This window comes from Ectopseudomonas guguanensis (assembly GCF_900104265.1).
GTDB classification, from domain to species: Bacteria; Pseudomonadota; Gammaproteobacteria; order Pseudomonadales; family Pseudomonadaceae; genus Aquipseudomonas; species Aquipseudomonas guguanensis.
The window spans coordinates 1-44,328 of sequence record NZ_FNJJ01000022.1 but is presented as its reverse complement, the minus strand read 5'-3'; the positions used below and the strand labels follow the sequence as shown (position 1 = coordinate 44,328).

Annotated in this window: 40 protein-coding genes; 18 read left to right on the top strand and 22 right to left on the bottom strand. The window is 64.1% G+C overall.

Going from position 1 to position 44,328, the window contains the following annotated elements:
• From BLS61_RS23190 to BLS61_RS23175, 4 genes are all read right to left on the bottom strand, one after another.
• Window positions 1-858: acetyl-CoA C-acyltransferase (locus BLS61_RS23190; RefSeq protein ID WP_090435400.1), on the bottom strand; the 858-nt coding region annotated here is incomplete at its 3' end.
• A 165-nt stretch (window positions 859-1,023) separates the two neighbouring features.
• On the bottom strand, window positions 1,024-1,890 hold the full coding sequence (locus tag BLS61_RS23185) for an oxygenase MpaB family protein (protein ID WP_090435397.1): 867 nt from the start codon (window positions 1,888-1,890) through the stop codon (window positions 1,024-1,026).
• Between the two features lie 120 nt (window positions 1,891-2,010).
• On the bottom strand, window positions 2,011-3,948 hold the full coding sequence (acs, locus tag BLS61_RS23180; RefSeq protein ID WP_090435394.1) for an acetate--CoA ligase: 1,938 nt from the start codon (window positions 3,946-3,948) through the stop codon (window positions 2,011-2,013).
• Between the two features lie 64 nt (window positions 3,949-4,012).
• Complete coding sequence (locus BLS61_RS23175) at window positions 4,013-5,110, bottom strand: DJ-1/PfpI family protein (RefSeq protein WP_090435391.1); 1,098 nt, start codon at window positions 5,108-5,110, stop codon at window positions 4,013-4,015.
• Between the two features lie 104 nt (window positions 5,111-5,214).
• On the opposite strand from BLS61_RS23175, the gene BLS61_RS23170 reads away from it, so the two are divergent.
• On the top strand, window positions 5,215-6,183 hold the full coding sequence (locus BLS61_RS23170; protein WP_090435389.1) for a GlxA family transcriptional regulator: 969 nt from the start codon (window positions 5,215-5,217) through the stop codon (window positions 6,181-6,183).
• Between the two features lie 29 nt (window positions 6,184-6,212).
• Here the strand turns inward: BLS61_RS23170 and pgi are convergent, their stop codons facing one another.
• From pgi to dksA, 10 genes are all read right to left on the bottom strand, one after another.
• A complete protein-coding gene (pgi, locus tag BLS61_RS23165; protein ID WP_090435387.1) occupies window positions 6,213-7,877 on the bottom strand; it encodes a glucose-6-phosphate isomerase in 1,665 nt (554 codons plus the stop codon).
• Window positions 7,878-7,957: 80 nt separating this feature from the next.
• On the bottom strand, window positions 7,958-8,815 hold the full coding sequence (gene panC / locus BLS61_RS23160) for a pantoate--beta-alanine ligase (RefSeq protein WP_090435384.1): 858 nt from the start codon (window positions 8,813-8,815) through the stop codon (window positions 7,958-7,960).
• Window positions 8,812-9,612, bottom strand: coding sequence for a 3-methyl-2-oxobutanoate hydroxymethyltransferase (panB, locus tag BLS61_RS23155; RefSeq protein WP_090435381.1), 801 nt, complete (start codon window positions 9,610-9,612; stop codon window positions 8,812-8,814). Before panB ends, panC begins: the two co-directional genes overlap by 4 nt.
• 273 nt (window positions 9,613-9,885) lie before the next feature.
• Complete coding sequence (gene folK / locus BLS61_RS23150; RefSeq protein ID WP_208598839.1) at window positions 9,886-10,371, bottom strand: 2-amino-4-hydroxy-6-hydroxymethyldihydropteridine diphosphokinase; 486 nt, start codon at window positions 10,369-10,371, stop codon at window positions 9,886-9,888.
• Complete coding sequence (locus BLS61_RS23145) at window positions 10,371-11,759, bottom strand: polynucleotide adenylyltransferase PcnB (protein ID WP_090435374.1); 1,389 nt, start codon at window positions 11,757-11,759, stop codon at window positions 10,371-10,373. The genes folK and BLS61_RS23145 overlap by 1 nt, the downstream gene beginning before the upstream one ends.
• A gap of 811 nt (window positions 11,760-12,570) precedes the next feature.
• Window positions 12,571-14,004, bottom strand: a complete 1,434-nt coding sequence (locus BLS61_RS23140; protein WP_090435371.1) for a sigma-54-dependent transcriptional regulator — start codon at window positions 14,002-14,004, stop codon at window positions 12,571-12,573.
• 53 nt (window positions 14,005-14,057) lie between these two features.
• The gene (locus tag BLS61_RS23135; RefSeq protein ID WP_090435368.1) at window positions 14,058-17,012 is read right to left on the bottom strand and encodes a sensor histidine kinase; all 2,955 of its coding nucleotides are present in this window, start codon (window positions 17,010-17,012) and stop codon (window positions 14,058-14,060) included.
• Entirely contained in the window at window positions 16,996-17,172 is a 177-nt protein-coding gene (locus BLS61_RS23130; RefSeq protein WP_003244646.1) for a hypothetical protein, read from the bottom strand. Before BLS61_RS23130 ends, BLS61_RS23135 begins: the two co-directional genes overlap by 17 nt.
• 156 nt (window positions 17,173-17,328) lie before the next feature.
• The gene (gene gluQRS / locus BLS61_RS23125) at window positions 17,329-18,213 is read right to left on the bottom strand and encodes a tRNA glutamyl-Q(34) synthetase GluQRS (RefSeq protein ID WP_090435365.1); all 885 of its coding nucleotides are present in this window, start codon (window positions 18,211-18,213) and stop codon (window positions 17,329-17,331) included.
• A 50-nt stretch (window positions 18,214-18,263) separates the two neighbouring features.
• Window positions 18,264-18,710 carry an RNA polymerase-binding protein DksA gene (dksA, locus tag BLS61_RS23120; protein WP_017675309.1) on the bottom strand — a complete coding sequence of 149 codons (447 nt, stop codon included), beginning with the start codon at window positions 18,708-18,710 and terminating at the stop codon, window positions 18,264-18,266.
• A 258-nt stretch (window positions 18,711-18,968) separates the two neighbouring features.
• Here dksA and BLS61_RS23115 point away from each other — a divergent pair, with 258 nt between their 5' ends.
• Both BLS61_RS23115 and sfsA read left to right on the top strand, forming a co-directional pair.
• The gene (locus BLS61_RS23115; RefSeq protein WP_090435362.1) at window positions 18,969-20,150 is read left to right on the top strand and encodes a pyridoxal phosphate-dependent aminotransferase; all 1,182 of its coding nucleotides are present in this window, start codon (window positions 18,969-18,971) and stop codon (window positions 20,148-20,150) included.
• Entirely contained in the window at window positions 20,140-20,847 is a 708-nt protein-coding gene (sfsA, locus tag BLS61_RS23110; protein WP_090435359.1) for a DNA/RNA nuclease SfsA, read from the top strand. The genes BLS61_RS23115 and sfsA overlap by 11 nt, the downstream gene beginning before the upstream one ends.
• A 112-nt stretch (window positions 20,848-20,959) precedes the next feature.
• Here the strand turns inward: sfsA and BLS61_RS23105 are convergent, their stop codons facing one another.
• Window positions 20,960-21,289 (bottom strand): Rieske (2Fe-2S) protein, encoded by a 330-nt coding sequence (locus BLS61_RS23105; RefSeq protein WP_090435355.1) that lies wholly within the window; start codon window positions 21,287-21,289, stop codon window positions 20,960-20,962.
• Window positions 21,290-21,361: 72 nt separating this feature from the next.
• The gene (locus tag BLS61_RS23100; RefSeq protein WP_090435352.1) at window positions 21,362-23,572 is read right to left on the bottom strand and encodes a TonB-dependent hemoglobin/transferrin/lactoferrin family receptor; all 2,211 of its coding nucleotides are present in this window, start codon (window positions 23,570-23,572) and stop codon (window positions 21,362-21,364) included.
• A 192-nt stretch (window positions 23,573-23,764) separates the two neighbouring features.
• Between BLS61_RS23100 and BLS61_RS23095 the strand changes: the two genes are divergently transcribed.
• The 6 genes from BLS61_RS23095 to BLS61_RS23070 all read left to right on the top strand — a co-directional run bounded on the left by BLS61_RS23095 (window position 23,765) and on the right by BLS61_RS23070 (window position 28,919).
• On the top strand, window positions 23,765-24,829 hold the full coding sequence (locus tag BLS61_RS23095; RefSeq protein ID WP_090435349.1) for a hemin-degrading factor: 1,065 nt from the start codon (window positions 23,765-23,767) through the stop codon (window positions 24,827-24,829).
• Window positions 24,830-24,846: 17 nt separating this feature from the next.
• Window positions 24,847-25,746: a heme/hemin ABC transporter substrate-binding protein gene (locus BLS61_RS23090; RefSeq protein ID WP_090435346.1), complete on the top strand. Its 900-nt coding sequence runs from the start codon at window positions 24,847-24,849 to the stop codon at window positions 25,744-25,746.
• Window positions 25,743-26,783 (top strand): FecCD family ABC transporter permease, encoded by a 1,041-nt coding sequence (locus BLS61_RS23085; protein ID WP_090435344.1) that lies wholly within the window; start codon window positions 25,743-25,745, stop codon window positions 26,781-26,783. The genes BLS61_RS23090 and BLS61_RS23085 overlap by 4 nt, the downstream gene beginning before the upstream one ends.
• Window positions 26,783-27,550 (top strand): heme ABC transporter ATP-binding protein, encoded by a 768-nt coding sequence (locus tag BLS61_RS23080; protein WP_090435341.1) that lies wholly within the window; start codon window positions 26,783-26,785, stop codon window positions 27,548-27,550. The genes BLS61_RS23085 and BLS61_RS23080 overlap by 1 nt, the downstream gene beginning before the upstream one ends.
• Before the next feature lie 15 nt (window positions 27,551-27,565).
• Window positions 27,566-28,450, top strand: coding sequence for a ChaN family lipoprotein (locus BLS61_RS23075; RefSeq protein ID WP_090435338.1), 885 nt, complete (start codon window positions 27,566-27,568; stop codon window positions 28,448-28,450).
• Window positions 28,451-28,511: 61 nt separating this feature from the next.
• The gene (locus BLS61_RS23070; protein WP_090435335.1) at window positions 28,512-28,919 is read left to right on the top strand and encodes a nuclear transport factor 2 family protein; all 408 of its coding nucleotides are present in this window, start codon (window positions 28,512-28,514) and stop codon (window positions 28,917-28,919) included.
• 287 nt (window positions 28,920-29,206) lie between these two features.
• Here the strand turns inward: BLS61_RS23070 and BLS61_RS23065 are convergent, their stop codons facing one another.
• The 4 genes from BLS61_RS23065 to BLS61_RS23050 form a co-directional block, all read right to left on the bottom strand.
• Window positions 29,207-30,004, bottom strand: a complete 798-nt coding sequence (locus tag BLS61_RS23065; protein WP_090435333.1) for a cyclic nucleotide-binding domain-containing protein — start codon at window positions 30,002-30,004, stop codon at window positions 29,207-29,209.
• A 104-nt stretch (window positions 30,005-30,108) separates the two neighbouring features.
• Window positions 30,109-30,381 carry a TfoX/Sxy family protein gene (locus BLS61_RS23060; RefSeq protein ID WP_090435330.1) on the bottom strand — a complete coding sequence of 91 codons (273 nt, stop codon included), beginning with the start codon at window positions 30,379-30,381 and terminating at the stop codon, window positions 30,109-30,111.
• Between the two features lie 98 nt (window positions 30,382-30,479).
• A complete protein-coding gene (locus BLS61_RS23055) occupies window positions 30,480-30,824 on the bottom strand; it encodes a pentapeptide repeat-containing protein (protein ID WP_090435327.1) in 345 nt (114 codons plus the stop codon).
• An 88-nt stretch (window positions 30,825-30,912) separates the two neighbouring features.
• Window positions 30,913-32,475: a bifunctional aminoglycoside phosphotransferase/ATP-binding protein gene (locus BLS61_RS23050; RefSeq protein ID WP_090435324.1), complete on the bottom strand. Its 1,563-nt coding sequence runs from the start codon at window positions 32,473-32,475 to the stop codon at window positions 30,913-30,915.
• Between the two features lie 115 nt (window positions 32,476-32,590).
• On the opposite strand from BLS61_RS23050, the gene mrcB reads away from it, so the two are divergent.
• From mrcB to BLS61_RS23035, 3 genes are all read left to right on the top strand, one after another.
• Window positions 32,591-34,909 carry a penicillin-binding protein 1B gene (gene mrcB, locus BLS61_RS23045; RefSeq protein ID WP_139205586.1) on the top strand — a complete coding sequence of 773 codons (2,319 nt, stop codon included), beginning with the start codon at window positions 32,591-32,593 and terminating at the stop codon, window positions 34,907-34,909.
• Window positions 34,910-34,976: 67 nt separating this feature from the next.
• A complete protein-coding gene (locus BLS61_RS23040; RefSeq protein ID WP_090435408.1) occupies window positions 34,977-35,657 on the top strand; it encodes a tetratricopeptide repeat protein in 681 nt (226 codons plus the stop codon).
• The gene (locus BLS61_RS23035) at window positions 35,657-35,986 is read left to right on the top strand and encodes a YqcC family protein (protein WP_090435318.1); all 330 of its coding nucleotides are present in this window, start codon (window positions 35,657-35,659) and stop codon (window positions 35,984-35,986) included. The genes BLS61_RS23040 and BLS61_RS23035 overlap by 1 nt, the downstream gene beginning before the upstream one ends.
• Window positions 35,987-36,004: 18 nt before the next feature.
• On the opposite strand, the gene BLS61_RS23030 is transcribed toward BLS61_RS23035, so the two are convergent.
• The gene (locus BLS61_RS23030; protein WP_090435315.1) at window positions 36,005-36,439 is read right to left on the bottom strand and encodes a DUF4124 domain-containing protein; all 435 of its coding nucleotides are present in this window, start codon (window positions 36,437-36,439) and stop codon (window positions 36,005-36,007) included.
• A 401-nt stretch (window positions 36,440-36,840) separates the two neighbouring features.
• On the opposite strand from BLS61_RS23030, the gene BLS61_RS23025 reads away from it, so the two are divergent.
• Together BLS61_RS23025 and ilvN are read left to right on the top strand one after the other, a co-directional pair.
• Window positions 36,841-38,565, top strand: coding sequence for an acetolactate synthase 3 large subunit (locus tag BLS61_RS23025; protein ID WP_090435406.1), 1,725 nt, complete (start codon window positions 36,841-36,843; stop codon window positions 38,563-38,565).
• Window position 38,566: 1 nt separating this feature from the next.
• Window positions 38,567-39,058 (top strand): acetolactate synthase small subunit, encoded by a 492-nt coding sequence (gene ilvN / locus BLS61_RS23020; protein WP_003243161.1) that lies wholly within the window; start codon window positions 38,567-38,569, stop codon window positions 39,056-39,058.
• A 55-nt stretch (window positions 39,059-39,113) separates the two neighbouring features.
• Here ilvN and ilvY read toward each other — a convergent pair whose 3' ends face one another.
• On the bottom strand, window positions 39,114-39,995 hold the full coding sequence (gene ilvY / locus BLS61_RS23015; protein WP_090435312.1) for an HTH-type transcriptional activator IlvY: 882 nt from the start codon (window positions 39,993-39,995) through the stop codon (window positions 39,114-39,116).
• Window positions 39,996-40,119: 124 nt separating this feature from the next.
• Here ilvY and ilvC point away from each other — a divergent pair, with 124 nt between their 5' ends.
• The 4 genes from ilvC to msrQ all read left to right on the top strand — a co-directional run bounded on the left by ilvC (window position 40,120) and on the right by msrQ (window position 43,802).
• Entirely contained in the window at window positions 40,120-41,136 is a 1,017-nt protein-coding gene (gene ilvC, locus BLS61_RS23010; RefSeq protein ID WP_090435310.1) for a ketol-acid reductoisomerase, read from the top strand.
• A gap of 147 nt (window positions 41,137-41,283) precedes the next feature.
• A complete protein-coding gene (pssA, locus tag BLS61_RS23005) occupies window positions 41,284-42,099 on the top strand; it encodes a CDP-diacylglycerol--serine O-phosphatidyltransferase (RefSeq protein ID WP_090435403.1) in 816 nt (271 codons plus the stop codon).
• Window positions 42,100-42,165: 66 nt separating this feature from the next.
• Complete coding sequence (msrP, locus tag BLS61_RS23000) at window positions 42,166-43,176, top strand: protein-methionine-sulfoxide reductase catalytic subunit MsrP (protein ID WP_090435308.1); 1,011 nt, start codon at window positions 42,166-42,168, stop codon at window positions 43,174-43,176.
• A complete protein-coding gene (gene msrQ / locus BLS61_RS22995) occupies window positions 43,176-43,802 on the top strand; it encodes a protein-methionine-sulfoxide reductase heme-binding subunit MsrQ (protein WP_090435305.1) in 627 nt (208 codons plus the stop codon). Before msrP ends, msrQ begins: the two co-directional genes overlap by 1 nt.
• Window positions 43,803-44,328 lie beyond the last annotated feature (526 nt).

Sequence of the window (44,328 nt, the reverse complement as noted above, 5' to 3'; positions counted from 1 at the left end):
CGGGTCGACGCCGGCATTGGCGTAGCCGGCAATCTTCGCCAGCACCGGCAGGCCGAGCGATTGCGCCTTGCTCGCGCTCATCAGCAGCACGGCAGCGGCGCCGTCGTTGAGGCTGGAGGCGTTGCCCGCGGTGACGCTGCCGTCCTTCTTGAACGCCGGCTTGAGCTTGGCCAGGGATTCGGCGGTGGTGCCGGCACGCGGCTGCTCGTCACGGGCGAAGGCGACGGGGTCGCCCTTGCGCTGTGGGATCAAAACAGGCGTGATTTCGGCGTCGAAGCGCCCGGCCTCGATGGCGGCCACGGCCTTTTGCTGCGAAGCGGCGGCAAAGGCGTCCTGCGCTTCACGGCTGATGCCGTATTTCTCCACCAGGTTCTCGGCGGTGATGCCCATGTGGTAGTCGTTGAAGGCATCCCACAGTCCGTCGAGGATCATGCTGTCCTGTAGCTGAGCGTGGCCCATGCGCAGGCCGGTGCGGGCCTTGGGCAGCACGTAGGGCGCCAGGCTCATGTTTTCCATGCCGCCAGCGATCACCACCTCGGCATCGCCGCAGCGAATGGCCTGGGTGGCTAGGTGCAGGGCTTTCAAACCCGAGCCGCAGACCTTGTTCAGGGTCATGGCCGGCACGGCATGGGGCAGGCCAGCGCGGATGGCGGCCTGGCGCGCGGGGTTCTGGCCGGAGCCTGCGGTGAGCACCTGGCCGAGGATGACTTCATCGACCTGGGCGGCGTCGAGGCCGGTCTGCTCCAGCAGGCGCTTGATGACGATGGCGCCGAGTTCGGGCGCGGGAATCTCCGCCAGGCTGCCCTGGAAGCTGCCGATGGCGGTGCGGGTGGCGGCGACGATGACGACGTCTTGCATATGCTGGTCCTCGAATCGGTTCAGACAATGACCGGAAAGGAGCGGATGGTCGCATGGCTGACCGTGACCGGCCAGCCACCCTCGGCGAGGCGCGTTTCGCTAACGGGGTGGCTCCCGGAGGGCCGGCGTAACCCTCCACCCCAGTGTTGGCGGGTTGCACCCGCCCTACGGCGCCAGGCGCCGACGCGCGCGCTGGGCGGCGCTGTTGCTCACGGCCCAGCGCAGCAGGTTGGCGGTGCGTTGCACGCTGGCGCGGATCAGCGGCCGGCGCCAGGCAGCCTGCCGTTCGCCGAGCAGGTCGCTGGCCCAGTCCGGCAGCAGGTCGACGCCGGCCTGCAGCATCAGGTTGCCGAAAGGTTTGGCGAGGATGCTCGGCATCGGCGCGGCGTAGAGCAGTCGCACCACTTCGCGGGTGCGCTCATCGCAGAGCAGTTGTGGGCGCAGGCGCTGTAGATAGTCGGCGACGGCCTGAGCCGATTGAGGGACATCCTGCGCGCCGAGGCGTTCGGCGATCAGTGCCACTTCGCGGTAGTAACGATCCTGCTCGGCCACCGGCAACTGCGGGTCGACGTAGCGCAGGTAGCCGGCGAGAAACTGGCTCACCTCGGAGACATGCACCCAGGTCAGCAGCTCGGGATCGCTGGCGCTATAGGGGCGACCGTCCGGCGCGCTGCCGGTCACCTGTAGGTGGATGCGGCGCACCTTGTCGATCAATTGCTCGGCATCGTGCAGTCCGCCGTAGGTGGTGCCGGCGATGAACAGGCTGGTGCGGCGCAGGCGGCCGAGCATGTCCTGGCGAAAGCTGGAGTGATCCCACACGCCGGCCAAAGCCAGCGGGTGAAGCATCTGCAGGAGCAGGGCGGAGATGCCGCCGACCATCATCGCGGTGAAGTCGGCATGGACCTCCCAGACCATCGACTCGGGGCCGAACAGGCCGGCATCACCGCGCGGCTGGTCGAGGTCGAGCACGCCCAGCGAGGCGCCGGTGAGGCTGTGCACCTGTTTTTCGATCTGACGACGTAGGCTTTCCATGGTGCGCAGTGTCGAACCTCGGCTCGGCAGACGCAAGGCGCAGGTCCGTAGGGTGCGCCGCGCGCACCCTCATGCGCTGCGGCGAGTGACCTGCTGTGTACGGCGCACCCTACGGAGGGTTCAGCGATTGAGGCGCTGCTCGATCAGGCTGTCGACCACGCTGGGGTCGGCCAGGGTCGAGGTGTCACCCATGTCCTCCAGCTCGTTGCAGGCGATCTTGCGCAGGATGCGTCGCATGATCTTGCCCGAGCGGGTCTTGGGCAGGCCCGGCGCCCACTGGATCAGCTCCGGCTTGGCGAAACTGCCGATCTCCTTGCCGACCAGGGTCAGCAGGTCCTTCTTCAGCTCGTCGGACGGTTCCTGGCCGTTCATCAGGGTGACATAGGCGTAGATGCCCTGGCCCTTCACATCGTGCGGATAGCCGACCACGGCCGCCTCGGCCACCGCATCATGCAGCACCAGAGCGCTCTCCACCTCGGCGGTGCCGATGCGGTGCCCCGAGACGTTGATCACGTCATCGACACGGCCGGTGATCCAGTAGTAGCCGTCCTCGTCGCGGCGCGCGCCGTCGCCGGTGAAGTAGTAACCGGGGTAGGGCTTGAAGTAGGTGTCGACCATGCGCTGGTGATCGCCATAGACGCTGCGAATCTGGCTCGGCCAGCTGGCCTTGATCGCCAGCACGCCGGCGCCTGGGCCTTCGATCTCCTTGCCCTGCTCGTCGAGCAGCACCGGTTGTACGCCAAAGAAGGGGCGGGTCGCCGAGCCGGGTTTGAGGTCGGTGGCGCCTGGCAGCGGGGTGATCAGGATCGAGCCGGTTTCGGTCTGCCACCAGGTGTCGACGATGGGGCAGCGCATGTCGCCGACTACATGGAAATACCATTCCCAGGCTTCGGGGTTGATCGGCTCGCCCACCGTGCCGAGCAGGCGCAGGCTCGAGCGCGAGGTGGCCTTGACCGGCGCCTCGCCTTCGCGCATCAGCGCGCGCAGGGCGGTGGGGGCGGTGTAGAAGGTATTGACCTGATGCTTGTCGATCACCTGCCAGAAGCGCGAGGCATCCGGGTAGTTGGGCACGCCCTCGAACATCAGGGTGGTGGCGGCGTTGGCCAGCGGGCCGTAGACGATGTAGCTGTGCCCGGTGACCCAGCCGACATCGGCGGTGCACCAGTAGACGTCGCCCTCGTGGTAGTCGAACACGTACTTGTGGGTCATCGCCGCGCCGAGCAGGTAACCGCCGGTGGTGTGCAGCACGCCCTTGGGTTTGCCGGTCGAGCCCGAGGTGTAGAGGATGAACAATGGGTCCTCGGCGTCCATCGGCTCGGCCGGGCAGTCGGCATCGACTTCCTTGAGCGCCTGGTGGTACCAGAGGTCTCGGCCTTCCACCCAGGCGACGTCGCCCTGGGTGCGCTCGACCACCACCACGGTGGACACGTTCGGGCAGCTCTGCAGGGCCTTGTCGACGTTGTTCTTCAACGGGATGTACTTGCCGCCACGCACGCCCTCGTCGGCGGTGATCACGGTGCGGCAGTCGGCATCGAGGATGCGATCGCGCAGGGCATCCGGGGAGAAGCCGCCGAACACCACCGAATGCACCGCGCCGATGCGCGCGCAGGCGAGCATGGCGTAGGCCGCCTCGGGAATCATCGGCATGTAGATGCACACCCGGTCGCCCTTTTTCACGCCACGGCGCTTGAGCACGTTGGCCAGGCGGCTGACGTTGTGGTGCAGCTTGTTGTAGGTGATGTGCGCCGACTCGGCCGGGTTGTCGCCTTCCCAGATGATCGCGACCTGCTCGCCGCGTTGTTGCAGATGGCGGTCGATGCAGTTGTAGGCGACGTTGAGCTGGCCGCCCTTGAACCATTCGGCACGGCCCTGCGCGAGGTCGCTGCTGTGCACCTGATCCCAGGGTTTGAACCAGTCGAGGAAGGCCTTGGCCTGCTCGGCCCAGAAGGTATCGGGCTGCTCGACGGACTGCTGGTACAGGCGCAGGTAGGCGTCTTTGTCCAGGTGCGCGCGCTGGCGCACTGCATCTTGCACGGGATGGCGAGTGATCTCGAACATGGCGGGGTCCTTGTAATTGTTTGTCCGCAACGGCCACAAGGTTGCACCCAAGCAGGCGCTTGGTTCAAGGCTTAAGCATTTCGACATGCTGCCGGGCCGTTGCGTTCTGCCGATATTCGAGCTGGGCCGCGACCAGATTGGCGGTCGCCACTCCGTAACGACTGGCAATTGCCGCGAGCGCCTCGTCAAACGTTTGCGCGGCGTTCACGGCACCTCCCGGCAGCGGTGGCAATCCTCCGGATTCGGTGCGTTGCGGTATGAACTCCAGCCCGCTGGCGCTGAATACTGGCTGAGTGGCTACGCCCAGCACCTGAGTGCGGAAGGTGCGCGCCCAGGCGTCCACGCGCAGTGCCAGGCTAACTTCATCTATCCCGGGCAGCAGGGTGACTGCGAAGGTTTCGTGTCTCCAGCGTGTCAGGTAGTTGCCCGCCGCCGTCAGGTAGCCTTGGCGGCCAAGGACAAACGCCTCGCTGTCATGGCGGGTAGACCAATCGTCGACCCCTAGCTCCTGGCCCAGTTCGCGCGCTTTGGCCGTGCCGGCAATGGCTTCGACCAGCGCCAGGGACGCCGGCAGGGCTGCGCTGACGCCAGCGGTGGTCATCAGTTGGCCGTCTACCACATAGCGCCGATTTTCCTGCCACAGGGTGCCGGGAAAGTCGCTCAGGCGCTGCTCGCGGGAATACCAGTGTCCGGTTGCTCGGCGCCCGCGCAGCAGGCCGGCATGAGCCAGCGCCAGCACGCCGTCGCAGATGCCGATGACGCTGGCGCCCAGCGCCGCCTGCTGGCGGATGAACTCCAGCAGGCGCGGCTCCTGGCTGTCGTGCACGGCGGGCACGATCAGGTAATCGGCGCCCTGGGGGAAGTCGCGCTGAAACTCGGCGATGCTGGCGTCGGCGCGTACGCTGAGCGCCGGCATCAACTGCACCGCGCCCGGATCGCCCGCCACCGCCACTACCCTCGCGACGCCAGCACGCCGCAGCACACCGAGCGGCACGACGAAGTCCGTCAGCTCGGTCATCCGGTTTTGCGCGACCACCACCACCACGGGCCGTTCGCGCCCGAAACGCGGCTGGTAGCCGGGCAGGCGCTCGTCTGCGGCATGGACGCAGCCGGTGACCTGCAGCACGCCCAGCAATCCGGCGATCAGCCAATTTCTGCACATGACATCTTTCCCTTGCCTGGAATGGACGATCAGTTTGTCGTGTGCAGGGTTGGCGCATATGTCATAAAAGAGTGAAAACCTGCCAGTGATGCGAGAAGCAAGCGATGACGCACCGGGTTCTGCTGTTGGTCTTTCCCGATTTTCAGTTGCTCGATGCCACCGGGCCGGCCGACGTGTTCGCCGCAGTGGATGAGCATCTGCCGGCAGCTGGCCGACCGGCCTACCAGTTGCAGGCAATATCGCCGCAAGGCGGTCTGGTGGTGTCCAGCAGCGGCTTGTCGATGGCCACCCAGCCGTTGCCCGAACCGCAGGAGCTGGCCGGCCATACCTTGCTGGTGGCCGGCGGATACGGTGTTCAGCGCGCCCTGCAGCAGGGGCAGGTGGCGCGCTGGCTGGGCGCAGCCGGGCCGCTGGCGGCGCGCTGTGCCTCGGTGTGTACAGGTGCCTTCCTGCTGGCGCAGAGCGGTTTGATGACAGGGCGCAAGATGGTTACCCACTGGCGTTATGCCGAGCTGTTGCAACGGCTGCACCCGAGCGTGGAGGTCCTGCATGACAGCCTGTTCATCCGTGATGGCGCCTTCTACAGCTCGGCTGGGGTGACCGCGGGCATGGACCTTTGTCTGAGCCTGGTGGAGGAGGACCACGGGCGCGACGTTTCGCTGCAGGTGGCCAAGGGGCTGGTGATGTACCTGCGACGGCCTGGAGGGCAGCGCCAGTTCAGCACCGAGCTGCTGGCCCAGCAGGCGCCCGCCGATGGCCTGATGCAACGCTTGCTCAGCGAACTGCGCGAGTCCCTGGCGACTGCCTGGGACGTCGAGAGCATGGCGGCCTGGATGAACCTGTCGCCGCGAACCCTGCATCGCCACTGCCAGGCCGAACTCGGGGTGACGCCGGCCCGGTTGCTGCTGCATCTGCGTCTGGATCGCGCCTGCCAGTTGCTGGAGGCGGGAGAGGTGTCGCTCAAGCGCGTCGCCCAGCGCAGCGGCTTCGGCAACACGTACAACCTCAGGCAGGCGTTCTCCCGGGCGCTGGGGGTGACGCCCGGGGAGTATCGTCAGCGCTTCTGCCGCTGAGGCGCACGGATGCGCCCGCGGCGGAACGATCAGCCGCGATGCTGCGAGCGGAAGTGCTCGATCAGTCCCTGGGTGGATGCATCGCTGGCTGGCTCGTCGCTGGCGCCGGTGAGGCGCTGGTAGACTTCCTTGCCCATCTCTTTGCCCAGCTCCACGCCCCACTGGTCGAAGGCGTTGATGCCCCAGATGGCGCTCTGCACGAACACCTTGTGCTCGTACAGCGCCACCAGTGCGCCGAGGTTGAACGGCGCGATGCGGTTCATTACCAGGATATTGCTCGGCCGGTTGCCGGGGATCACCTTGTGTGGCGCCAGACGCTGCACCTCGTCTTCGCTCAGTCCCTTGGCGCGCAGTTCGGCCTCGGCCTCTTCGCGAGTCTTGCCCTGCATCAGCGCCTGGGCCTGCGACAGGCAGTTGGCGAACAGCCACTGGTGATGGTCCGAGAGCGGGTTGTAGCTGTTGACCGGGACGATGAAGTCCGCCGGCACCAGCAGGCGGCCCTGGTGCAGCAGCTGGTGGTAGGCATGCTGGCCGTTGCAGCCGACGCCGCCCCAGATCACCGGGCCGGTGGCGATGTCCAGCGGCGTGCCGTCCTGACGCACGCTCTTGCCGTTGGACTCCATGTCCAGCTGCTGCAGGTGCTTGGTGAAGTTACGCAGATAGTGGTCGTAGGGCAGGATTGCGTGGCTCTGCGCGCCCCAGAAATTGGTGTACCAGATGCCCAGCAGGGCCATCAGCACCGGCATGTTCTCGGCCAGGGGCGCCTGGGTAAAGTGCTGGTCCATGGCATAGGCGCCGGCCAGCAACTCCTTGAAGTTGGACACGCCGATGGCCAGGGCGATGGGCAGGCCGATGGCCGACCACAGCGAATAACGCCCGCCGACCCAATCCCACATCGGGAAGATGTTCTCTTCGCCGATACCGAACTCGATGGCGGCCTTGCGGTTGCTGGTCACGGCGATGAAGTGGCGGTGCAGCTCTTCTTCCGGGCCGCCCATGGCCAGGTACCAGTCGCGCGCGGCCAGGGTGTTCTTCAGGGTTTCCAGGGTGCCGAAGGACTTGCTGGAAACGATGAACAGGGTGGTTTCCGGATTGAGGCGTGCGGTCAGTTCGCGGAATTCGCTGCCATCGATATTGGCCAGGTAGTGGCAGCGCACGCCGCGCTGGGTGAAGGGGCGCAGCGCCTCGGAAACCAGTTGCGGGCCGAGGAAGGAGCCGCCGATACCGATGTTCACCACTTCCTTGATCGGTTTTTCGCTGTAGCCGCGCCACAGACCGCTGTGAATGCGGCTGACCAGCTCGGTGACCTGGTTCAGTACGCGGTGCACCTCGGGAATGATGTCGTGGCCATCGAGCAGCAGGCGGCGGCCGATCGGGCTGCGCAGGGCGGTGTGCAGCGCGGCGCGGCCTTCCGAGGCATTGACCTGCTCGCCGCTGTACAGGGCGGCGATGGACTCGTGCAGGCCGGCCTGGTCGGCCAGCTGGATCAGCAGTTCCAGGCCGCGTTCATCGATCAGGTTCTTCGAGTAGTCCAGCAGCAACCCGCAGCTATCGAGGGAAAAGCGCTGGAAGCGCCGTGCATCCGCGGCGAAGGCCTCGCGCATGCTGAAGCCGGCCATTTCGGCGCGGTGCTGCTGCAGGGCCTGCCAGGCAGGCAGGGTGGTGACGTCTTGAGGCTGCTGGTAATAGGCCATCGGAGCTCCTGATCCGCAAAAGCAAAAGGCCCGGAACGATCCGGGCCTCTAAGAGTGTAACCGTCTGCCTTTGGAGGCAGCTACTGACTCGGCAGTTCAACCACAAGATTGTCGATCAAGCGGGTGCCACCCAGCTGTGCCGCGGTGAGAATCACCAGATGGCGGTCGTCGATCTGCGCCGGGCGCAGCGTCACCGCGTTGCGGATTTCCAGGTAGTCGGGAACGAAGCCCGCTGCGCGCTGTTGCTCCTGCGCGGCGTCGATCAGTCGTGCGTAGTCACGGGCGCCGCGGCGCAACTCTTCGGCTATCGCCTGCAGGCTCCGATACAGCGTTGGCGCCGTGCTGCGTTGCGCGGCATCGAGGTAGCCATTGCGTGAGGACAGGGCGAGGCCGTCTTCGGCGCGCTGGGTCGGCGCACCAATGATCTGGATCGGCATGTTCAGGTCCTGCACCAGCGCGCGGATCACCGCCAGTTGCTGATAGTCCTTCTCGCCGAAAACGGCCAGATCGGGCTGGACCATATTGAACAGCTTGGTCACCACGGTCGCCACGCCCTCGAAATGGCCCGGGCGGCTGGCGCCACAGAGTCCTTCCGATACGCCCGGCACGCTGACGCGAGTCTGGTCGCCCATGCCGTGCGGGTAGATTTCCGCAACATCGGGGTGAAACAGCAGGTGACAGCCAGCCGCCAGCAGCTTTTCCTGATCGGCGGCGAGGGTGCGCGGGTATTTGTCCAGGTCCTCACCCGCGCCGAACTGCAGCGGATTGACGAAGATGCTGGCGACCACGAAGTCGGCGCGCTGGGCGGCGATTTCCACCAGCGAAACGTGGCCGGCGTGGAGATTGCCCATGGTCGGCACGAAGCCGATCTGCTTGCCCTCGGCGCGGGCCTGGGCCACGGCGGCGCGCAGTTCGCGCAGGGTCTTGACTGTGTTCATGCGGAGAAACCGTGTTCGGCGGCGGGGAAGCTGCCGTCCTTGACCGCCTGGACGTAGGCGCTCAGGGCGCCTTGAATGCTGCTCTGGCCCTCCATGAAGTTGCGCACGAACTTCGGCGTGCGGCCGGACAGCGACAGGCCGAGCATGTCGTGTTGCACCAGCACCTGGCCATCGGTAGCGGCGCCGGCGCCGATGCCGATCACCGGGATCTTCACCGCCTGGGTGATTTCCGCCGCCAGTTCGCTGGGTACGCACTCGAGCAGCAGCATGGCCGCGCCAGCCTGTTCCAGCGCCATGGCATCGGCACGCATCTGCCGCGCCTGGGCTTCCTGGCGGCCCTGAACCTTGTAGCCGCCGAGGATGTTCACCGCCTGCGGGGTCAGGCCAAGGTGCGCGCAGACCGGTACGCCGCGCTCGGCCAGCAGGCGAATGGGTTCGGCCAGCCAGCCGGCGCCTTCGAGTTTGACCATGTGGGCGCCGGCCTGCATCAGCCGGGCGCTGTTGTGCAGAGCCTGTTCGCTGGTGGCGTAGGCCATGAACGGCAGGTCGGTGAGGATCAGTGCGCCCTGATTGCCGCGTTTCACGCAGGCAGTGTGATAGGCCATCTCCTCGACGCTGACCGGCAGGGTACTGTCGTGGCCCTGCAGGACCATGCCCAGGGAGTCGCCGACCAGCAGCACATCGACCCCGGCCTGGCAGGCCGCGTGGGCGAAGGTGGCGTCATAGCAGGTCAGCATGGCGATCTTTTCACCGTTCTGCTTGTGACTCTGCAGGGTGGTCAGGGTAACGTCAGGCATTTCAAGGGTCCTCGCTCAGGCTCGGTATACCGCTTCTATCCGGCGGCAATCCGGCCTGGATTGGCATCAAAGGTGCGCCCGTCGCTGGGCAACGGGACGCCTATAGTCCTGATGGGGGGGCGTGAAGTCAATTGCGGGTGTTACCGCTCTGTTACTGGCGTTACCGCCAATGCGCGGGATGCCGGGTTGCGCAACGGACCGCCCTGTGGGAGGCGCTTCAGCGGCGAGCTTGTCGGAGAGCGGCTCAAGCCCCTCCCACAGGGGCCGGCCGGGCTACTGCGGCAGACGTTCCAGGCCACTGAAGGGGCAGGCTTGCAGCAGGGCGGCAAGGCTGCGGCCGTCCGGTAGTTGCAGATCGGCAGCCAGCTCGGCCAGGGGATAGAGCACGAAGGGGCGGGCGTGCATATGGTAGTGCGGCACGGTCAGCCGCTCGTCGTCGAGCAGACGTTCACCGAACAGCAGGATGTCCAGATCCAGGGTGCGCGGGCCCCAACGCTCGGCCTTGCGCACGCGACCCTGCTCCTGCTCGATGCGTTGCAGCGCATCGAGCAACTGCCAGGGCTCCAGTTCGGTATCCAGCGCCGCCACGGCATTGACGTAGCGTGGCTGGACAGCCGGGCCGAGCGGATCGCTGATGTAGAAGGACGATTGTGCCTGCAGGCGGCTCTGCGGCAGTTGCGCGATGGCGTCCAGGGCCGCACGCAACTGTTGCAGGGGCTCGGCCAGATTACTGCCGAGGCCGATGTAAACCCGCTCCATCACTCGTCGCCGCTTTCGCTGCGTTTGCGGCGATTGTTGTTGCGGCGGCGTTTGCGCGGGGCGTTGCCGGTGCTTTCGCCTTTGCCGGCGAGGTCGCGAATCATCTGCCGGCGCTCGCTGTCATTGGCATCCTGGTAGTCCGTCCACCACTCGCCCAGGCCACCGGTGTCCTCGCCGGCCAGCTCGCGCAGCAGGAGGAAGTCGTAGCCGGCGCGAAAGCGCGGGTTCTCCAGCAGCAGGTCGGCACGTTTACCACTGCGTCGCGGCAGACGCTCCTGCATGTCCCAGATTTCGCGAATCGGGATGGTGAAACGCTTGGGCACGGCAATGCGCTGGCACTGCTCGGCGATCAGCTCGTGGGCGGCCTCCTGCATCGCCGGGATCGGTGGCATGCCCTTGCTCTGCAGTTGCAGCACGCGGGCCGGCAGCGCGGGCCAGAGCAGGGCGGCGAAGAGGAAGGCCGGGGTGACCGACTTGCCATCGTGGATGCGGTCGTCGGTGTTGATCAGCGCCTGACGGATCAGCTTTTCGGTGTACTCGGGATTGCGCTTGAGCGCCTCGCCACTGGCCGGGAACAGCTGGGCGAACAGGTCGTGCTCGAGCAGCAGGTCGAAGGTGTATTCGGCGTAACCGGCGAGAAACAGCTTGAGCACTTCGTCGAACAGGCGTGCTGCCGGAATGTCGCGTAGCATGGGTGCCAGGCGGCGGATCGGCGCGGCGCTGTGCTTCTCGATCTCGAAGTCCAGCTTGGCGGCGAATCGTACTGCGCGCAGCATGCGCACCGGGTCTTCCAGGTAGCGCTGCTCCGGGTCGCCGATCAGGCGCACCAGGTGGTTGCGCACATCGTGCATGCCGCGGGCGTAATCGAGGATGTGTTCCTGGGTCGGGTCGTAATACAGCGCGTTGATGGTGAAGTCGCGGCGCTGGGCGTCGTCTTCCAGTGTGCCGTAAACGTTATCGCGCAGGATGCGGCCGCTTTCGTGGCGGGCAGCCTGGTTGCTGTTTTCCTCTTCCTCGCCTTGCGGATGGTTGGCGCGGAAGGTCGCCACTTCGATGATCTCGCGGCCGAAGTGCACGTGGACCAGCTTGAAGCGGCGACCGATCACCCGGGCGTTGCGGAACTCCGCCCGTACCTGCTCGGGCGTGGCGCTGGTGGCCACGTCGAAATCCTTGGGATCGAGATCCAGCAGCAGGTCGCGAACGCAGCCGCCGACCAGATAGGCCTGGTAGCCGGCCTTCTGCAGGCGCTCGACCACACTGATGGCGTGACGACTGATCTCGTTGCGATGAAGCGGATGTTGGCGACTGCTCAGCACTTCGGGAGTGCTGCGTGGGCGTGGGGCACGGCGCAGAGGTGAGCGGAAAGACTTGAACAGCTTTTTCAGCATGGGATGCACTGTTTGGAGTAGTGACCGGCCTGCACCATATGCTGTCGAGCTGCTGCCTGGGAGGGCATGGCGGCGTTGAAGGCGGCAACCTTGGATTCGCTCACGATCGGTGAACGCCATCCTGGCGTCTGCTTCGGCAGCCCGTTTCGACGGCATACGGAACGATGACCGCATGATTGCTGCGGATTCTAGCATCGTGTCGGGAACAGGTGTGTAGAAGGGCGGCAGGCGGGGATTCGAGGACCGGAAGCTACTGGGGGAGCCGAAGCTCCCCCCCAAGTTGGTGCGTGCTCTGTTTTTATTGTTATTGAGGGCCTGTTGTTCTTGTTGTTCGGCCCTTCCCGGCTCGCCGTGGCTTACCGGGTGCTCCCTAGAATGGGGAGCCAATAGCAAACGGATTTCTTTGGACGCTGATGCTGCCTTAATCAACCAGTTCTGGCGCTGCCTCAGGGCAGTTTTATTGTTCTCTACCTGGTCGCTGGGGCGAACCCCTCGCGGCAACTCCTCTCCAAAAGAATCAGTTAGCTGCGCCTCCGTACCTTGTTGTTCTTGTTGTTCTGGAGTCGTTACGTCTTGTTCTTATTGTGTAGGGCATTGCTTGTTATTGTTGTTGTGCCAGAGATAAAGCAGATGCCGTGCCAGTTTTTGCGATTCCTTGTAAATCAAGGGTTTGTGACGACATGGGGTGTTCGGTGGGGGATAAAAAAGCCGGGTTTTCGTTACCGTTAGACCCGGCCTTTGTTACGAGATATTGAAACGGTAACAACCTGTGAAACCCCTGTGCGGGCAGGTTGTCACCGCAGCCGCGGCGTCAAGGGCCGCTGGTCACGCCGGATTTGCGCCGCGGAATGCCGAGGCGTTGGCGGCGTTCCCACAGGCATTTGCGGCTGATGCCCAGCTTGCGCGCCAATTCGGTCTCGGTCATGTGGTCCTGGTGTTCGAGGACGAAGTGCTGGAAGTAGTCTTCCAGCGACAGGTCCTCGGTCGGCTCGTGGCTGTTGCCAGCGCTTTGCCCGGCTGTCGCCGGCAGGCCGAAATCCTCGTCATCCAGATCGTCCAGCTCGATGTCGATACCCAACAGATCGGCAGAAATTTCCGCCCCCTCGCAGAGAATCACCGCGCGCTCGATGGCGTTTTCCAGCTCGCGCACGTTGCCTGGCCAGGGGTAATGGCGGATTGCCTGCTCGGCATCATGGGCGAAACGCAATGGTTCGCGGCCCATGCGTGTGTACTGACGGACCAGAAAGGCCTGGGCGATCTCGATCACGTCGTTACCGCGCTCGCGCAACGCCGGCAGCTTCAGGGCGATGACGTGCAGGCGGTAATAGAGGTCTTCGCGAAACTGGCCGGTCTTGGCCAGGGTCTTGAGGTCGCGGTGAGTGGCAGCGATCAGGCGCACGTCGACCTTTTGCGATTGCACCGAGCCGACCCGACGAATCTCGCCTTCCTGCAGCACGCGCAGCAGTCGCGCCTGGGCTTCCAGCGGCAGTTCGCCGATTTCGTCGAGGAACAGGGTGCCGCCGTCGGCCGCTTCCACCAGGCCGGCACGCCCGGCGCTGGCGCCGGTGAAGGCGCCTTTCTCGTGGCCGAACAGCTCGGACTCGATCAGGGTTTCCGGAATGGCCGCGCAGTTCACCGAAATCAGCGGCGCCTTGGCGCGTCTGGAGAGGTTATGCAGGGCGCGTGCGACCAGCTCCTTGCCGGTACCCGACTCGCCCTGAACCAGTACATTGGAGTCAGTAGGCGCGACCTTGCGAATCTTGCTGTAGAGCTCCTGCATGGCTGCGCAGGAGCCGATGATGCCGATCTCGCCGTTGGCGTTGTCCACTGCCTTCTCGGCAGCGTTACCGCGAGTGGTGGTGGCGGTGGTTGGCGCCGGTGCGCTCTTGGCTTCCTGGCGATCCCGCAGGATGCGGGCGACGGCCTGCAGCATCTCGTCGTGGTCGAAGGGCTTGGCGATGTAATCGACCGCGCCCATCTTCATCGAATCCACCGCCGAGCGCAGGCTGGCGTAGCTGGTCATGATCAGCACCGGCGTGCCTTCGGCCAGCTTGATCAGTTCGGTACCCGGCGCGCCAGGCAGGCGCAGGTCGCTGACGATCAGGTCGAAGGAGGGAATGCTGTAGCGCTCCTGGGCTTCCTGTACCGAGCCGGCTTCGCTGACCTGGTACTGATTGCGTTCGAGCAGGCGGCGCAAGGCAGAGCGGATAATGGTTTCGTCTTCGACGATAAGAATATGTGGCATCAATTCGGTCTCTCGACGGTCACGGAGGTGCCAGTGGCAGCCTCTCTCGCTGTTTACATCGCTACGGACGTCGCCTCGACATGTCTCGGCAGGGTGACCCGAATTCGAGTGCCCAGTTGGCGCTCGGGGTCGGCCGGGCTGTCGATTGTTATTTGTCCATAATGCTCTTCCACGATCGAATAGACCAGCGCGAGGCCCAGGCCGGTACCCTCGCCGGGATCCTTGGTGGTGAAGAAGGGTTCGAACAGGCGGTCGATGATCGCCTTGGGAATGCCGCTGCCTTCGTCCTCGACGATCAGGTCGACGGTATGTTCGCTGGCCTCGCTGCGCACGCGGATGGCGCCGCCGGGTGGCGAGGCGTCACGGGCGTTGGACAGCAGGTTGATCAGTACCTGGGCCAGGCGCTGCGGATCGCCGCACGCCCAGTGCTGCGGATCGCACAGGTTGTAGAACTGGATGTCGAAGTTGCGCTTGTTCAGCGACAGCAGGCCGATGGCGTCCTGCGCCACGTCGGCCAGGCACACCGGCTCGTCGCTGCGCTGGTGGCTGCCGGAGTGGGCGAAGCTCATCAGCGACTGGACGATGCGTGACACACGCTTGGTCTGCTCGAGAATCTGCCCGCTGATTTCGGTCAGCTCGCCGTCGTTTTCGCGTTCTTCGCGCAGGTTCTGCGCCAGGCAGGCGATGCCGGTGATCGGGTTGCCGATCTCGTGGGCGACCCCGGCGGCGAGGCGGCCGATGCTGGCCAGGCGCTCGGAGTGCACCAGCTTGTCTTCGAGCATCTGGGTTTCGGTCTGATCCTCGACCAGCAGCACCAGGCCGCTGTTGCCGGGCGCCAGCGGTTCGTTGATGGCTGCCTTGTGCAGATTCAGCCAGCGAATCTGCCCGTCGAGTGCCAGATGCTGTTTGTGCAGGTGCTGGTCGGGGCGTTCGATGAAGTCCTGCAGCAGGCTCTGCCAGGGTTCGGCCAGGGTGCTCAGGCGCGAACCGACGATGCGCTGGGCGGGGATGTCGGTGAGTTCTTCCATGGCCCGGTTCCACATCAGGATTTCCTGGTCCTTGGCCAGCGAGCACACGCCCATGGGCAGCTCCTGCAAGGTCTGGCGGTGATAGCGGCGCAGGGCGTCGAGCTCGGCGGCCAGGCCGGTGAGGCGCGACTGGTAATCCTCCAGGCGGCTTTCGATGAAGTGAATGTCCTCGGTGACATAGCCTTCGGTGCCGGACTTGTAGGGCAGGAAGGTTTCGACAATGTCCTGCGCCACGCTCGGCCCCATCAGGCCGGACAGGTTGGCTTCGATGCGGTCGCGCAGGCGGCGTAGGGCATAAGGGCGGCTCTCGTCGAAGGGCAGGTGCAGGTCGCGCAGGGCCTGTTCCACTTCGCGCTGCGCGGTCTTGGCGCCGAGCGGCTTGGCCAGTTGTGCGGCAAAGTCCTGCGGTGACACGGCGACCAGCTCGCGCCGTTGCGGACGGCGCACGTTGTCCACCGCGCAGGCTTCGGCGGCGCTCTTCTCCTCCGGGCTGGCCTCGGTGAACAGCGACACCAGGGTGAACATCAGCACGTTGGCCGCCAGTGAGGCGATGGCCGCCAGGTGCCAGCTGGCGTCATCGAGCACATAGATGACGTTGAACAGTGGCAGGTAGAAACCTTCCAGATTGCCCAGCAGCGGCAGCAGCATGGTCAGTGCCCAGACGCTGATGCCGGCCAGCAGGCCGGCGAGGAAACCGCGGCGATTGGCCGTCTGCCAATACAGCACCGACAGTACGCCGGGCAGGAACTGCAAGGTGGCGACGAAGGCGACGATGCCCAGGTTGGCCAGATCCTGCTGGGCGCCGAGCAGCAGGTAGAAGCCGTAGCCGGCCATGATGATGGCCACGATCAGCGCACGTCGTGTCCATTTCAGCCAGCGGTAGATGTTGCCTTCGGCTGGCGGCTGGTAGAGCGGCAGCACCAGGTGGTTCAGCGCCATGCCGGACAGCGCCAGCGTCGAGACGATGATCAGGCCGCTGGAGGCCGACAGACCGCCGACATAGGCGAGCAGGGCCAGGGTTTCGCTGTTGACCGCGATACCCAGGCCCAGGGTGAAGTATTCCGGGTTTGTGGTGGCCCCAAGCTTGAGGCCGGCCCAGAGGATCAGTGGCACGGCCAGGCTCATCAGCAGCAGGAACAGCGGCAGGCCCCAGCTGGCGCTGACCATGGCGCGCGGGTTGAGGTTCTCGGTGAAGGTCATGTGGTACATGTGCGGCATGACGATGGCCGAGGCGAAGAACACCAGCAGCAGGGTGCGCCACGGGCCTTCCTGCAACGGCGTATGCAGCGTGGCCAGTGCCGCCTGGTTCTGCACCAGCCAGAGCTCCAGCTCACGCGGGCCGCCGAACACCTGATACAGCGCGTACCAGCCGATCACGCCGAGGGCGACCAGCTTGACCAGCGACTCGAAGGCGATGGCGAACACCAGGCCCTCGTGTTTCTCGCGCGTGGCGATATGGCGCGCGCCGAACAGAATGGTGAACAGGATGATCAGGCCGCAGTAACTCAGCGCCACTTTTTCCTGCAGCGGCTCGCGGCTGAGGATGCCGATGGAGTCGGCCACCGCCTGGATCTGCAGGGCCAGCAGCGGCAGCACGCCAATCAGCATGAACAGGGTGGTCAGTGCGCCGGCCCAGGTGCTGCGAAAGCGGAAGGCGAACAGATCAGCCAGCGATGACAGCTGGTAGGTGCGGGTAATGCGCAGGATCGGGTAGAGCAGCACGGGGGCCAGCAGAAAGGCCCCGGAAACCCCGAGGTAGCTGGCGAGAAAGCCGTAACCGTACTGGTAGGCCAGGCCGACCGTGCCGTAGAAGGCCCAGGCACTGGCGTACACGCCCAGCGACAGGGTGTAGGTCAGCGGGTGGCGGATGATCCAGCGGGGGATCAGGCCCTTTTCACTGACCCAGGCGACACCGAAGAGCATCAGCAGATAGCCGGCGCTGATCAGGATCAGTTCGCTCAGGCTAAAGCTCGTCAGCATCGCGTTGGCTCTGAAGAATGAAGGTGACGACGATCAGGATCAGCCACAGCAGGTAGGGCCGGTACCAGGCGCCATTGGGGTCGATCCACCAGTCCATGATGGCTGGGGAGAACAGGTAGATCCCCACCACCAGGATCAGAACCAGTCGGTAGATATACATGTGACATCTCGTCGAAAGATGCCGCGATGGTAAAGGATGCCGCGCGCTTCAAGCCACAAACTTCAGGTACGTAGGGTGCGCCGTGCGCACCGAGGTCGTGCGAGATTCTCTGGAGGCGTTGGTGCGCACGGCGCACCCTACCCTGTGTAGCGCGGCTCAGCGCAATTGCGCTTCGGCCAGGGTGCGGCTGTGCAGGATGCGCGTGGCGTCCCAGTTGGCGATGCCCCAGGCCAGCAGCTCGGCAGGCGCCGCGCCGTGCAGTTCGGCGGGCGGTTGCTGGCCCAGCGCGCGCAGGGCGCGTAGCAGCAGAGGCCCGGCCTGGTCGGCGGGCAGGGGCGGCGAACGGTAGCTCTTGCCCAGCTTGTGGCCGTCCGGCTGGATGATCAGCGGCACGTGCAGGTAGCGTGGTTGCGGCAGTCCGAGCAGTTCCTGCAGGTAGAGCTGGCGAGGGGTGGAGTCGAGCAGGTCGGCGCCGCGCACCACGTCGGTCACACCCTGCCAGGCATCGTCCAGCACCACGGCGAGCTGATAGGCAAACAACCCATCACGCCGTCGGATCACGAAGTCGCCCACTTCTCGCCCCAGGTGCTGACGAAATTCGCCCTGCACGCGGTCGATGAAGTGGTAGTCCAGCTCCGGTACGCGCAGGCGGATGGCCGCGTCGCGATCGGGATGACAGGCGTTGCGGCAAAAGCCCGGGTAGATGCCGCCGTAGCCCTCCAGTTGCTTGCGCGAGCAGATGCAGGCGTAGGCCAGACCCTGGCTGAACAGGCGGGTGATCACGGCGGCGTATTCGGCGTGACGCTCGCTCTGGCGCACCAGTTCGCCGTCCCACTCGAAGCCATAGGTTTCCAGGGTGCGCAGGATCGCATCCTGTGCGCCAGGCACTTCCCGTGGCGGGTCGAGGTCTTCCATGCGCAGCAGCCAGCGACCGCCAACGGAGCGGGCATCGAGGTAGGAGGCGAGGGCGGCGACCAGCGAGCCGAAGTGCAGATAACCGCTGGGCGTAGGGGCGAAGCGCCCGATGTAGGAGGTGTTCATGAAGCGAAGGCCAGAAACAGAGCGGGGCGCCTAAGCGCCCCGTCGTCAGATCAGGAACCGATCTGCTTTTCCTTGATTTCCGCCAGCGTCTTGCAATCGATGCACAGGGTCGCAGTCGGGCGGGCTTCAAGGCGGCGAATACCGATCTCGACGCCGCAGGAATCGCACCAGCCGTAATCGTTGTCTTCGATCAGCTGCAGGGTCTCGTCGATCTTCTTGATCAGTTTGCGCTCGCGATCACGGGCACGCAGTTCCAGGCTGAATTCTTCTTCCTGGCTGGCGCGGTCGGCCGGGTCGGGGAAGTTGGCCGCTTCGTCCTGCATGTGGTGCACGGTACGGTCGACTTCCTGCATCAGCTCCAGCTTCCACTTATTGAGGATGCTGGTGAAGTGAGCGCGCATCGGCTCGCTCATGTATTCCTCGCCCTTCTTCTCTTGATAAGGCTCGAAACCACGAATCAGCTGGCTGGTGCTTTTGGCTTTTTCTTTTGTGGGCATGGATGACGCCTCTCACTCTTTCGAATCCATCGCGCAGGTTATTCCATTGCCAGGCGTTTGTCCGGCCCTGCGACTGCAAGCGGGCGAACTTACCAGATCGAATCGGGGCGCGCTACTCCCGGTTGTCTCCGCCTTGCCCGGGGTGTGAACGAAATCTGCACGAGACTGGCCAGCAAGCGTAGCGGCGCTTTCGCGTCCTTGCCGCGGCCTCGAGCCGCCCTGCTAGAATCCGCGCCTCGCAACCTTGAAGGCAGGCCCATGGCTCAGCTCTACAGTGCGCGCAGTCGCGCCATCGAACCCTTCCACGTGATGGCCTTGCTGGCGCGTGCCAACGAGCTGCAAGCGGCCGGTCACGATGTCATTCACCTGGAGATCGGCGAGCCGGACTTCACCACCGCCGAGCCGATCATCCGCGCCGGCCAGGCCGCGCTGGCCGCCGGGCACACGCGCTACACCGCGGCGCGCGGCCTGCCGCAGCTGCGCGAGGCGATCGCCGGCTTCTACGCCGAGCGTTACCGCCTGAGTATCGACCCGCAGCGCATCCTGGTCACGCCCGGTGGCTCCGGGGCGCTGCTGCTGGCCGCCAGCCTGTTGGTCGACCCGGGCAAGCACTGGTTGCTGGCCGACCCGGGCTACCCTTGTAATCGCCACTTCCTGCGCCTGGTCGAAGGTGCCGCGCAGCTGGTGCCGGTCGGCCCGGACGTGCGTTACCAGCTGACCCCGCAATTGGTGGAGCGGCACTGGGATACCGACAGCGTCGGCGCGTTGGTGGCTTCGCCGGCCAATCCGACTGGAACGCTGCTGCACAAGGATGAGCTGGCGGCGCTGTCGACCTGCCTCAAGCAGCGTGGCGGTCACCTGGTGGTGGACGAGATCTACCATGGCCTGACCTATGGCTGCGATGCATCGAGCGTGCTGGAAGTGGACGACGATGCCTTCGTCCTCAATAGTTTCTCCAAATATTTCGGCATGACCGGCTGGCGCCTGGGTTGGCTGGTGGCGCCCGCTGCCGCCGTGCCGGAGCTGGAAAAGCTGGCGCAGAATCTCTACATCAGCGCACCGAGTATGGCCCAGCATGCCGCGCTGGCCTGCTTCGAGCCGGCCACCCTGGCGATCCTCGAAGAGCGCCGCCATGAATTTCAACGCCGCCGCGACTATCTGCTGCCGGCGCTGCGCGAGCTGGGCTTCGGTATCGCCGCTACGCCTGAAGGTGCCTTCTATCTATATGCAGACATCAGCGCCTTTGGCGGCGACGCCTTCGCCTTCTGTCGCCACTTCATCGAAACCGAGCACGTGGCCTTCACCCCGGGCCTGGATTTCGGCCGTCACCAGGCCGGGCACCATGTGCGCTTCGCCTACACGCAGAATGTCGAGCGCCTGCAGCAGGCAGTCGAGCGCATCGCCCGCGGTTTGAAGAGCTGGAAGCCCGATGCGCTTTGATCCGCCATTGGAAGAGGGGCGCCTGCTGCGTCGCTACAAGCGCTTTCTCGCCGATATCGAGACCGCCAGCGGCGAGCAGATGACCATCCACTGCGCCAACACCGGCTCGATGCTCAATTGCATGAGCGAAGGCTGCCGGGTGTGGTTCAGCCGCAGCAAGGATCCCAAGCGCAAGCTGCCGGGCAGCTGGGAAATCAGCGAAACGCCGCAAGGGCGCCTGGCCTGCATCAATACCGCACGGGCCAACGCGCTGGTGGAAGAGGCGCTGCGCGCCGGGCTTATCACCGAGCTGGTTGGCTTTACCGCGCTCAAGCGCGAGGTGGCTTACGGGGTGGAGAACAGCCGCGCCGACTTTCGCCTGGATTACCCGGACGGGCCGGCCTATGTCGAGGTCAAGAGCGTGACGTTGGGCTTCGATGGCAGCGACGTGGCGGCCTTTCCCGATGCCGTGACGCAGCGCGGCGCCAGGCATCTGCGCGAACTGGCGGCGCTGGCGCAGGCGGGTGTGCGCACGGTGCAGCTGTATTGCGTGAACCTCTCCGGCATTCGCGCCGTGCGGGCGGCGGCGGAGATCGATCCTGCGTACGCGGCGGGGTTGCGTGATGCCAAGGCCGCGGGAGTGGAGGTGCTGGCCTACGGCGCCGAGCTGAGTCCCGAGGGGATCGCCCTGGTTCGCCGGCTGGAGGTATTGACGTAGCGCGTGCTGCGCGCACCAGCTTCTGTTTCGGTAGCACGGTGGGCGCGATGTTGGCGTAGCCCGGATGCAATCCGGGAATCCAGTTTTCGCCCATCCCCGGATTGCATCCGGGCTACCTGGCTGCAGCGCCTTCGATCCAGATCCCGTGCGCGTCTTCCCTGCATTCCAGCCTCTGCAGCGCCTGCCCTTCGCAAGGCCCGGCCACGCATTCGCCGCTCTCGATGAGAAACAGCGCGCCATGGGTCGCGCAGCGAATCAGGCTGCCGCTGTCGTCAAGGAAGCGATCCTTCTGCCACTCCAGGGCGATGCCGCGGTGCGGGCAGCGGTTGAGGTAGGCGTGGACCTGGCCGTCGCGACGTACAAGAAGCAGGTTCAACGGGTCGATCACAAAGCCCCGGCTCTGACCTTCGGCCAGCTCACTCGGGGCGCATAGGCGGATCATCGCGTTCTCCGTTTCAGATGGCGCGATTATCCCGCAGGAAGCAGGAGGGCGCATCCCTGCGCCAAGTGGAACTCAGAACTGCCAGGAGGCGGACACGCGGAAGCTGCGCCCGGGCTCGCTGTAGTAGTCGACCGGTTGCGGTGTGGTGCGGCCGCCAGCGCTGGGCACGTTGAGGGCGTTCCAGTACTTCTTGTCGAACAGGTTGAACAGACCGGCCTGCAGCCTCACACCGTCCAGCGCGGCCGGTTGCCAGTAGCCGGTGAGGTCGACCACGCCGTAGCCGGGGGCCTTGAAGTCGCCATCGTTCTCCACCTTGTCGCGGCGGCGCGCGGCGGTCAGCATCAGGTCCGCGCCGTAGTGTTGCTGGGTATAGCTGAGGCCGAGGGTGCCGGTCAGCGGGGCGACCGAGTTCAGGTGCTGCTTGGTTTCGCGGTCCTTGCCTACGGCCCAGGCGACCGAGGTCCAGGCCTGCCAGGAGGGCGCGAACTGCCAGTGTGCGGTGCCTTCGGCGCCATAGATGCGCACCTTGTCGCGGTTCTCCATCACCTCGAAGAAGGTCGGGAATTCGCCGGCCTGGAAGCCGTAGTCCGCTTCGTTGGCGGTGATGCTGTCGATGAAGTTCCTGTAACGGTTGTCGAACAGGCTGATGGAGCCGCCCAGATGGCTGTCGCCCAGGCGCGCGCCGACCTCGTAGCCGGTGCTTTTCTCGGGCTTGAGGTTGGGGTTGCCGACTCGCGCGTAGCCCATGCCGGAGTTGGTGAAGGTGCTGTACAGCTCGTTGACGTCCGGGGCCTTGAAGCCCTCTGCCCACTGCGCGTACAGCGTAGCCAGCTCGTGTGCCTGCCAGGTCAGCAGCAGGCTGCCGGCCCAGTTGGAGTCCTTGTTCTCGGTGAGCATCACGCTGTCGCCGGCCAGCACGTAACCACTGGTGCCGCTCCTGGGCTTGTATTCGTAACGGTCGTAGCGCAGGCCGGGCGTCAGGGTCAGGGTGTCGCTGAGGGCGATGTCGTCTTTCAGATAGAGGCCATACAGAGTGCCCGGCGTTTTCGGCATCTCGGCCTGATTGGTGTGCAGGTTGATGCAGGCAAAGTAGATGCCGGCCGGCGTGCTGTCCGGGCGCGGCGGGAAGGGCGGTACCAGCACGCTGGGGCAGGCATCGTAGCCGCTGCTGTATTGTTCGGCCTCGATGCGGCTCCACTCCGCGCCCAGGGTCAGATTGTGCTGGCCCAGCTGCTTGCCCAGGGTGCTGGTGATGCCGTACTGGGTCTTCTCGATCTCGTTGCTGCGGCCGAAGGGGCCGGCCAGCGTCCCGGCGCGGGTCGCCTCCACCTCATCCTCGCGGCGCAGCTTCTGCCAGTAGACGATGGTGTCGGCCCAGTCGAGCAGGCCTTCTGCGTGCTCGGCACGGTACTGGTGATCGAAGGACAGGCGCTTGCGCTCGTTGCTTTCCTGGGTGTCGTAGTGCCGAGGGTAGTTGGCGGTGCCCTGGTTGATGCGGCTGTCCATGTCCTCGGTGCGTTCGAACAGTTCGGCGGTCACGCCGACTCGGTGCCCACCACCGAGCTTTTGCTGGACCTTGAGCAGCAGGCTGTGCTGGTCGGTATCGCTGGGGTTGGCTTCGGTACGCTGGCTGCCCAGTACGTCACGGTTGCCCTGGTTTTCAAGCTCGTTGCCCTTGCGCCCACCGGCCTGGAGCAGCCAGGCGGTGTCGTTGAAGCGACCGGCCAGGGCGGCATTGAGCCCCCAGCTACGGTCGGCGCTGTCGTAGTCGTTCTTGATCAGGCCCGCGAACTCGTCCTTGTCGCCCAGCAGGTCATCCGGGTTCAGCGTGCGCAATTGCAGCGCTCCGCCCAGGGCGCCGGAGCCAACCTGGCTGGAGTTGGCGCCGCGCACCACGTCGATCGCGGACAGGCTCTGGAAGTCGATGCTGTCCAGGCCGCCGTTCACTTCGCGCACGGCATCGTTCAGCCAGGGCATGCGGATGCCGTCGATGGTAGTCAGTACGCGGTCGCGGTCCAGGCCGCGGATGTTGATGCTGTTGTTGCTGCGGTTGAAGTTCACCCCGGGCTCGGCACGTCGGGACAAGTCATCGAAGCTGCGGATCTGGCGGCGTTCCAGCGTCTGCGCATCGGTCTGGGTGGTGGTTGGCAACGGCTGCTTGGCTGCAGCGGCGGTTATTTCTACGTCGGGCAGTTCGGCCGGGGTAGCGGCCAGGGCCAGGGAAGGGCACAGCAACAGCAGCGCAAGCCAGGGGCGGCGAGGGTAGGGCGGGCGAACGAGCATGGTGATACTCCAATGCATGCTTGGCAGTTCTGCGACTGCCTGGTTGGCGACGGCGCAAGACGTTAACCAGATTATTTAACTGATGCAAATAATTCTCAGGTAGATTATCGTTCTCTCAAATTGCACTGCCGTGTCGGTACGCGCTCGTGTCGGCGACGGTGGTGGTAACCGCCCGTGAGAGAGGAAATCCCGATGAGTAGCGCAAATACCTTGGCCGCGCCGGCTGCCGATCTTTACCAGTCCTGGCAGGCGCTGCGTCATGAGCAGCCCCGCCTGCGTGCCCGCGAAGCGGCGGCGCAGCTGGGTGTCAGCGAGGCCGAGCTGACCGCCAGCCGCCTGGGCGTCGATGCACGGCGCCTGCGCCCGGACTGGGCCGAGCTGCTACCGGCTCTTGGCAGCCTGGGGCACGTCATGGTGCTGACTCGCAACGAGCACTGCGTGCATGAGCGCAAGGGGCTATACCGCGAGGTGAGCGTTGCCGCCTCCGGGCAGATGGGCCTGGTGGTGTCTGCCGATATCGATCTGCGTCTATTTCTCGGTGGCTGGGCCAGCGTGTTCGCCGTTGCCGAGGAAACCGCCAAGGGCACCCAGCGCAGCATCCAGGTGTTCGACCAGCAAGGCGTTGCCGTGCACAAGGTCTACCTGACCGAGCGCAGTGAGCTGAGCGCCTGGCAGCCACTGATCGAGCGCTTTGCCGGTGAACAGAGCGCCGAATTGCAATTGTTGCCGCCGCCCGTGGCTCCTGCGCGCAAGGCCGACGCCGAGATCGACAGCCAGGCGCTGCGCGATGGCTGGGCGAAATTGCAGGACACCCACCATTTCTTCGCCCTGCTGAAGAAACATGAGGTTGCCCGCACCCAGGCGCTGCGCCTGGCCGGCGAGCAGTGGGCGCAGCCGTTGGCGACCTCCGAGCTGACGGTGCTGATGGAGCAGGCCGCTGCCCGCGAAGTGCCGATCATGGTGTTCGTCGGCAACCGCCACTGCATCCAGATTCACACCGGCCCGGTGCACAACCTGCGCTGGATGGACAGCTGGTTCAACGTGCTCGATCCCGACTTCAACCTGCACCTGCAGACCCGCGGCGTGGTCGAGCTGTGGCGTGTGCGCAAACCCAGTGTCGATGGCGTGATCACCAGCCTGGAGGCCTTCGACGCAGACGGCGAACTGGTGATCCAGCTGTTCGGTGCGCGCAAGCCGGGTATGGCCGAGCGCGACGATTGGCGCGAGCTGGCCGAGTCGCTACCGGTGCTGGCCTGAGCGGGGGAGTCCAGACCATGCGTCTTGCCAATATCCTGGGCGGCCTGGCGGCCGTCCTGCTGTTTCCCAATCTGGTGCTGGCTGCCGAGCCTTTGCCGCAGCGCTGGGTGAGCTCAGGCGGTGCCCTGAGCGAGTGGGTGGTGCTGCTGGGCGGCGAGAGCAAGCTGGTCGGTGTCGATACCACCAGCCGTCATCCAGCTTCGCTGACCAGGCTGCCCAGCGTTGGTTATCAGCGTCAGCTGGCGGCCGAGGGCATTCTCGCGCTACGCCCGGACCTGCTGCTCGGCAGCGAGGAGATGGGGCCGCCGCCAGTGCTCGAACAGCTGGCGGCGGCTGGCGTGCGCATCGAGCGCCTGACGGCACGGGCCGAGCTGGACAGTCTGCAGGCCAACCTGCAGCGCCTGGGGCAGTTGCTCGGTAATGAGGCAGCAGGGCAACGCGCCTTCGCCGATTACCAGGCGCGCCTGCAGACCCAGCAGCAGTGGGTCGAGCAGGCGCAGCGCAGTCAGGACGCGCCTGGTGTTTTGCTGTTGCTTGGGCATGCCGGCGGCAGTCCGCTGGTGGGCGGCGTCGATACGGCGGCGGACTGGCTGATCACCCGTGCCGGGGGGCGCAACCTGGCCAGTCATGACGGCTACAAGGCACTGTCCAGCGAAGCGCTGCTGGCTCTTGATCCGCAAGTGGTGGTGGTCGCTGATCGCGCTCTGGAAGGCGATGCCGCGAGGCAGGCCCTGCTGCAGCAGAACCCGGCCCTGGCCGGTACCCGCGCTGCGCGCGAGGGGCGTTTGCTGGCGCTAGACCCGACCCTGCTGGTCGGCGGCCTTGGGCCGCGCGTACCGGATGGGCTGGCGATGCTCGCCGCAGGCTTTTATCCTGCCAGCCAACCCCTGACTGCCGAAGCCAAGCGCGAGCCATGACCTCACCTTTTTCCACGCGCCCATTGTTCATCGCACTGGGCCTGCTGCTCGTGCTCGTGTTGTGGCTTTCGCTGGCGCTCGGACCGGTCAGTCTACCGCTGGGCGATACCTTGCGTGCGGCCCTGCGCCTGCTGGGTCTGCCCTTCGAGGCGGATGCGTCGGTTCAGCAGGCCGAACTGATCCTGTCGCAGATACGCATGCCGCGTACCCTGCTCGGGCTGGCTGTGGGTATGGTGCTGGCCCTGTGCGGTGTGGCAATGCAGGGGCTGTTTCGCAATCCGCTGGCCGATCCCGGTCTGGTTGGCGTTTCCAGCGGCGCTGCGCTGGGCGCAGCGGTGGCCATCGTCGGCGGTGCCGCCTTCGGCGGTTTGCCGGAAGCTTTCGCGCCTTATCTGCTGTCAGCCTGCGCCTTCGTTGGCGGCTTGCTGGTGACGGCGCTGGTCTACCGCCTGGGTCGCCGCGACGGGCAGACCAACGTGGCGACCATGCTGCTGGCCGGCATCGCGCTGACCGCACTGGCCGGTGCGGCCATTGGTCTGTTCACCTACCTGGCGGACGATGCCACGTTGCGCACTCTGACGTTCTGGAACCTGGGCAGTCTCAACGGTGCCAGCTATGCGCGGCTCTGGCCGCTGCTGCTGGCCACGCTGGCCGTGGCGCTGTGGTTGCCACGACGGGCGCGGGCGCTGAACGCCCTGCTGCTCGGCGAGTCGGAGGCACGCCACCTCGGTTTCGATGTCGAGCGACTCAAGCGCGAGCTGGTGTTCTGCACGGCGCTGGGTGTAGGCGCTGCGGTGGCCGCCGCCGGCCTGATCGGTTTCATCGGCCTGGTGGTGCCGCACCTGATGCGTTTGCTGGTCGGCCCCGATCATCGTCTGTTGTTGCCGGCCTCCGCACTGGCCGGTGCCAGCCTGTTGCTGCTGGCCGATCTGGTTGCACGTCTGGCACTGGCACCTGCCGAGTTGCCGATCGGTATCGTCACGGCGTTGATCGGCGCGCCGTTCTTTCTCTATTTGCTGGTGCGGGGGCGGAGCTGATGCTGCGGGTCGAACAGCTGGAAATTCGCCGCGGGCAGCAGGTGGTGCTCAGCGGCATCGACCTGCAACTGCGCCCCGGTGAGGTGCTCGGCGTGTTGGGGCCGAACGGCGCCGGCAAGAGTACCTTGCTGGCGGCGATGACCGGCGAGCTGCTGGCCAGTGCCGGGCAGGTGACGCTGGATCAGCGTGCGCTCGATGCCTGGTCCGGGCCGGAGCGCGCCAGGCGTCTGGCCGTCCTGCCGCAGAGTTCGAGCCTGAATTTCGCCTTCCGTGTCGAAGAGGTGGTCGCCATGGGCCGGCTGCCGCATGACAGCGGACGCGTGCGCGATGCGCAGATCGTGCAGCAGGCGTTGCAGGCAGCCGATGCTGCACATCTGGCCGGGCGCAGCTACCTGGCCCTGTCTGGCGGTGAGCGCCAACGCGTGCACCTGGCGCGGGTGCTGGCGCAGCTGTGGCCAGGCGGTGAGGGGCAGATTCTGCTGCTGGACGAGCCGACCTCGATGCTCGATCCGCTGCATCAGCACACCTGCCTACAGGCGGTTCGCCGTCTGGCCGAATCCGGCGCGGCCGTGCTGGTGATTCTCCATGACCTCAACCTGGCAGCGCGCTACTGTGATCGCCTGCTGTTGCTGGAGCAGGGCAGGGCGCATGCGCTGGGCACGCCCGCCGAGGTTTTGCGCGCCGAGCCGCTGCAGGCCGTGTTCGGTCTGGAAGTGCTGGTGCAGACTCATCCCGAACGCGGCCACCCATTGATCGTCGCGCGCTGAATGTCGGAGCCCTCGATGCGAGTCGTACTGCTGAGTTGTCTGCTGCTGCTGTCTGCCTGCCAGACTCAAAAGCCCTTGCCGCCACCGGCCCCGCTCGCCCCGGAAGGACGCGAGCATGCCGAACTGGGCCGTATCGTCGAGCTGGCCAGCGGACGCACGATCAGTCCGCAGCAGTTGCTCGAGCGTTTGGCACGGGCCGAGCGGGTGCTGGTCGGCGAGCAGCACGACAACCCCGATCACCATGCCCTGCAGCTGTGGCTGTTGCGCGAGCTGGCCAGGCAGCGGCCGCAGGGTAGCGTGCTGATGGAGATGCTCAATCCGGATCAGCAACCCAAGGTCGACCAGGCGCAGATGGCGGCTCGTGAGGGGCGATCGCCCGGCGATCCGTTCGACGCCCTGGCCTGGCAGCCCGGCTGGGACTGGTCGCTGTATGGGCCGCTGGTTCTGCATCAGTTGCGCCAGCCTTATCCCTTGCTCGCGGCCAATCTGGATCGCGCCGAGATCATGCAGATCTACCGCCAGCGCCCGACGCTGCAGGGCGAGCGCTCCAGCGCCGCCGACGTGCAGGCACGCCTGCTTGAAGATATCCGCGAGTCGCATTGCGGCCTGCTGCCGGACAGCCAGTTGCCGGCCATGCTCGCCGTGCAGCAGCAGCGCGACCGGCGCATGGCCGAGGTGCTGCTGGCCGCGCCGCAACCCGCTCTGTTGCTGGCCGGTGCCTTCCACGTGCGCAAGGATCTCGGCGTGCCGCTGCACCTCGCTGACCTCGGCGCGCCGGCGGGCAGCACGATACTGATATTGGCCGAGGTCGGCCGTTCGGTAGACGCGTCCATGGCTGACTACGTCTGGTTCACGGCTGCGCAACCTGCACAGGATCACTGCGCCAAACTGCGACCCTAGCCGCCTTTCGCATGCTGCGTGCACGGTATTCTCGGCGCTTTGCCGATGTGGAGCCTGCGCCATGCCTGTCGACGTTCGCGACCTGCTGCAACGTTATTTCAATGCCCTCAATGACCGCGACAGCCGCGCCTGCCTGGCGCTGGTCAGCGACGAGCTGATTCTGGAGCCCAACCAGGGCTTCGCCGAACACGGCCGCGACGCCTTCGCTGCGTTTCTGCAGCGGCAACTGCGCTGCTATCGCGAGACCATCGAGTCGCTGGTCATCCTGGCCGAACCACAGGGACGCCATGCGGCCTGCGAGTACCGCGTGATCGGCGAATACCTGGCCACCGATGACGGGTTGCCGGAGGCCTGCGGGCAACGTTACGAAATGCGCGTGGGCGCCTTCTTCGAAATCCACAACGGGCTGATCAGCCGTATAAGCCTGCATTTCAACCTGCCCGACTGGCTGGCTCAGGTCGACGACTGATAGCTATCGGCTGGTTGCTGCTGTCGCGCCAAGGTCAAACTGCAGACAAAAAAAGACCCGGCAAGAGCCGGGTCAATAACCGTGATTAGCCTGATGAGGAGATAATCTGAAGAGTCCGACTGAAATGGTCTCTTTAGCTTATCGGCTGATCTCGCGACCAGTTGAGTTAATAATAACAATTCTCATTTCATAGTCAACGCCTTTTTGAGAATTTCTCTCAGAAAAATTGACGAGCCCAGAAATGCAAAACCCCGGCGTTGCCGGGGATGGTCATGACTGGCGGAGGCTCAGGGCTCTTCAGGCAGGCGCAGCTGAGTGACTTCCTTGTTGAGCAGGTCGATGCGTCGGGCCATGCTCTCGATCAGGCTGTGCGCGATGCGGGGGTTGCTTTGCATCAGGCTGAGAAATTGCTCCTTGGGAATCACCATGACCGTGCAGGGTTCGCTGGCGACCACCGTGGCGCTGCGTTTCTCGCGGGTGAAAACAGCCATGGCGCCGAAGATCTCGTCCTTCTGCACGTCGCCGACCTTCTGGCCGTCGACATAGGCCTCGGCGTGACCTTCGATGATGATGAACACGTGGTCGGCTTCATCGCCCTGATGAATCAGCTCCTCGCCGGCGGCGAAGTGCTGGAAACCGGTCGCCGGACGAATCTCCGGCTGCTTCAGGCGGGCCAGCGCGTCGGAAAGCAGGGCGGTATGGCCGATCAGGTATTGAATGAACAGCTCCTGGCGCTGCTCGCTGGCGTAGATGTGCTGGAACACTTCGCTGCGCGAATAGGGGATCAGGCTGATGGGTTCTTCGCTGCTGTAGCGGCAGGAGGGCAGGTCGATGCCCTGACGCAGGCCAACCAGGTCACCTTCCTGCAGATAGAACAACGGACGTTCATCGACCACTGCATGCAGTAGGCCATTCTCGATGATGAACAACTGGTTGCCAGGCAATACCTTGGCCAGGTCGTCGACGCGCTCCAGACGCAGCGGCTCACCCGCGGGTTGCAGCCCTTCCAGCAGCTGAGTGGGGATACTCTGCAGGCGATTGATCAGCTGATCGGCGTAGGCCGGTTGCTCCCCGAGTAAATACATAACCGTAATTCCTTGACTGGCTGGGCTGGCTGACCACACGAAGGTCCCTGAAACAATAGGCTGCGCGGCCTCGCGAGTAAATCACCTTGCGCTGGTGTTGTGAGCTAGCTCTTGTTGTGGCTCTGGGCTTCGTCCAGTTGGCCATTGAGTTCGGCCTTGTGCGCGGGTGGCAGCTCATTCCAGTGCACGTCGAGCAGGGCGCCCTCGATGGCATAAAGCAGCACCTTGGAAGCGCGAAAGCCGCGCGCCCTGACCGCCCGATAGGCGCCGACGGCGCCGTAGCGACGCAGGTCGTTGGCACTGTGTATACCCACGGCGTGCAACCACTGCGCGGAGGTCTTGCCGAGGTTCTTCAGGTGTTGCAGTTCGTCGTTCATCGGGCCTCCGTGCGTGCGGGCGAAGAAAGATTCACGATGGCGTGCCGAAAGTGTAGCGGCCAATTGCCTGCGTGCCTGGCGTCTGCGTGCGCACTGCGCTACTTGGTGCGGTAGCGCAGCCGGGTGCCGAAATTCACCGACATGAGAATCTCGTCCGCGGTCAGTTCGACGGGAAAATAGGCGCCGGAAATCTGTGCGTGGGCCAGGCTGGCGCCTTCGATCCTGGCCTTGCGCAGGTCGAGTCCGCGCAGGTCGGCGCCGCGGAAGTAGGCGTCGGTGAAGTTGACGCCCTCGGTATCCAGGTTGCGCAGGTCCAGCCCGCGAAAATCCCCGCCCGAGAGGTCCACCTCGGCGTCCTTGGGTTTCTTGGCGTTGAAGCCCTTGACGTCGTCGTTGTGCAGCAGGGCGTAGAGTGGATGATCAAGCTGGCGCGGCTGGCTCATGGCGGGTACCAGTGGTGGACTCACCGCCAGTATAGAAGCCCCGCCGCGCTTTGCCCGGCAGGGCGAAGGGGCCTGCTGCCGGGGTAGGTCAGATGCCAGGCAGACGCTGGCGAATGCGCTCTACCAGGCTGTCCAGGCTGGCGCTGTCATGCGTATCGACGCGCTTGCTGTGGCTTTGCTCTTCGGCGTCGAGCGGTTCGCGGTTGGCCTGCTGGGTCTGGATCACTTCCAGCGTCGCATCGGACGGGTCCGTCCCTTCGTGCTGACGCTGCTCCAGCCAACTGGCGATCACCGCTTCCGGGGCATGACAGTCGAGGATCAGGAAGGGGGCGCCGGTCTGTTCGGCGACCTCGCTGGCGGCCTTGCGCTGCGCGGCCTTGAGATAGGTCGCATCGATCACCACCGGGAAACCGGCCTGCAAGATCTCATGCGCCAGCTGGTGCAGGCGCTGGTAGGTCGCCTGGCTGGCGTCGGCGCTGTAGATGCCGGCGGCCAGTTCCCCTTTGGCGGCGTTGCTCTGCTCGCCGAACAGGCGCTTGCGTTCGATATCCGAACGCAGGCGAATGGTGCCCAGCGCCTCCACCAGGCGCATGGCAACGTGGCTCTTGCCGACCGCCGAGACGCCGTGGGTGATGGCCAGGAAAGGCGAGGGAATGGCGCTGTAACTCTCGGCCAGCGCGGCATAGCCGCGATACTGGCGCAGAATCACCGCGCGCTGCACGGGGTCCTGCTCCTGGCCCAGACGGAATAGCGCGACCTTGCCACGGACCATGGCGCGGTAGGCCTTGTAGAAATTCAGCAACTGCAGGGATGCATAATCGCCGGTGCGCTCCAGCCAGCCGCTGATGAAGCGGCGTGCCAGGCACTTGAGCCCGCGGTCTTCGAGGTCCATGGCGAGGAAGGCGATATCCGCGGTGACGTCGGTCAGGCGGAAGGGTTCGTTGAATTCGATGCAGTCGAACAGCACCACGCGACCGTCGATCTGGGCGGCGTTACCCAGGTGGATATCGCCGTGACATTCGCGGATGAAGCCCTGCGCCTTGCGCTCGGTCAGCAGCGGCTGCAGGCGTTCGTAGCTTGACTGTGCCCAGGCTTCGAGGGCGTCGAGCTGCTGCAGGTCCGCCTGCTCGCTGAGCATGGGGCGAATCTGCTCGAAGTTCTGCTGCACCGGGAACATCGCCGCTTCGGCGCTGCCCAGCGGATGTTCCTGCGGCACCTTGGGTGCGTTGAGGTGAAAGGTGGCGATCTGCTCGGCCAGTGCATCGATATGGCCGTCGTTGAGCTCGCCGCGGGCCTGAATGGCGCTGAGCAGCTGCTCCTGCGGGAACTGGCGCATTTTCAGGGCATATTCGATGGCCGGTGTGCTGCCATCGAGGCTGGGCGCGTCTTCGCTGCCGCCGATCGGCAACACCTCCAGATACAAATCCTCGGTCAGGCGCTGATTGAGGCGCAGCTCTTCTTCGCAGAAGTGACGGCGTGCGTCGAGCTCGGTGAAGTCGAGGAAGCCGAAATTGACCGGTTTCTTGATCTTGTAGGCATAGGGGCCAGTGAGCAAAACCCAGGAAATGTGGGTCTCAATCACCTGAAATCCTTCCACGGGATGCGGATACAGGGCCGGGTTCTGCAATGCGGCAATCAGGGCTTGGCTCACGTTCGATCCTTGTTCTAGACGCTGTTCGAGCTGGGCATTATGGCCGCTGTGAGCTGCTCTGCAAACCATCCGGGCGGCGCTGCTGGCCCCCATGTAAAGTGCGTATAATCCCGCCATGACTCGAAAACGCTCCCCCCGCTCAAACAGAAAACCCCGTTCTTCCGGCATGCGTCCCTGGCTCGCCTGGGGCCTCAAGCTCGGCCTCGTCGGCCTGGTGATCCTGGCCGGTTTCGCCGTCTACCTCGATGCCGTGGTGCAGGAGAAATTCTCCGGCAAGCGCTGGACGGTGCCCGCCAAGGTCTATGCCAGGCCGCTGGAACTCTTCGTCGGCCAGAAGCTGGCCAAGGACGACTTCCTGCGCGAGCTGGACGCCCTGGGCTACCGCCGTGAAAGTGCCGCCAACGGGCCGGGCGCGGTTGCGGTGGCGGGTAACAACATCGAGTTACACAGTCGCGGCTTCCAGTTCTACGAGGGCGCCGAGCCTTCGCAGAAGGTGCGCGTGCGCTTCTCCGGTGATTACGTCGCCGGGCTGACCCAGGCCGACGGCAGCAATCTGGCCGTGGCGCGGCTCGAGCCGCTGCTGATCGGCGGGCTTTATCCGGCGCATCAGGAGGATCGCATCCTGATCAAGCTGGATCAGGTGCCGGCTTATCTGATCGATGCGCTGGTGGCGGTCGAGGATCGCGACTATTTCGAGCATTTCGGCGTATCGCCCAAGGGCATCGCTCGTGCGCTGTGGATCAACGCTACCTCGGGGCGTCTGGTGCAGGGCGGCAGTACCCTGACCCAACAGCTGGTGAAGAACTTCTACCTGACCAACGAGCGCACGTTGGGGCGCAAGGTCACCGAAGCGATGATGGCCGTGCTGCTGGAGCTGCATTACGACAAGCGCGAGATTCTCGAGGCCTACATGAACGAGGTGTTCCTCGGTCAGGACGGTCAACGCGCCGTTCACGGCTTCGGTCTGGCCAGTCAGTATTTCTTCAGTCAGCCGGTTTCCGAACTCAAGCTCGAGCAGGTCGCCTTGCTGGTGGGCATGGTCAAGGGACCGACCTATTTCAATCCGCGGCGCAACCCTGAACGTGCCCTGGCGCGACGCAATCTGGTGATCGATCTGCTCGCCGAGCAGGGCTCCATCACCGCTGAGGAGGCTGCCGCGGCCAAGCAGAAGCCGTTGGGTGTGACCTCGCGCGGCAGCATGGCCGACAGCTCGTTCCCGGCCTTCCTCGATCTGGTCAAGCGTCAGTTGCGCCAAGACTACCGCGAGCAGGATCTGACCGAAGAAGGCCTGCGCATCTTCACCAGCTTCGACCCGATCCTGCAGCTCAAGGCTGAAGAGGCGCTGGCCGAGACGCTCAAGCGCCTGGCCGGACGCAAGGGCGTGGACGAAGTGCAGGCCGGCATGGTGGTGACCAACCCCGAGACCGGTGAGATCCAGGCGCTGATCGGCAGCCGCCAGCCCCGTTTCGCCGGCTTCAACCGCGCCCTGGACGCGGTGCGGCCGATCGGCTCGCTGATCAAGCCGGCGATCTACCTGTCGGCGCTGGAGCGCCCGAGCCAGTACACCCTGACCAGCTGGCTGGAGGACGAGCCCTTCTCCATCAAGGGCCAGGACGGCCAGGTCTGGACGCCGCAGAACTACGACCGCAAGGCTCACGGCACCATCTACCTGTATCAGGGGTTGGCGCAGTCCTACAACCTGTCCACGGCCAAGCTCGGCCTGGAAATCGGTGTACCCAATGTGCTCAAGACCCTCGAACGGCTGGGCGTGGAGCGCAAGTGGCCGGCCTATCCGTCGATGCTGCTCGGGGCTGGCGCGCTGACCCCGATGGAAGTGGCGGGCATGTACCAGACCCTGGCCAATGGCGGCTTCAATACGCCGTTGCGTGGCATTCGCAGCGTGCTGACCGCTGATGGCGAGCCGCTCGGCCGCTATCCCTTCCAGATCCAGCAGCGTTTCGATCCGGGCGCCATCTACCTGGTGCAGAACGCCATGCAGCGCACCATGCGTGAAGGCACGGGGCGTTCGGTGTACAGCCAGCTGCCCGGCTCGCTGAATCTGGCGGGCAAGACCGGTACCAGCAACGACTCGCGCGACAGCTGGTTCGCCGGTTTCAGCCAGGATCTGCTGTCGGTGGTGTGGCTCGGCCGCGACGACAATGGCCCTACCCCGTTGACCGGTGCAACCGGTGCGCTGCAGGTATGGACCAGCTTCATGCGCAAGGCCGATCCGCTGCCGCTGGACATGCCGATGCCGGACAACGTCACCCAGGCCTGGGTCGACCGTCAGACTGGGCTGGGCTCGGCATCGGGCTGCCCGAATGCGGTGCAGATGCCTTATATTCGCGGCAGTGAACCTGCCCCGGGCTCCGCTTGCGGTATCCAGGCACCGGTCGATTCGGTGATGGACTGGGTGCGGGGCTGGTTGGAATGACAGCCGGGTCGAGTGGCTCGGTGTGACCTGAAGAGGATTGGATGTGAACAAGAAGTGGCTTGCCACGATGCTGGCAACGGCGGTTCTGAGTGGTTGCAGTACGGTACCGCAGGGTTCGATTCCGGTGATCGATGCCGGCGCACCGCTGTCCTCGGGCGGTTCTGCTCCCTCGGCCAGTCCGAGCCCAGCCGCTGCGCCGCAACGTATCGAAGAAGATTCCGGGGTGGTGGTGATGGTGCCGCAGGGTGCAGTGTCGGCACCGTTGCAGACCGATTCGCAACCAATCACCTCCAGTGGCGGCCTGACTTTCGATCCACCCATGAGCAGCCAGCCGTCTGCGCCGAGTCAGGGGAGTTTCAGCTCTCCCGCGCCGAGCATGCCCAGTGGCATTCCCAGTGGTGGCGGTCTGGCGGCCGACGAGCAGCTGGACGGCCCGGTGCTCGCACTGCTGACCACCGCCCAGCAGCAGCAGGGCGGTGGCGATCTCAATGGTGCCGCTTCCAGCCTGGAGCGTGCCCAGCGTATCGCGCCGCGTGAGCCGCAGGTGCTCTACCGTCTTGCCGAGGTACGTATGGCTCAGGGCGATGCCGCGCAGGCCGAGCAACTGGCTCGTCGTGGTCTGACTCAAGCCAGTGGTCGTCCTGCGCTGCAGGCCAGCCTGTGGGATCTGATTGCCCGCGCCCGCGAGCGCCAGGGTGATCCCGCTGGCGCCGCCCAGGCCCGCGAGCGTGCTCGAGTCAATCTCTGATGGATACGCGTGTTAATGCACTGGCCGAGCATCTGCTGCTGATCGAGCGCGAGCTGCGCGTGCAGGGGTGGTGGCAGGCAGAGGCGCCGAGCGCCGAGGCTCTGGCTAGTGCCGAACCTTTCTGCGTCGATACCCTGACATTCGAGCAATGGCTGCAATGGATCTTCTTGCCGCGGATGAAGGCGCTGCTGGAAAGCGGCGGCGCCTTGCCCTCGGTATCGGGCATTCAGGCGATGGCCGAGATGGTCTATCAGCAGCAGCCGAGCGTTGCGCGTCGGCTGGTCGAACTGCTTGGCGAGTTCGATCGTCTGCTTACGCGCACGCCTTGAGGGCGTGCGCGTAACGCATCACTTGCAGTTTTCCGCGATGGATTTCTTCAGCTCGGTGATGCGTTCCTGGCGTTCGTCTTCGCCGATACGCCGTACCTCGCCACCGTCCTCAATCCTGACGCGTGGGTTGTTTTCCAGCTGAGCCAGGTTGGTGCGAGCGGTTTCGCAGTACTGCTTGCGTTCGGCCTCCTGCTTCGCCACGTCTTCCTTGACCTTCTTGTCGATGGCCGCCTGCTCGGGGTCGGCCTGCTCTCCGGCGCCGGGAGCTGGCGTGCTTGTTGCCGGCCGGGGAGGCGGTGTGGCGGTATTGATGGTCGTGGCCTGTTGGTCCTGCGGAGGTTGCGCGCCGAAGTGGGTCACGCCTTTGTCATCGACCCACTTGTAAATCTGGCTGGCCATGGCAGTCGTGCTCAGGGCGAGCATCAGGGTGCCAGTGAGAATCATGTGGCGCATGCTGTTTCCTTTATCGAGAGCTGCGGTGCTGCCGGTTACTATAACCAAAAGCCGGCAATCTTCATCCTGCGCTGCGTCACAGCGCCAAGTCGAATAATAGGTTACGCGCCGCTTGACTTGCCCTCGCCGAACCCGAACAATCCAGCTTCACCCCTCAGTGGAGTCCGCCGCAAGCGTCCTCCAGCTCGGGGAAAAGAGGCGCTACCCGCGCCGAACCGTGACACCCGCTACGCGTTACCTCGCGCTGGGAGGGTCAGCCCCGCAAGACCATGGGCTGCTCCGTTACTCGTCAAGCTGATGTTCCGAATCCACGATCACCGTCGTGCATGTCCGCTGACAGTAAGAACCTACTTAGGGCTACCCGTTGCGGGTGGCATACTGGCGTTCAAGAGGTGAACAACGTGGAGCTCTTATCCGGCGCTGAAATGGTCGTCCGCTTCCTGCGTGACGAAGGCGTTAAGTACATCTATGGGTACCCTGGTGGTGCTCTCCTGCATATCTACGATGCCCTGTTCAAAGAACCGGAAGTGACTCACATCCTGGTGCGTCACGAGCAGGCAGCGACTCACATGGCTGACGGCTACGCCCGCGCCACCGGCAAGGCCGGTGTGGTGCTGGTGACTTCCGGCCCCGGTGCGACCAACGCCATCACTGGCATTGCCACCGCCTACATGGACTCCATTCCGATGGTGGTGATCTCCGGCCAGGTGCCGAGTGCCATGGTCGGTACCGATGCCTTCCAGGAAACCGACATGGTCGGTATTTCCCGCCCGATCGTGAAGCACAGCTTCATCATCAAGCACCCGTCGGAAATCCCCGAGGTGCTGAAGAAGGCCTTCTATCTCGCCGAATCCGGTCGTCCCGGCCCGGTCGTGGTGGACATTCCCAAGGACATGGGCGATCCGACCCAGAAGTTCGAATACGTCTACCCGAAGAAGGTCAAGCTGCGCTCCTACAGCCCGGCGGTACGTGGCCATTCCGGGCAGATCCGCAAGGCTGCCGAGATGCTCCTGGCCGCCAAGCGTCCGGTCATGTATTCCGGCGGCGGCGTGATCATGGGCGGTGCTTCCGCGCCGCTGACCGAGCTGGCGCAGATGCTCAACCTGCCGGTGACCAACACCCTGATGGGCCTGGGCGGCTATCCGGGTACCGACCGCCAGTTCATCGGCATGCTCGGTATGCACGGCAGCTACACCGCCAACCTGGCCATGCACCATGCCGACGTGATCCTGGCGGTCGGTGCGCGCTTCGATGACCGTGTGATCAACGGCGCGGCCAAGTTCTGCCCGAACGCCAAGATCATCCATATCGACATCGACCCGGCTTCGATCTCCAAGACCATCAAGGCCGATATCCCGATCGTTGGCCCGGTGGACAGCGTGCTGACCGAAATGGTCGCCATCCTCAAGGAAATCGGTGAAACCCCGAACAAGGACACCGTCGCCAGCTGGTGGAAGCAGATCGACGAGTGGCGTGGCAACGGTCGCCTGTTCCCCTACAACGAGGGCGACGGCTCGATCATCAAGCCACAAACCGTGATCGAAACCCTGTGCGACGTGACCCGTGGCGATGCCTACATCACCTCCGATGTCGGTCAGCACCAGATGTTCGCGGCGCAGTACTACCGCTTCAACAAGCCCAACCGCTGGATCAACTCCGGTGGCCTGGGCACCATGGGCTTCGGTTTCCCGGCCGCGATGGGCATCAAGCTGAACTTCCCGGATGCCGACGTGGCGTGCGTCACCGGTGAAGGCAGCATCCAGATGAATATTCAGGAGCTGTCGACCTGCCTGCAGTACGACCTGCCGGTGAAGATCGTCAACCTGAACAACGGTGCTCTCGGCATGGTCCGCCAGTGGCAGGACATGCAGTACAACAGCCGTTATTCGCACTCCTACATGGAGTCGCTGCCGGACTTCGTCAAACTGGCCGAGGCCTATGGCCACGTCGGCATGCGCATCACCCAGCTGAAGGACCTCAAGCCCAAGCTGGAGGAAGCCTTCGCCCTGAAGAATCGCCTGGTGTTCCTCGACATCGCGGTGGATTCCAGCGAGCACGTCTATCCGATGCAGATCAGAGACGGTGCGATGCGTGACATGTGGCTGAGCAAGACGGAGCGGACCTAAGATGCGACATATCATCTCCCTGCTGCTGGAAAACGAGCCGGGCGCACTGTCCCGCGTGGTCGGTCTGTTCTCCCAGCGTAACTACAACATCGAAAGCCTCACCGTTGCGCCAACCGAGGATCCGACGCTGTCGCGCCTGACCCTCACCACCGTTGGCCATGACGAGGTGATCGAGCAGATCACCAAGAACCTCAACAAACTGGTCGAGGTGGTCAAGCTGGTCAATCTTTCGGAAAGCGCCCACATCGAGCGCGAGCTGATGCTGGTGAAGATCAAGGCCACCGGCGCCCAGCGCGCCGAGGTCAAGCGCACCACCGACATCTTCCGCGGCCAGATCGTGGACGTGACCAGCAGCGTCTACACCGTGCAGCTGACCGGTACCAGCGACAAGCTCGATAGCTTCATCCAGGCCATCGGCACCGCGTCGATCCTGGAGACCGTGCGCAGCGGTGTCACCGGCATCGCTCGCGGCGACAAGGTGCTGAGCATCTGATCGCTGTGCTAATAAAAAGCCCCGCCTGGTGCGGGGCTTTTTTATTGCCTGAGATTCAGCGCTGGCGATTCCAGAAAGCGGCGATCAGCGGGTCCTTGAGGCGTTTTTCCAGGGCGAACAGGCCAATGTCGTACGCGGTGAGCGGTGGCTGGATGTCGTAGATGCGTATGCGGGCGGTCAGCGGGCTGTTATCCAGCACGATCTGCGGCACGACACCGATACCGAAGCCCAGACTGACCATGCTGACGATGGCTTCGTTGCCGCTGACCTGGGCATAGATGCGCGGCTTGATATTGTGGCTTTTCAGCCAGCGATCGGTGCGCGTCCTTGCCAGGCCTTCTTCCGAAAGAATCATCGGCACGTCTTTCCAGCTCTCGGCAGTTGGATGCTTAAGCTGTTCCTCGTTCAGCAGTTGCGGCGCTAGCGGGCCGATAAAGCGCAACTCCGAGCGGGTGATCGACTGAAACTCCACGCCAGATGGCAGGCTGTCGGGGAGGGCGCCGATGGCCAGATCCTCCAGCCCCTGCTGCACGCGTTCGACGGCCTTGGCTGGATCGCCGGTGTGCAGTTTCATTTCGATGCGCGGGTAGTCCTGGCGGAAGCTGCTGAGGATGTCGTAGAGAAAGCTGTAGCTCGCGGTGACCGAGCAATACAGCGACAGCTCGCCATGCAGGTTCAGCTGATCCTGCATGAAGGTCTGGCGAATCGCCTGCCAACCATTCATGACCTCGCTCGCATACTCGCGAAACTGCTGTCCCTCGCGGGTCAGGCGCACCGAGCGGTTGTCGCGCACGAACAGGGCTGCGCCCAGTTCGTCCTCCAGTTGCTTGATGCTGCGGCTGAGCGCCGAAGGGCTGACATGCTGCTCGCGGCTGGTGCGGCCGAAGTGCAGATTGTCTGCGAGAGAGAGAAACAGTCGGAGGGAATGGCTGTCCATTGCGTTTCATATATCGGCATGTTGTGTTGCAAATATATCATTTTACGCAATGGTGCGGATCACTTAAGGTGTCCCTGTCGCGGTGCTAGCACCCCATCCCTTTCGATTCAAAAGAGCCAAGAACATGAAAGTTTATTACGACAAAGATTGCGACCTCTCCATCATCCAGAGCAAGAAAGTCGCCATCATCGGTTATGGCTCCCAGGGCCATGCCCAGGCCTGCAACCTGAAGGACTCCGGTGTCGATGTCACCATCGGTCTGCGTAAAGGCTCCGCGACCGTTGCCAAGGCCGAAGCTCATGGCCTGAAAGTGACCGACGTCGCCAGCGCCGTTGCCGCTGCCGATCTGGTCATGATCCTGACTCCGGACGAGTTCCAGGGCCAGCTGTACAAGAACGAGATCGAGCCGAACATCAAGAAGGGCGCGACCCTGGCCTTCTCCCACGGTTTCTCCATCCACTACAACCAGGTCGTTCCGCGTGCCGACCTGGACGTGATCATGATCGCGCCGAAGGCCCCGGGCCACACCGTGCGTACCGAGTTCGTCAAGGGCGGCGGTATTCCTGACCTCATCGCCGTTTACCAGGACGCTTCCGGCAACGCCAAGAACGTCGCCCTGTCCTACGCCTCGGGCGTTGGTGGCGGCCGTACCGGCATCATCGAAACCACCTTCAAGGACGAGACCGAAACCGACCTGTTCGGTGAGCAGGCCGTTCTCTGTGGCGGTACCGTCGAACTGGTCAAGGCCGGTTTCGAAACGCTGGTCGAAGCCGGCTACGCGCCGGAAATGGCCTACTTCGAGTGCCTGCACGAACTGAAGTTGATCGTTGACCTCATGTACGAAGGCGGCATCGCCAACATGAACTACTCGATCTCCAACAACGCCGAGTACGGCGAGTACGTGACCGGTCCGGAAGTGATCAACGCCGAATCCCGTCAGGCCATGCGCAATGCTCTGAAGCGCATCCAGGACGGCGAATATGCCAAGATGTTCATCAGCGAAGGTGCCACCGGCTACCCGTCGATGACCGCCAAGCGTCGCAACAACGCCGCTCACGGTATCGAAGTCATCGGTGAACAGCTGCGTGCGATGATGCCGTGGATCGCTGCCAACAAGATCGTCGACAAGACCAAGAACTAAGGTCTGCGATGTGCGAAAGAGCGCGGCTTTATGCCGCGTTTTTTCGTTCTGGGGCGAGGCTTCTGGTATAAAGCCAGCTCACCGCGAGGCGAACTGAGTTCACTCGTTCCGGTCGAAATTCGTCAAACCCGTTGCAAGGTGCTGTTCATGAGTGAAGGTCCCGAGGATCAAAAGCCGGCTGGCGATAACCTGGAAAGCCTGCTGCCGATCGACGAGCACATAGAGGAAGGCCGCGACGCGGAAGGGCGCAAGGTGCGCCACCGTGGTATCTACCTGCTACCCAACCTGTTCACCACGGCCAACCTGTTCGCCGGTTTCTATTCCATCATCAACGCGATGAACGGCAACTTCTATGTCGCCGCCGCCGCCGTGTTCGTGGCCATGGTGCTTGATGGTCTGGACGGCCGCGTCGCACGCCTGACCAACACTCAGAGCGCCTTCGGCGCCGAGTACGACTCGCTGTCCGACATGGTTGCTTTCGGTGTAGCGCCGGCCCTCCTTGCATTCGAGTGGGCGCTGGGCAGCATGGGCAAGGTCGGCTGGATGGTCGCCTTCATCTATGTGGCGGGCGCCGCCTTGCGTCTGGCCCGCTTCAATACGCAGATCGGCAGTGTCGACAAGCGCTATTTCATCGGTTTGGCCAGCCCGGCTGCCGCGGGTGTCGTCGCCGGTACGGTCTGGGCATTCAGCGATTTCGGCATCAAGGGCTCCAACATGTCCTTCGCCGTGGCGCTGCTGGTTGCCGCCGCCGGCTGCCTGATGGTCAGCAATATCAAGTACTACAGCTTCAAGGATCTGGACCTGAAGGGGCGTGTCCCTTTCGTCGCGATTCTGGTGGTTGTGCTGGTCTTCGCCGTGGTGTTCAGCGATCCGCCGCGCATTCTGTTGCTGATTTTCCTGGCTTACGCATTTTCCGGCCCCATTCAGTACCTGCTGCAATTGCGTCGTCGTAAATCTGCCTGACCCTGTAATTTCTCCTGCGCTCCGTGGTCTACAGTTCGTTTCTCGAACTGTAGTCGCGGAGTCACCATGCTCATCCGAGTTCCTCCCCCTTCTCGGGCTCTCGAGTCCGAAGTCACTCCTGAATCGATTTATCTCTCCCGGCGCAAGCTGATGCAGGGCTCGCTGGCATTGGCGGCTATGGCTGCGATGCCGGGTTGGGCCGGCGCAGAGACCCAAGGTGTCTATGGCGATGTAGAGCCCGCCAAGGCACCTGGCTGGTTCGAAGAGAAACTGGCGGCCGCGCGCTGGCAAGCGATCACTGTTGAAGGTGAAAGCATCACGCCGTTCAAGGATGCGACGCACTACAACAACTTCTATGAGTTCGGCACGGGCAAGGGCGACCCGGCAGCCAATGCCGGCAAGCTGCAGGTCGAGCCCTGGACGGTGATGGTCGATGGCGAGGTGGGCAAGCCGGGACGATATGCCATCGAGGATCTGGTCAAGCCGCACGCTTTCGAGGAGCGCATCTACCGACTGCGTTGTGTCGAAGCCTGGTCCATGGTCATTCCCTGGTTGGGGTTCCCTCTGGCTGATCTTCTCAAGCAGGTCGAACCCACTTCGTCGGCTCGCTATGTGCGCTTCGAGACGCTGGTCGATCGTGAGCGCATGCCGGGGCAGCGTTCGGGGTTCTCGCTGATCGCTTGGCCCTATGTCGAGGGGCTGCGGCTGGATGAGGCCATGCATCCGTTGGCCTTTGTGGCTGTCGGTATGTACGGGCGTGTGCTGCCGAACCAGAATGGCGCGCCGTTGCGCCTGGTGGTGCCATGGAAGTATGGCTTCAAGAGCATCAAATCCATCGTGCGCATCAGTCTGGTGGACGAGGCACCCAAGACTACCTGGGAGCGCATCGCGCCTAACGAATATGGCTTCTATGCCAACGTCAATCCGCAGGTCGACCATCCGCGTTGGTCGCAGGCGACCGAGCGACGTCTGCCCAGTGGCCTGTTCAGTCCGAATGTGATCGATACCCGTATGTTCAATGGCTATGAGGAGGTCGCAGGCCTCTACGCAGGCATGGACCTGGCGAGGTATTACTGATGCGCTACAGGCTTTGGCGCATTGGCGTATTCCTGGTGGCGTCGGTGCCGCCGCTGTATTGGCTGTACTGCGCCGTCTTCAATTTGCTGGGGCCTGACCCCGGCAAGGTGCTGGTGGATAACCTGGGTCTCGGCGCCTTGATCCTTCTGCTGATTACCCTGGCCATGACACCGCTGCAGCAGCTGACTCGCTGGGGAGGCTGGATTGCCGTGCGGCGCCAGCTTGGGCTGTGGTGCTTTGCCTATGCCGTTCTGCATCTGTTGGGCTATGTGCTGTTTATTGCCGGGTTGCGGCTGGAGCTGGTGCTACGCGATCTTTCCGAGCGGCCCTACATAATCGTTGGGGCATTGGCTTTCGTTGGCTTGCTTGCCCTGGCCGTTACTTCCAATCGCTTCAGTATCAGGAAGCTGGGCCGTAAGTGGAAGGCGCTGCATCGCCTGGTTTACGCCATCCTGCTGCTGGCCCTGTTGCATATGCTCTGGGTGGTGCGGGCCGACCTGGGCGAGTGGCTCGTTTACGCGCTGATCGGTGGTGCGCTGCTGCTGATGCGTCTCTCCGCTGTCGCGAGCGCATTACAGAGAGCGGGCGTCCTTTTTCGAGAGAATCCAAAGAAAATTGAAATATAAGCTTGACGCGCATTCTGCTGGATGTAGAATGCGCGCCACTTCAGCGATGAAGCGCTTCAAAAACTTCTTGTTAATCAATGAGTTAAGTTAAACGAAGGGCTTGCAAGGCTGAATCTGGTGTGTAGAATGCGCGCCGGTCGGTAGGGTGGTGGTTTGATCCTGTCGGTGCTTCGGTTGAATGGATCGAAGGCGGTTGAAAGAGGTGGTTGACAGCGGTTTTGAACGCTGTAGAATGCGCCTCCCGCTGGAGAGAAGAAGTTCTGATCGAAGGCTCAAGTGGTTGAGTAGAAAAGAGTTTCTTCGGAAATAAATTCGAAAAACAGCTTGACAGAAGGAAGGGCTGATGTAGAATGCGCGGCCTCGGTTGAGACGAAAAGCTTAACCAACTGCTCTTTAACAACTGAATCAAGCAATTCGTGTGGGTGCTTGTGAGGTAAGACTGATAGTCGACAGATTATCAGCATCACAAAGCAACACTCGTGAATTCGAGAGTTACTCTTTTAAGTAAGAGATTTGCGATTGCTGA

Bases quoted from the DNA above. Each gene is read 5' to 3' on its own strand.
- BLS61_RS23185 (WP_090435397.1), bottom strand. From the start codon at position 1,890: ATGGAAAGCCTACGTCGTCAGATCGAAAAACAGGTGCACAGCCTCACC.
- acs (WP_090435394.1), bottom strand. From the start codon at position 3,948: ATGTTCGAGATCACTCGCCATCCCGTGCAAGATGCAGTGCGCCAGCGC.
- BLS61_RS23175 (WP_090435391.1), bottom strand. From the start codon at position 5,110: ATGTGCAGAAATTGGCTGATCGCCGGATTGCTGGGCGTGCTGCAGGTC.
- BLS61_RS23170 (WP_090435389.1), top strand. From the start codon at position 5,215: ATGACGCACCGGGTTCTGCTGTTGGTCTTTCCCGATTTTCAGTTGCTC.
- pgi (WP_090435387.1), bottom strand. From the start codon at position 7,877: ATGGCCTATTACCAGCAGCCTCAAGACGTCACCACCCTGCCTGCCTGG.
- panC (WP_090435384.1), bottom strand. From the start codon at position 8,815: ATGAACACAGTCAAGACCCTGCGCGAACTGCGCGCCGCCGTGGCCCAG.
- panB (WP_090435381.1), bottom strand. From the start codon at position 9,612: ATGCCTGACGTTACCCTGACCACCCTGCAGAGTCACAAGCAGAACGGT.
- folK (WP_208598839.1), bottom strand. From the start codon at position 10,371: ATGGAGCGGGTTTACATCGGCCTCGGCAGTAATCTGGCCGAGCCCCTG.
- BLS61_RS23145 (WP_090435374.1), bottom strand. From the start codon at position 11,759: ATGCTGAAAAAGCTGTTCAAGTCTTTCCGCTCACCTCTGCGCCGTGCC.
- BLS61_RS23140 (WP_090435371.1), bottom strand. From the start codon at position 14,004: ATGCCACATATTCTTATCGTCGAAGACGAAACCATTATCCGCTCTGCC.
- BLS61_RS23135 (WP_090435368.1), bottom strand. From the start codon at position 17,012: ATGCTGACGAGCTTTAGCCTGAGCGAACTGATCCTGATCAGCGCCGGC.
- BLS61_RS23130 (WP_003244646.1), bottom strand. From the start codon at position 17,172: ATGTATATCTACCGACTGGTTCTGATCCTGGTGGTGGGGATCTACCTG.
- gluQRS (WP_090435365.1), bottom strand. From the start codon at position 18,213: ATGAACACCTCCTACATCGGGCGCTTCGCCCCTACGCCCAGCGGTTAT.
- dksA (WP_017675309.1), bottom strand. From the start codon at position 18,710: ATGCCCACAAAAGAAAAAGCCAAAAGCACCAGCCAGCTGATTCGTGGT.
- BLS61_RS23115 (WP_090435362.1), top strand. From the start codon at position 18,969: ATGGCTCAGCTCTACAGTGCGCGCAGTCGCGCCATCGAACCCTTCCAC.
- sfsA (WP_090435359.1), top strand. From the start codon at position 20,140: ATGCGCTTTGATCCGCCATTGGAAGAGGGGCGCCTGCTGCGTCGCTAC.
- BLS61_RS23105 (WP_090435355.1), bottom strand. From the start codon at position 21,289: ATGATCCGCCTATGCGCCCCGAGTGAGCTGGCCGAAGGTCAGAGCCGG.
- BLS61_RS23100 (WP_090435352.1), bottom strand. From the start codon at position 23,572: ATGCTCGTTCGCCCGCCCTACCCTCGCCGCCCCTGGCTTGCGCTGCTG.
- BLS61_RS23095 (WP_090435349.1), top strand. From the start codon at position 23,765: ATGAGTAGCGCAAATACCTTGGCCGCGCCGGCTGCCGATCTTTACCAG.
- BLS61_RS23090 (WP_090435346.1), top strand. From the start codon at position 24,847: ATGCGTCTTGCCAATATCCTGGGCGGCCTGGCGGCCGTCCTGCTGTTT.
- BLS61_RS23085 (WP_090435344.1), top strand. From the start codon at position 25,743: ATGACCTCACCTTTTTCCACGCGCCCATTGTTCATCGCACTGGGCCTG.
- BLS61_RS23080 (WP_090435341.1), top strand. From the start codon at position 26,783: ATGCTGCGGGTCGAACAGCTGGAAATTCGCCGCGGGCAGCAGGTGGTG.
- BLS61_RS23075 (WP_090435338.1), top strand. From the start codon at position 27,566: ATGCGAGTCGTACTGCTGAGTTGTCTGCTGCTGCTGTCTGCCTGCCAG.
- BLS61_RS23070 (WP_090435335.1), top strand. From the start codon at position 28,512: ATGCCTGTCGACGTTCGCGACCTGCTGCAACGTTATTTCAATGCCCTC.
- BLS61_RS23065 (WP_090435333.1), bottom strand. From the start codon at position 30,004: ATGTATTTACTCGGGGAGCAACCGGCCTACGCCGATCAGCTGATCAAT.
- BLS61_RS23060 (WP_090435330.1), bottom strand. From the start codon at position 30,381: ATGAACGACGAACTGCAACACCTGAAGAACCTCGGCAAGACCTCCGCG.
- BLS61_RS23055 (WP_090435327.1), bottom strand. From the start codon at position 30,824: ATGAGCCAGCCGCGCCAGCTTGATCATCCACTCTACGCCCTGCTGCAC.
- mrcB (WP_139205586.1), top strand. From the start codon at position 32,591: ATGACTCGAAAACGCTCCCCCCGCTCAAACAGAAAACCCCGTTCTTCC.
- BLS61_RS23040 (WP_090435408.1), top strand. From the start codon at position 34,977: ATGCTGGCAACGGCGGTTCTGAGTGGTTGCAGTACGGTACCGCAGGGT.
- BLS61_RS23035 (WP_090435318.1), top strand. From the start codon at position 35,657: ATGGATACGCGTGTTAATGCACTGGCCGAGCATCTGCTGCTGATCGAG.
- BLS61_RS23030 (WP_090435315.1), bottom strand. From the start codon at position 36,439: ATGCGCCACATGATTCTCACTGGCACCCTGATGCTCGCCCTGAGCACG.
- ilvN (WP_003243161.1), top strand. From the start codon at position 38,567: ATGCGACATATCATCTCCCTGCTGCTGGAAAACGAGCCGGGCGCACTG.
- ilvY (WP_090435312.1), bottom strand. From the start codon at position 39,995: ATGGACAGCCATTCCCTCCGACTGTTTCTCTCTCTCGCAGACAATCTG.
- ilvC (WP_090435310.1), top strand. From the start codon at position 40,120: ATGAAAGTTTATTACGACAAAGATTGCGACCTCTCCATCATCCAGAGC.
- pssA (WP_090435403.1), top strand. From the start codon at position 41,284: ATGAGTGAAGGTCCCGAGGATCAAAAGCCGGCTGGCGATAACCTGGAA.
- msrP (WP_090435308.1), top strand. From the start codon at position 42,166: ATGCTCATCCGAGTTCCTCCCCCTTCTCGGGCTCTCGAGTCCGAAGTC.
- msrQ (WP_090435305.1), top strand. From the start codon at position 43,176: ATGCGCTACAGGCTTTGGCGCATTGGCGTATTCCTGGTGGCGTCGGTG.